This is a genomic window from Arthrobacter sp. USHLN218, assembly GCF_037144715.1.
Taxonomy (GTDB): domain Bacteria; phylum Actinomycetota; class Actinomycetes; order Actinomycetales; family Micrococcaceae; genus Crystallibacter.
The window spans coordinates 739,702-796,107 of sequence record NZ_JBBCYT010000001.1 but is presented as its reverse complement, the minus strand read 5'-3'; the positions used below and the strand labels follow the sequence as shown (position 1 = coordinate 796,107).

General features: G+C 68.3%; 54 protein-coding genes (2 of these 54 cut by a window edge). 13 read left to right on the top strand and 41 right to left on the bottom strand.

Features of this window, described 5'->3' with window-relative positions; genetic code table 11:
• Nucleotides 1–631: the 5' portion of an N-acetyl-gamma-glutamyl-phosphate reductase gene (argC, locus tag WFH44_RS03505; RefSeq protein WP_336711742.1), read on the bottom strand. Its footprint begins 401 nt before the window's first position; 631 of the gene's 1,032 nt are visible here — the first part of the coding sequence; its start codon is at nt 629–631; the stop codon falls past the left edge of the window.
• Between the two features lie 165 nt (nt 632–796).
• Between argC and WFH44_RS03500 the strand changes: the two genes are divergently transcribed.
• The 3 genes from WFH44_RS03500 (at nt 797) to WFH44_RS03490 (ending at nt 7,095) form a co-directional block, all read left to right on the top strand.
• Nucleotides 797–1,762: a quinone oxidoreductase family protein gene (locus tag WFH44_RS03500; protein ID WP_336711741.1), complete on the top strand. Its 966-nt coding sequence runs from the start codon at nt 797–799 to the stop codon at nt 1,760–1,762.
• 63 nt (nt 1,763–1,825) lie between these two features.
• Entirely contained in the window at nt 1,826–5,698 is a 3,873-nt protein-coding gene (locus tag WFH44_RS03495; RefSeq protein WP_336711740.1) for a Pls/PosA family non-ribosomal peptide synthetase, read from the top strand.
• Nucleotides 5,695–7,095, top strand: coding sequence for a M1 family metallopeptidase (locus WFH44_RS03490; RefSeq protein WP_336711738.1), 1,401 nt, complete (start codon nt 5,695–5,697; stop codon nt 7,093–7,095). The genes WFH44_RS03495 and WFH44_RS03490 overlap by 4 nt, the downstream gene beginning before the upstream one ends.
• On the opposite strand, the gene WFH44_RS03485 is transcribed toward WFH44_RS03490, so the two are convergent.
• The 3 genes from WFH44_RS03485 to pheS form a co-directional block, all read right to left on the bottom strand.
• On the bottom strand, nt 7,061–7,777 hold the full coding sequence (locus WFH44_RS03485) for a 4'-phosphopantetheinyl transferase family protein (protein WP_336711735.1): 717 nt from the start codon (nt 7,775–7,777) through the stop codon (nt 7,061–7,063). The genes WFH44_RS03490 and WFH44_RS03485 overlap by 35 nt on opposite strands.
• 112 nt (nt 7,778–7,889) lie before the next feature.
• On the bottom strand, nt 7,890–10,430 hold the full coding sequence (gene pheT / locus WFH44_RS03480) for a phenylalanine--tRNA ligase subunit beta (RefSeq protein ID WP_336711733.1): 2,541 nt from the start codon (nt 10,428–10,430) through the stop codon (nt 7,890–7,892).
• A gap of 3 nt (nt 10,431–10,433) precedes the next feature.
• The gene (gene pheS / locus WFH44_RS03475; RefSeq protein WP_336711731.1) at nt 10,434–11,513 is read right to left on the bottom strand and encodes a phenylalanine--tRNA ligase subunit alpha; all 1,080 of its coding nucleotides are present in this window, start codon (nt 11,511–11,513) and stop codon (nt 10,434–10,436) included.
• 147 nt (nt 11,514–11,660) lie between these two features.
• Between pheS and WFH44_RS03470 the strand changes: the two genes are divergently transcribed.
• Both WFH44_RS03470 and WFH44_RS03465 read left to right on the top strand, forming a co-directional pair.
• Nucleotides 11,661–12,122 (top strand): hypothetical protein, encoded by a 462-nt coding sequence (locus tag WFH44_RS03470; RefSeq protein WP_336711729.1) that lies wholly within the window; start codon nt 11,661–11,663, stop codon nt 12,120–12,122.
• A gap of 181 nt (nt 12,123–12,303) precedes the next feature.
• Nucleotides 12,304–13,365 carry an Rv2578c family radical SAM protein gene (locus WFH44_RS03465; protein WP_336711728.1) on the top strand — a complete coding sequence of 354 codons (1,062 nt, stop codon included), beginning with the start codon at nt 12,304–12,306 and terminating at the stop codon, nt 13,363–13,365.
• Between the two features lie 20 nt (nt 13,366–13,385).
• Here WFH44_RS03465 and WFH44_RS03460 read toward each other — a convergent pair whose 3' ends face one another.
• Nucleotides 13,386–13,832 (bottom strand): (deoxy)nucleoside triphosphate pyrophosphohydrolase, encoded by a 447-nt coding sequence (locus tag WFH44_RS03460; RefSeq protein WP_336711726.1) that lies wholly within the window; start codon nt 13,830–13,832, stop codon nt 13,386–13,388.
• A 155-nt stretch (nt 13,833–13,987) separates the two neighbouring features.
• On the opposite strand from WFH44_RS03460, the gene WFH44_RS03455 reads away from it, so the two are divergent.
• Nucleotides 13,988–15,247, top strand: coding sequence for an MFS transporter (locus WFH44_RS03455; protein ID WP_336711724.1), 1,260 nt, complete (start codon nt 13,988–13,990; stop codon nt 15,245–15,247).
• Between the two features lie 185 nt (nt 15,248–15,432).
• On the opposite strand, the gene WFH44_RS03450 is transcribed toward WFH44_RS03455, so the two are convergent.
• From WFH44_RS03450 to infC, 4 genes are all read right to left on the bottom strand, one after another.
• A complete protein-coding gene (locus tag WFH44_RS03450) occupies nt 15,433–16,338 on the bottom strand; it encodes a TrmH family RNA methyltransferase (protein WP_336711723.1) in 906 nt (301 codons plus the stop codon).
• A gap of 45 nt (nt 16,339–16,383) precedes the next feature.
• Nucleotides 16,384–17,073 (bottom strand): 50S ribosomal protein L20, sunset domain variant, encoded by a 690-nt coding sequence (rplT, locus tag WFH44_RS03445; protein ID WP_336711722.1) that lies wholly within the window; start codon nt 17,071–17,073, stop codon nt 16,384–16,386.
• A gap of 110 nt (nt 17,074–17,183) precedes the next feature.
• Nucleotides 17,184–17,378, bottom strand: coding sequence for a 50S ribosomal protein L35 (gene rpmI, locus WFH44_RS03440; RefSeq protein ID WP_262104161.1), 195 nt, complete (start codon nt 17,376–17,378; stop codon nt 17,184–17,186).
• Between the two features lie 136 nt (nt 17,379–17,514).
• On the bottom strand, nt 17,515–18,534 hold the full coding sequence (infC, locus tag WFH44_RS03435) for a translation initiation factor IF-3 (protein ID WP_442892856.1): 1,020 nt from the start codon (nt 18,532–18,534) through the stop codon (nt 17,515–17,517).
• 341 nt (nt 18,535–18,875) lie between these two features.
• Here infC and WFH44_RS03430 point away from each other — a divergent pair, with 341 nt between their 5' ends.
• A complete protein-coding gene (locus WFH44_RS03430) occupies nt 18,876–19,292 on the top strand; it encodes a DUF1844 domain-containing protein (RefSeq protein WP_336711719.1) in 417 nt (138 codons plus the stop codon).
• 193 nt (nt 19,293–19,485) lie between these two features.
• Here the strand turns inward: WFH44_RS03430 and WFH44_RS03425 are convergent, their stop codons facing one another.
• The 7 genes from WFH44_RS03425 to WFH44_RS03395 all read right to left on the bottom strand — a co-directional run bounded on the left by WFH44_RS03425 (nt 19,486) and on the right by WFH44_RS03395 (nt 24,178).
• Nucleotides 19,486–20,364: an SseB family protein gene (locus WFH44_RS03425; RefSeq protein WP_336711717.1), complete on the bottom strand. Its 879-nt coding sequence runs from the start codon at nt 20,362–20,364 to the stop codon at nt 19,486–19,488.
• Nucleotides 20,365–20,367: 3 nt separating this feature from the next.
• A complete protein-coding gene (priA, locus tag WFH44_RS03420) occupies nt 20,368–21,111 on the bottom strand; it encodes a bifunctional 1-(5-phosphoribosyl)-5-((5-phosphoribosylamino)methylideneamino)imidazole-4-carboxamide isomerase/phosphoribosylanthranilate isomerase PriA (protein ID WP_336711716.1) in 744 nt (247 codons plus the stop codon).
• A 33-nt stretch (nt 21,112–21,144) separates the two neighbouring features.
• Entirely contained in the window at nt 21,145–21,306 is a 162-nt protein-coding gene (locus WFH44_RS03415; RefSeq protein ID WP_336711715.1) for a hypothetical protein, read from the bottom strand.
• Nucleotides 21,307–21,313: 7 nt separating this feature from the next.
• Nucleotides 21,314–21,949: an imidazole glycerol phosphate synthase subunit HisH gene (gene hisH / locus WFH44_RS03410; RefSeq protein WP_336711713.1), complete on the bottom strand. Its 636-nt coding sequence runs from the start codon at nt 21,947–21,949 to the stop codon at nt 21,314–21,316.
• A 2-nt stretch (nt 21,950–21,951) separates the two neighbouring features.
• Nucleotides 21,952–22,572 (bottom strand): imidazoleglycerol-phosphate dehydratase HisB, encoded by a 621-nt coding sequence (gene hisB, locus WFH44_RS03405; RefSeq protein ID WP_336711711.1) that lies wholly within the window; start codon nt 22,570–22,572, stop codon nt 21,952–21,954.
• A gap of 75 nt (nt 22,573–22,647) precedes the next feature.
• Entirely contained in the window at nt 22,648–23,742 is a 1,095-nt protein-coding gene (locus WFH44_RS03400; RefSeq protein ID WP_336711710.1) for a histidinol-phosphate transaminase, read from the bottom strand.
• Between the two features lie 70 nt (nt 23,743–23,812).
• Entirely contained in the window at nt 23,813–24,178 is a 366-nt protein-coding gene (locus WFH44_RS03395; RefSeq protein WP_336711708.1) for a LysM peptidoglycan-binding domain-containing protein, read from the bottom strand.
• 254 nt (nt 24,179–24,432) lie between these two features.
• Between WFH44_RS03395 and lexA the strand changes: the two genes are divergently transcribed.
• Nucleotides 24,433–25,194, top strand: coding sequence for a transcriptional repressor LexA (lexA, locus tag WFH44_RS03390; protein WP_336711707.1), 762 nt, complete (start codon nt 24,433–24,435; stop codon nt 25,192–25,194).
• A gap of 18 nt (nt 25,195–25,212) precedes the next feature.
• On the opposite strand, the gene WFH44_RS03385 is transcribed toward lexA, so the two are convergent.
• Nucleotides 25,213–27,168: an ATP-dependent DNA helicase gene (locus WFH44_RS03385; protein ID WP_336711826.1), complete on the bottom strand. Its 1,956-nt coding sequence runs from the start codon at nt 27,166–27,168 to the stop codon at nt 25,213–25,215.
• A 46-nt stretch (nt 27,169–27,214) separates the two neighbouring features.
• Nucleotides 27,215–28,765 carry a GTPase HflX gene (gene hflX / locus WFH44_RS03380; protein WP_336711705.1) on the bottom strand — a complete coding sequence of 517 codons (1,551 nt, stop codon included), beginning with the start codon at nt 28,763–28,765 and terminating at the stop codon, nt 27,215–27,217.
• A 403-nt stretch (nt 28,766–29,168) separates the two neighbouring features.
• Between hflX and WFH44_RS03375 the strand changes: the two genes are divergently transcribed.
• A complete protein-coding gene (locus WFH44_RS03375; RefSeq protein ID WP_336711704.1) occupies nt 29,169–29,789 on the top strand; it encodes a class I SAM-dependent methyltransferase in 621 nt (206 codons plus the stop codon).
• Here the strand turns inward: WFH44_RS03375 and dapF are convergent.
• The 6 genes from dapF to WFH44_RS03345 form a co-directional block, all read right to left on the bottom strand.
• On the bottom strand, nt 29,779–30,711 hold the full coding sequence (gene dapF / locus WFH44_RS03370; RefSeq protein ID WP_336711703.1) for a diaminopimelate epimerase: 933 nt from the start codon (nt 30,709–30,711) through the stop codon (nt 29,779–29,781). The genes WFH44_RS03375 and dapF overlap by 11 nt on opposite strands.
• Nucleotides 30,711–31,631, bottom strand: a complete 921-nt coding sequence (gene miaA / locus WFH44_RS03365; protein WP_336711701.1) for a tRNA (adenosine(37)-N6)-dimethylallyltransferase MiaA — start codon at nt 31,629–31,631, stop codon at nt 30,711–30,713. Before miaA ends, dapF begins: the two co-directional genes overlap by 1 nt.
• Nucleotides 31,632–31,639: 8 nt before the next feature.
• Nucleotides 31,640–33,160 carry a tRNA (N6-isopentenyl adenosine(37)-C2)-methylthiotransferase MiaB gene (gene miaB, locus WFH44_RS03360; RefSeq protein WP_336711700.1) on the bottom strand — a complete coding sequence of 507 codons (1,521 nt, stop codon included), beginning with the start codon at nt 33,158–33,160 and terminating at the stop codon, nt 31,640–31,642.
• Nucleotides 33,161–33,285: 125 nt separating this feature from the next.
• Nucleotides 33,286–33,741, bottom strand: coding sequence for a regulatory protein RecX (locus tag WFH44_RS03355; RefSeq protein WP_442892862.1), 456 nt, complete (start codon nt 33,739–33,741; stop codon nt 33,286–33,288).
• Nucleotides 33,742–33,845: 104 nt separating this feature from the next.
• Nucleotides 33,846–34,904 carry a recombinase RecA gene (recA, locus tag WFH44_RS03350; RefSeq protein WP_336711698.1) on the bottom strand — a complete coding sequence of 353 codons (1,059 nt, stop codon included), beginning with the start codon at nt 34,902–34,904 and terminating at the stop codon, nt 33,846–33,848.
• Between the two features lie 206 nt (nt 34,905–35,110).
• Nucleotides 35,111–35,332: a DUF3046 domain-containing protein gene (locus tag WFH44_RS03345; RefSeq protein ID WP_336711697.1), complete on the bottom strand. Its 222-nt coding sequence runs from the start codon at nt 35,330–35,332 to the stop codon at nt 35,111–35,113.
• A gap of 62 nt (nt 35,333–35,394) precedes the next feature.
• Here WFH44_RS03345 and WFH44_RS03340 point away from each other — a divergent pair, with 62 nt between their 5' ends.
• A complete protein-coding gene (locus WFH44_RS03340) occupies nt 35,395–35,853 on the top strand; it encodes a MarR family winged helix-turn-helix transcriptional regulator (RefSeq protein ID WP_336711695.1) in 459 nt (152 codons plus the stop codon).
• A gap of 175 nt (nt 35,854–36,028) precedes the next feature.
• Here WFH44_RS03340 and WFH44_RS03335 read toward each other — a convergent pair whose 3' ends face one another.
• The 6 genes from WFH44_RS03335 to dapA all read right to left on the bottom strand — a co-directional run bounded on the left by WFH44_RS03335 (nt 36,029) and on the right by dapA (nt 43,294).
• Complete coding sequence (locus WFH44_RS03335; protein ID WP_275116362.1) at nt 36,029–36,469, bottom strand: helix-turn-helix domain-containing protein; 441 nt, start codon at nt 36,467–36,469, stop codon at nt 36,029–36,031.
• A 160-nt stretch (nt 36,470–36,629) separates the two neighbouring features.
• Entirely contained in the window at nt 36,630–37,124 is a 495-nt protein-coding gene (locus WFH44_RS03330) for a CinA family protein (protein ID WP_336711693.1), read from the bottom strand.
• A 3-nt stretch (nt 37,125–37,127) separates the two neighbouring features.
• A complete protein-coding gene (gene pgsA / locus WFH44_RS03325) occupies nt 37,128–37,718 on the bottom strand; it encodes a CDP-diacylglycerol--glycerol-3-phosphate 3-phosphatidyltransferase (protein ID WP_336711691.1) in 591 nt (196 codons plus the stop codon).
• A gap of 21 nt (nt 37,719–37,739) precedes the next feature.
• Nucleotides 37,740–40,589, bottom strand: coding sequence for an FtsK/SpoIIIE family DNA translocase (locus tag WFH44_RS03320; RefSeq protein WP_336711689.1), 2,850 nt, complete (start codon nt 40,587–40,589; stop codon nt 37,740–37,742).
• Between the two features lie 93 nt (nt 40,590–40,682).
• Nucleotides 40,683–42,374: a ribonuclease J gene (locus tag WFH44_RS03315; protein ID WP_336711688.1), complete on the bottom strand. Its 1,692-nt coding sequence runs from the start codon at nt 42,372–42,374 to the stop codon at nt 40,683–40,685.
• Between the two features lie 8 nt (nt 42,375–42,382).
• The gene (dapA, locus tag WFH44_RS03310; RefSeq protein WP_336711687.1) at nt 42,383–43,294 is read right to left on the bottom strand and encodes a 4-hydroxy-tetrahydrodipicolinate synthase; all 912 of its coding nucleotides are present in this window, start codon (nt 43,292–43,294) and stop codon (nt 42,383–42,385) included.
• Nucleotides 43,295–43,444: 150 nt separating this feature from the next.
• On the opposite strand from dapA, the gene WFH44_RS03305 reads away from it, so the two are divergent.
• Nucleotides 43,445–44,635 (top strand): heparan-alpha-glucosaminide N-acetyltransferase domain-containing protein, encoded by a 1,191-nt coding sequence (locus WFH44_RS03305; protein WP_336711685.1) that lies wholly within the window; start codon nt 43,445–43,447, stop codon nt 44,633–44,635.
• A 42-nt stretch (nt 44,636–44,677) separates the two neighbouring features.
• On the opposite strand, the gene WFH44_RS03300 is transcribed toward WFH44_RS03305, so the two are convergent.
• From WFH44_RS03300 to WFH44_RS03275, 6 genes are read right to left on the bottom strand one after another with little or no spacing between them, the layout of a single operon-like run.
• Complete coding sequence (locus WFH44_RS03300; protein ID WP_336711684.1) at nt 44,678–45,169, bottom strand: hypothetical protein; 492 nt, start codon at nt 45,167–45,169, stop codon at nt 44,678–44,680.
• Complete coding sequence (gene dapB, locus WFH44_RS03295; RefSeq protein WP_336711683.1) at nt 45,162–45,920, bottom strand: 4-hydroxy-tetrahydrodipicolinate reductase; 759 nt, start codon at nt 45,918–45,920, stop codon at nt 45,162–45,164. Before dapB ends, WFH44_RS03300 begins: the two co-directional genes overlap by 8 nt.
• A 16-nt stretch (nt 45,921–45,936) precedes the next feature.
• A complete protein-coding gene (locus WFH44_RS03290; protein ID WP_336711681.1) occupies nt 45,937–46,368 on the bottom strand; it encodes a molybdenum cofactor biosynthesis protein MoaE in 432 nt (143 codons plus the stop codon).
• Nucleotides 46,358–46,945 carry a MogA/MoaB family molybdenum cofactor biosynthesis protein gene (locus WFH44_RS03285; protein ID WP_442892855.1) on the bottom strand — a complete coding sequence of 196 codons (588 nt, stop codon included), beginning with the start codon at nt 46,943–46,945 and terminating at the stop codon, nt 46,358–46,360. Before WFH44_RS03285 ends, WFH44_RS03290 begins: the two co-directional genes overlap by 11 nt.
• The gene (gene moaC / locus WFH44_RS03280) at nt 46,942–47,427 is read right to left on the bottom strand and encodes a cyclic pyranopterin monophosphate synthase MoaC (RefSeq protein ID WP_429595811.1); all 486 of its coding nucleotides are present in this window, start codon (nt 47,425–47,427) and stop codon (nt 46,942–46,944) included. The genes WFH44_RS03285 and moaC overlap by 4 nt, the downstream gene beginning before the upstream one ends.
• On the bottom strand, nt 47,424–48,638 hold the full coding sequence (locus tag WFH44_RS03275) for a molybdopterin molybdotransferase MoeA (protein WP_336711679.1): 1,215 nt from the start codon (nt 48,636–48,638) through the stop codon (nt 47,424–47,426). The genes moaC and WFH44_RS03275 overlap by 4 nt, the downstream gene beginning before the upstream one ends.
• Nucleotides 48,639–49,039: 401 nt before the next feature.
• Between WFH44_RS03275 and moaA the strand changes: the two genes are divergently transcribed.
• The gene (gene moaA / locus WFH44_RS03270) at nt 49,040–50,134 is read left to right on the top strand and encodes a GTP 3',8-cyclase MoaA (protein ID WP_336711678.1); all 1,095 of its coding nucleotides are present in this window, start codon (nt 49,040–49,042) and stop codon (nt 50,132–50,134) included.
• Nucleotides 50,135–50,401, top strand: a complete 267-nt coding sequence (locus WFH44_RS03265; protein WP_336711677.1) for a MoaD/ThiS family protein — start codon at nt 50,135–50,137, stop codon at nt 50,399–50,401. It begins immediately after the preceding gene.
• A gap of 168 nt (nt 50,402–50,569) precedes the next feature.
• On the opposite strand, the gene WFH44_RS03260 is transcribed toward WFH44_RS03265, so the two are convergent.
• The 5 genes from WFH44_RS03260 to WFH44_RS03240 all read right to left on the bottom strand — a co-directional run.
• Nucleotides 50,570–51,877, bottom strand: coding sequence for a M16 family metallopeptidase (locus WFH44_RS03260; protein ID WP_336711675.1), 1,308 nt, complete (start codon nt 51,875–51,877; stop codon nt 50,570–50,572).
• A gap of 66 nt (nt 51,878–51,943) precedes the next feature.
• Nucleotides 51,944–54,214: a polyribonucleotide nucleotidyltransferase gene (locus tag WFH44_RS03255; protein WP_336711822.1), complete on the bottom strand. Its 2,271-nt coding sequence runs from the start codon at nt 54,212–54,214 to the stop codon at nt 51,944–51,946.
• Between the two features lie 295 nt (nt 54,215–54,509).
• On the bottom strand, nt 54,510–54,779 hold the full coding sequence (gene rpsO, locus WFH44_RS03250) for a 30S ribosomal protein S15 (RefSeq protein WP_262104124.1): 270 nt from the start codon (nt 54,777–54,779) through the stop codon (nt 54,510–54,512).
• A gap of 151 nt (nt 54,780–54,930) precedes the next feature.
• Nucleotides 54,931–55,911, bottom strand: a complete 981-nt coding sequence (locus WFH44_RS03245) for a bifunctional riboflavin kinase/FAD synthetase (RefSeq protein ID WP_336711673.1) — start codon at nt 55,909–55,911, stop codon at nt 54,931–54,933.
• Between the two features lie 94 nt (nt 55,912–56,005).
• On the bottom strand, nt 56,006–56,406 hold the 3' portion of the coding sequence (locus WFH44_RS03240; protein ID WP_336711672.1) for a hypothetical protein. Its footprint extends 67 nt past the window's final position; only the last 401 of its 468 coding nucleotides appear in the window; the start codon falls outside the window, past its right edge; its stop codon occupies nt 56,006–56,008.

The following is a 56,406-nucleotide window of genomic DNA, read 5'->3' as shown; positions in this document are numbered from 1 at the left end:
CCGGCGTGTGGCGGTGGCTGCCCCCGACGCCGTAGGGGCTCATCCCCCCCATGACCTCCGAACCCAGCAGGTGCGGCTTGGCCGACTTGCCCGCGCCCGAGGTGCCCGACGCCGCCACGATGACGACGTCGTCGGCCTCCAGTAGTCCGGCGGCAAAACCGGGCGCGAGGGCCAGCAGCGAGCTGGTCGGGTAGCAGCCGGGCACGGCGATGCGCTTGGCCTTGCGGAGCCGCTCGCGGTGGCCCGGAAGTTCGGGCAGGCCGTAGGGCCAGGTGCCGGCATGCGCGGAGCCGTAGAACTTCTCCCACGCCAGGGGGTCCTCGAGCCGGTGGTCCGCGCCAGCGTCGATGACCAGGGTGTCCATCGGCAGCTGGGCCGCGATCTCCGCGCTGGCGCCGTGCGGCAGCGCGAGGAACACCACGTCGTGGCCGACGAGGTTCTCCACGGTGGTCTCAACCAGGACCCGGTCGGCCAGCGTGTGCAGGTGCGGCTGCAGCCCGCCGAGTTTGCCGCCGGCATTGCTGTGCGCCGTGATGGCTCCGATCGACACCTCGGGATGGGACGACAGGAGCCGCAGGACCTCGCCTCCGGCATAGCCGCTGGCCCCGGATACTGCAACGGAATAAGTCATGGCGCCACTCTACAGCAAATTTATTCATGGCGAGGGATATTTATGCACGTTACGATGGTGCCAAGGTGCGCCGACCGGCTCACCACGGCCGATTCTAGCCGTCGTCTCGGCCGGTCCCGCACACTGCATGAAGAACCGGTCTTTTATGAAGGAGTGGCAGAGCGCATGGCAAAGGCAATCGTGGCAGAAGCACCCGGGGGACCCGAGGTCCTGCAACTGCAGGAAGTCGACAAGCCCGAACCCGGCCCCGGGCAGCTGCTCGTCAAAATGGCGGCCGCCGGCGTCAACTTCATCGAAACCTACGAACGCAGCGGCATCTACAACGTCAAGTTCCCCTACACGCCCGGCAGCGAAGGGGCCGGCACGGTCGAGGCAGTCGGGGACGGCACCGGGAACTGGGCCGCCGGGGATCGCGTCGCCTTCTGCGAAGGGGCGCGCACTTACGCCGAATATTCGCTCGTCGATGCGGACAAGGCCCTGGCGGTGCCTGACGGGATCAGCAACGAGACCGCCGCTGCCATCCCCCTGCAGGGCCTGACGGCACACTACCTGGTCAATTCCAGCTTCAAGGCCGCCTCGGGGCAGACGGTCCTGACCCACGCAGGCGCAGGCGGTGTGGGCCTGATCCTCACGCAGCTGCTCAAAGCCAAGGGCGTCCGCGTCATCACCACAGTCTCCTCCGACGAGAAGGAAGAGCTCGCGCGCGCGGCCGGGGCCGATGAAGTCCTGCGCTACGACGGCTTCCCCGACAAGGTGCGGCAGCTGACCGGCGGCACGGGCGTCGATGCGGTATACGACGGCGTGGGCAAGGACACCTTCGACGGTTCCCTCGCCAGCCTGCGCACCAGGGGCACCCTGGTGCTGTTCGGCGGTGCCTCCGGACAGGTTCCGCCGTTCGACCTGCAGCGCCTCAACTCCGGCGGATCGCTGTTCGTGACCAGGCCGAAGCTCAAGGACCACCTGCTCGACGCCGACGAGCGCGGGTGGCGCGCCCGCGAGATCTTCGGCGCGGTCGCGGCCGGCGACCTGGACATCCGGATCGGTGCTTCCTATCCGCTGGCGGACGCTGCCCGCGCGCACGAGGACCTGCAGGGCCGGCGAACCACCGGAAAGCTGCTGCTCGTCCCGTAAGGTTGCGCACGTTACACCGCAAAAGGGGCCATTCGTTCACATTGATAGGGGAAACTTGGCCGGATGACCTCCTTTGCCCCCCAGCTGCCCGGCTCAACGGAGACGCCGGAGCCCCGAACCCTCATTGACATCCTCGTCGCCAGCGCCGAGGCGCATCCCGACGCCACGGCGCTCGACGACGGCCACCGGCCGCTCAGCTACAGCGAGCTGATGGATGAGGTGCGGGCAAAGGGCCGCCGGCTCCACCTGGCCGGCCTGGGCGCCGGGGACAAGATCGGCATCCGGATCTCATCCGGCACGCGCGAGCTGTACATCGCCATCCTGGCGACCCTGTACATCGGCGCGGCCTACGTCCCGGTCGACGCCGATGACCCGGACGAGCGCGCGCGGCTCGTCTTCGGCGAGGCCAAGGTCGCCGGCATCCTGACCGACGGGGACACCATCCGGGTCACCCCGGGCCGACCCGCGCCCTTCCCCGCGGCTCGTCCTGCCGAGCTGGCCGACGACGCCTGGGTCATCTTCACGTCCGGTTCGACCGGCACGCCGAAGGGCGTCGCCGTCACCCAGCGGTCCGCGGCGGCCTTCGTGGACGCGGAGGCGCGGATCTTCCTGCCCGCCGAGCCCCTGGGGCCGCAGGACCGGGTACTCGCCGGCCTGTCGGTGGCCTTCGACGCCTCCTGCGAGGAGATGTGGCTGGCCTGGCGCCACGGCGCCTGCCTGGTCCCCGCGCCGCGGTCGCTGGTGCGCAGCGGCATGGACCTTGGCCCGTGGCTGCTCAGCCGGAACATCACCGCCGTGTCCACCGTGCCCACCCTCGCGGCCCTGTGGCCGGCCGAGGCGCTCGAAAATGTCCGGCTGCTGATCTTCGGCGGCGAAGCCTGCCCTCCCGAACTGGCGCGGCGACTCGCCGTGGAAGATCGCGAGGTCTGGAACACCTACGGGCCGACCGAGGCAACGGTCGTCGCCTGCGCCGCCCCGCTGGGCGGCGACGGGCCCGTGCGCATCGGGCTCCCCCTGGACGGCTGGGACCTGGCTGTGGTCGACGAGGCCGGAGTTCCGGTCCCCGCCGGCGGCACCGGCGAGCTGATCATCGGCGGCGTCGGCCTCGCCCGTTACCTCGACCCGGCGAAGGACGCCGAGAAGTACGCACCCATGCCGACGCTCGGCTGGGAGCGCGCCTACCGCAGCGGGGACCTGGTCACCTACGACCCGACCGGACTGCTCTTCGTGGGCCGCGCGGACGAACAGGTCAAGCTCGGCGGACGGCGGATCGAGCTGGGCGAGGTCGACGCCGCGCTGCAGGCCCTGCCCGGCGTCTCCGGCGCTGCCGCTGCCGTCAAGACGACGGCAGCCGGCAACCAACTGCTCGTGGGCTACCTCGCGACCCAGGACGGCTACGACCTGGACAGGGCGCGCGAGGTCCTGGCCGGCCAGCTGCCGGCCGCTTTGGTTCCGCTCCTCGCCGTCGTGGATACGCTGCCCGTGAAAACCAGCGGCAAGGTGGACCGCAACGCGCTGCCCTGGCCCCTGCCCGGCGCGCAGATCGCCGACCAGGCCGGCGTCCCGGACCTGGATCCGGAAGCCGCCTGGATCGCCGAACAGTGGGAAGCGGTGCTGGGCACGCCGATCGCCTCCCTCGATGCCGACTTCTTCACCCACGGCGGCGGGTCGCTGGCCGCGGCCCAGCTGGTCTCAGCACTGCGGAGCAAGTATCCGACGATCGCGGTGTCGGAGATTTATGCCCACCCGCGCTTCGGGGCGCTCGTCGACGCGGTGCGGCAGTCCGTCCCGGACGACCAGCCCGCGCATCCGCGCGAACGCGACGTCCGCCGGACCACGCGCAGGGCCCAGGTCTTCCAGACGCTAATGGGCATCCCGCTGGTCATGCTGATCGGCCTGCGCTGGCTGACCTACTTGATGGTCATCAACAATGTGCTTGCCTACACCGGGGTCCTGGCCTCCGCGCCGACCGTGTCCTGGTGGTGGGTGCTCGCGCTCTGGGCCGTCTTCGTCAGCCCGGTCGGCAGGATGGGCATTGCCGTGGCGGCCGCGCGGCTGCTGCTGCGCAAGGTCACCCCCGGCAACTATCCACGCTCGGGCAAGGTCCATCTGAGGCTCTGGCTGGCGGAGCAGATCGCGGACATGGCCGGCGCCGTGTCGCTGGCCAGCGCGCCCTTCGTGCCCTACTACGCCCGCGCGCTGGGGGCGCAGATCGGCCGCGACGTCGACCTGCACTCCATACCGCCCGTCACCGGCATGCTGTCCGTGGGCACCGGCGCGGCGGTCGAGCCCGAGGTCGACCTGTCCGGCTGGTGGATCGACGGGGACCGCGTCCACATCGGTCCCGTCCAGATCGGCGCGGGCGCCTCCATCGGCGCCCGCAGCACCATGATGCCCGGAGCCAAGATCGGTGCCCACGCCACGATCGCCCCCGGTTCCGCGGTCAGCGGCAAGGTCAAGGCCGGCCTGCACTTCTCCGGGTCGCCGGCCGTCCGGAAGGGAAAGGCACGGCAGGAGTGGCCGGACGCGCCGCCGAAGTCGTCGCCCCTGTGGTCGCTGTTCTACCCGCTGGCTTCAGCGTTCCTGGCACTCATGCCGTACGCGGCCGCCGCGGCGGCTGTCGCCGTCGTCGTACTTATGGTCCCCTCCGAAACCAGCCTGTCGGACGCCTTCCTGCCGCTGCTCGCGAGCGTGCCGCTGGCGGCCGCCGTCTGGTTCGCCGGCCTCATGCTGCTCGTGGCGCTGACCGTCCGGTTGCTGGGCGTCGGCATGGAACCCGGCTTCCACCGCGTGCGCAGTCGGGTCGGCTGGCAGGTCTGGGCCACCGAACGCGTCCTCGACATGGCGCGGGATCTGCTCTTCCCCATCTACGCCAGCCTTTTCACCCCCGCGTGGCTGCGCATGCTCGGCGCCAAGGTCGGCAGGAACGTCGAGGCGTCGACGGTCCTGCTCATTCCCAAGATGACCACCATCGGCGAGGGCGCCTTCCTGGCCGATGACACGATGGTGGCCTCCTACGAACTCGGCGGCGGCTGGATGAAGGTTGGTCCGGCCAAGATCGGCAAGCGCTCGTTCCTGGGCAATTCCGGCATGACGGGCGCCGGGCGGCGGGTTCCGAAGAACTCGCTCGTCGCGGTCCTCTCCGCCACACCGGCCAAGGCCAAGTCCGGGTCATCCTGGCTGGGCAGCCCGCCGGTGCGGCTGCACCGAACGGAGGTCGCCGCTGACGTGAGCCTCACCTACGACCCGCCCGCCAGGCTGAAGCTCGCCCGGTCGCTGTGGGAGCTGTGCCGGTTCGTTCCGGTCATGGTCACCGTCGCCCTGGCCCTGGCCGTCCTGGCCGCACTCGACTGGGTAGCCGGAGCCTACGGCTACCTCGTGGCCGGGTTGGGCGGAGGTGTGGTCCTTGCCGCGGCCGGGGCGGTTGCGGCTGGCAGCTCGGTGCTCGCCAAATGGCTGCTCGTCGGCCGGATCCGTGCCGGGGAACACGCGCTCTGGAGCTCCTTCATCTGGCGCAACGAAGTCGTCGACACCTTCGTCGAGCTGGTGAGCGCCCCCTGGTTCGGCCGGATCACCTCCGGTTCCCCGCCGCTGGTCTGGTGGCTGCGCGGGCTAGGCGCGAAGATCGGCCACGGTGTCTGGTGCGAAAGCTACTGGCTGCCCGAGGCGGACCTCGTTGTGCTCGGGGACGGCTCGACCGTCAGCCGGGGCTGCGTGGTCCAGACGCACCTCTTCCACGACCGCGTGATGAGCATTGATACCGTGGAGCTGGCGGCCGGCGCCACCCTGGGCCCGCACGGAGTCATTCTCCCCGCCGCTTCCATTGCCGCCGGAGCAACGGTCGGCCCCGCCTCGCTGGTAATGCGCGGCGAGACCGTCCCGGCGGCCAGCTACTGGATGGGAAACCCCGTACGACCGTGGATCACCGGAGCATGAGTTCTAACGCCGACACCCGGCCGGAGGAGGCCGGCGCCGCCGCGGCGCCGCCCGAGTCGCCGTGCCCGGCCCGCCTTGACCCCTACCTTCCGGGATCGGGCAGCACCGCATTTGCCGTCCTGCATTACGACCTTGACCTCGAAGTGAAGCTCGCCGCCAACAGGCTCTCGGGCCGAGCCCGGCTGACGGCGCGTATCCTTGAGCCGGTCCAGCGGCTGGAACTGGATCTGGCACGCCTGGCGGCGTCCAAAGTCCTGGTCAATGGCCGGCGGCCGAAGAAGGTCTCACATCGCGGCGGCAAACTCATCCTGGCGCTGGCCTCCGAGCTGGACGCCGGGGCGGACGTGGAACTGGACATCCGCTACGAGGGGTCGCCCGCTCCGGTCCGCGGCCTGTGGGGCGAGGTCGGCTGGGAAGAACTCGCCGACGGCGTCCTGGTCGCAGGCCAGCCCAATGGCGCCCCCTCGTGGTTCCCCTGCAACGACCGTCCCTCCGATAAGGCGACCTACCGGATCGCGGTGACCACCGACGCCGGCTATCGGGCGGTCGCCAACGGGGACCTCGTCCAGCACAGCAAGAAGTCGAGCAGGGAAACCTGGGAATACCGGATGGACCGGCCGATGGCCAGTTACCTCGCCACGGTCCAGATTGGGCGGTACGGCCTCGAGGACCTGGCGGACGGCCAGCCGGAATCCGTTATCAGCAGCCGCGGCATCGTCCGGCAGCACATCGCCGTCCCCGGACCGCTCGCGGTCGACGCTCGCAGCAGCCTGGTCCGCCAGGAACACATGATGGAAACCTTCATTGCACGGTTCGGGGCATACCCGTTCAGCCAGTACACCGTCGTCGTCACCGAGGATGAACTGGAAATACCGCTGGAGGCGCAGTCGCTATCCGTGCTCGGGAGCAACCACTTGAGCTCTTCCTGGGAGGCCCAGCGGCTGATCGCCCACGAACTCTCGCACCAGTGGTTCGGCAACTCCCTCACGGTGGCACGCTGGCAGGATATCTGGCTGCACGAAGGCTTCGCCTGCTATGCGGAGTGGATCTGGTCCGAAGAGTCCGGCTCGATGCCTGCCGCGGCCCGAGCCAACGCCGCGTGGAAGAGGCTGGCGGCGCTTCCGCAGGACATCGTGGTCGGCGATCCCGGCCCGGAACTGATGTTCGATGACCGCGTTTACAAGCGCGGCGCCCTTGCACTGGAGGCCCTCCGCCGGTCGGTGGGCGACGCCGCCTTCTACCGCTTGCTGCGCCGCTGGGCCACCGAGCACCGGTACGGCTCGGTGGACACCGGCATGTTCATCGCAGTGGCGGAGGCGGAGACAGGCTTCGACGTCCGGAGCCTATTGGACGCCTGGCTGTTCAGCCGCGGGCTGCCAGCTCTTCCCGGAAGATAATTCCCGGTTGGGACGATCCGCCGACGGCCAGTGAGGCGGTCAGCGAGACCGGGACCGGGTTTCCGGCCTCGCTGGCGGGCAGGTCGAGGTCGAGAAGCCGGATTCCCGGCCGCTCCCCCGCGTGCCCGGGCCACAGCATCAGCTTGGGGCTTCCGTCCGCGTCCGCTACCCCGATGGAATCCGGGGCCAGCCGCAGGCCGTGACCCGTCGACTTCAGCAGAGCTTCCTTGCGGGTCCACAGCCGCGCGCGCATCAGCCGGGGAGAGTCCGAGGACCCGACGAGCCGTCGTTCCTCCTCGGTGAACGCCACGGGGTCAATATTGTCCGTGTCCCCGAAGGCGTCCGAGCCGGCGTCTTCCAGGTCGACTCCCAGCAGGACGGGGCGGAAAATAAGCGCGACGAGCAGCCACTGTCCCGTCCGGCTGTAGCTGAGCCGGACCGGTGAGGGAGCCCCGTCGAGCTGCAGCTGCGGCTGCCCGTGGCTGCCGTCATTTCCTCGCTCGCAGTCCCGGCAGTCGAACAGCAGCTCGAGCCGCTCGCGGGCCACGTCCAGTTCCTCGGCCGCGAGGAGCAGAACCCGTTCACGCGCCCGCCGGCGGATTCCGTCGCGGCGCATCGGCTGTCCGCTGTCCTCGGCCTCCGCCTCGAGATGGACCAGCCGGATAATCACCTCGGCCTTCATACCTGCATCATTTCCTACCCCCGGTGGCGGCGGGACCTGGGCGCATCGCCCGGTCCCGCCGTCGTTGTTCTTCACTTCTTACCCGTTGCAGCGCCCGCTGCGGAGCGCGGACTCAGCGTTGGACTGCGCCGAACCGCTCGGCGGCCAGCGCGACGGCGGCCGCGCGGGCCTCCGAGGCCTCGTCCGCGGTCAGCGTGCGGTCATTTGCCCGGAAGCGCAGGCCGAACGCCAACGACTTCTTGCCGGATTCGATTCCCGTGCCGGAGTAGACGTCGAACAGCGCGATGTCCTCCAGCAGCTCGCCCGCACCCTCGCGGAGGGTTTCCAGCACCATGCTGGCCGGGGTCTCCTGGTCCACCACAAGCGCCACGTCCTGGGTGGCCAGCGGGAACGTGGAGATGTGCTTGGCCACGATGACGTCCGGGGCCGCGGCGAAGAGCAGCTCGGCGTTCAGCTCGAGCGCGACCGTGCGGGCCGGGAGGTCCCGTGCCGCCAGCAGCTTCGGATGCAGTTCGCCCGAATAGCCGACGGTCTCGCCACTGCGCAGCGAGATCCTGGCGGTGCGGCCGGGGTGGAAGGCCTGGTGCAGTCCCTGCTCGATGACCAGTTCGACGCCGAGGACGTCGCCGACCAGGCGGGCCATGTCCAGTGCGTCGGCCCAGTCCCACGGGTGCGGCGTGTGGCCGGCGCCGGCCGGCGAGTCATGCCCCATGAAGACGGCCGCAATGTGCAGCGGCTGGTCCGGAATGCCGTCGTAGAGGCCATCCAGCACCTCCTCGTCCGGCAGCGCGCCCAGCGGCGGGACAGACGCCGAGCCGAGCCGCTCGCCCGGCAGGAACACCAGGCCGGCCTCGTAGAGGGCCAGGTCGCGGAAGCCGCGCGAGTGGTTGCGCCGCGCCGTCTCCAGCAGCCCCGGCAGGACGCTGGTACGGAGGTAGCCGTGCTCGTCGCTCAGCGGGTTGGCCAGCTTCAGTGCGCTGCGGCCGGTGCCGTCCGGCGAACCGAAGGTGTCATTGTCCGCCTTGGTGGCGAACGGGTAGGAAAGCACCTCGGTCAGGCCCGCGTCCGCAAGCGACTGCAGGACGCGCCGCCGCTGCTGCTGGGTCCGTGTCAGGCCCCGTCCGGGCGGAGCGACGGGCAGCGTCGCGGGAATCTTGTCGTAGCCGACCAGCCGCGCAATCTCCTCGGTCAGGTCCTCCTTGATGACCAGGTCCTGGCGCCAGCTGGGCACCGTCACCCGGTAGCCGCCGTCGTAGTTCTCGACGCCGGCGCCCAGATCCTGCAGCGAGGAGAGGATCTGGTCCTCGGTGAATTCCATGCCGATGCGCTCCGCCGCATACTGCGCCGGCAGGTCGATAACGACGGCGGCAGGTTCCTGTCCGGTGTCCGTGGCGGTGGCGTCGGCGGTACCGCCGGCGAGCTCGGTCAGCAGGTCCACGGCCCGCTGGGCCGCCTCGTCCGCGACCTGCCAGTCGACGCCGCGCTCGAAGCGCTTCGAGGCCTCGGACGGCAGCTTGTGCCGACGGCGGGAGCGCGCGATGCCGACTTCCTCGAAGTGGGCCGCCTCGATCAGGATGTTGACGGTGCTGTCCGAAACTTCGGTGGCGGCACCGCCCATGACGCCGGCAATGCCGATGGCGCCGGAGTCATCGGTGATGAGCAGGTCTTCGGGATCCAGTTTGCGGACCTTGCCGTCCAGTGTCTCGAGCGTTTCGCCCTGGTTCGCGCGCCGCACGACGATGTCGCCCGCGAGCCGATCCAGGTCGTAGAAGTGCAGCGGCTGGCCGAGTTCGAGCATCACGTAGTTGGAGATATCGACCACCAGCGAGATGGACCGGATGCCGGCCAGGCGCAGCCGTGAGGCCATCCACGGCGGCGTGGGCCGGGAGGGGTCCACGCCGCGTACCGTGCGCGCCACGAAGCGGTCGCATCCGGGCTTCCCGTAGATCGGGGCCTGGTCCTCGAGCCGGACCGGGTAGCCCGGACCGTCCGCCGCCGCCACCTTCACACCCGCGGCGGGATCCGTGAATTCGGTGCCGGTGGCGTGCGCATATTCGCGTGCCACGCCGCGGATGGAGAAGCAGTAGCTCCGGTCCGGGGTGACGTTGATCTCGGCTGCCTCGTCGTGCAGGCTGAGGACCTCGAGGGCGTCGGTGCCGATCTCGGGGTCCAGTCCAAGGGTGGAAAGCACGAGGATTCCGTCGTGGTCCTCCCCGATGCCGAGTTCGCGTACCGACGCGATCATGCCGGCGGACAGGTGGCCGTAGGTCTTGCGCGGGGTGATCCGGAAGTCCCCGGGCAGCACCGCTCCGGGCAGGGTCACGACGACCTTGTCGCCCGGTTCGAAATTGTGGGCGCCGCAGACGATGCCCTGCACGCCCGAGGGGTCGATACCATCGCCGGTGAGGGTCTGCTCGCTGCCTTCCGGGACAACCCGGACCCGGCACCAGTTGATCGTCTTGCCGTTGGACTGCGGTTCCTTCTCGGCGGAGAGCACCTGGCCGACCACGATGGGGCCCTTCAGCTCGTCCAGCGGACGATGGACCGCCTCTTCCTCGAGGCCGACCTTGACCAACTGGGCCATAACGTCTTCGGCCGTCGCTCCGGCCGGAACCTGGGCATACTCCCGCAGCCAGGAAAGTGGGATACGCATTACTTAGATCTCCATCCCGAAGTGTTCGCTGAATCGGACGTCGCCTTCGATCATGTCGTGCATGTCGCCGACCTCGTTGCGGAACATGAGCGTGCGCTCGATGCCCATTCCGAAGGCGAAGCCGGAGTAGACCTCGGGATCGATGCCTGCTGCCCGCAGCACGTTGGGGTGCACCATGCCGCAGCCTCCCCACTCGATCCACTGCGGGCCGCCCTTGGCACCGGGGTGCCAGATGTCGAGCTCGGCGGAAGGCTCCGTGAACGGGAAGAAGTTCGGGCGCAGCCGGATGGACGCCTCGGCGCCGAACATCTGCCGGGCGAAGTGCTCCAGGGTGCCGCGCAGGTCCGCCATGGACAGGCCCTTGTCGATGGCCAGGCCCTCGAACTGGTGGAACACGGGCGTGTGCGTGGCGTCGAGCTCATCGGTCCGGAAAACCTTGCCGGGGCACAGCACGTAGACCGGCAGGTCCCGCTCCAGCATGGAACGCACCTGGACCGGCGACGTGTGCGTGCGCATCAGCAGGTGGGCCTCGGGCGGCTCGACGAAGAAGGTGTCCTGCATTTCGCGGGCGGGATGGTCCGGCTTGAAGTTCAGCGCGTCGAAGTTGAACCACTCGGACTCCACCTCGGGGCCTTCGGCGATTTCCCAGCCCATCCCCACGAAGATGTCGCTGACGCGGTCCTGCAGAACGGACAGCGGGTGGCGGGCACCGGCACGACGACGGCGGGGGGCCGCCGTAACGTCGACGGCTTCCTCCACGAGGATCTGGGCGTCGCGCGCGGCTTCGAGTTCCTCGGTCCGGGCGGCGAGCGCCTTGTTCAGGCGCCCGCGTGCAGGGCCTACCAGCTTGCCGGCAGCGGCCTTCTCAGCCTTATCCAGCTTCCCGATCTCCCGGTTGGCCAGGCTCAGCGGGGACTTCTCCCCGGTGTGGGCAATCCGCACGGCCTTGAGCTCCTCAAGGTCGGCCGCCGCCGCCATGGCCTCCAGCGCGCGCTCTACGGCGGCGGCGATGGCTGCTTCATCAAGCGGGTGCGGCACGGCGGCAACCTGGGGGGACTCCGTCCCCACGGTGGTTTCAGACATGTGTGAGTACTTACCTTCGGTTCGCGTACAAGCGCCGCGACAGCGCCGATGCGGCGCGGCTGGCCCGGCAATCGGGCCTGTCGTGGCACCCCTAAGTCTAGTGGACGCCACCGACGCCCACTGAACAGGGCCACCTATGATGAACCTATGACCGCCGGGGAACGCCTGCGCCGCCTGCTCAACTGGATCAACCTGTCGACCCTGCTCGGGCTCGGAACGGCCGGACTGGCCCGCTGTTCGCTTCATGACGGTCCCCGCGGCCTGATCCTCGCCCACGGCTACACCTGGCCGCTGCCAAAGGCCGCCGCCTTCACACTCGGCAACGTTGTCCTGTTCCGGCCGGAGTCCGCCCGCCTCGCCAACAATCCGGTGCTACTGGGGCACGAAGCCCGGCACAGCACCCAGTACGCCCTCTGCCTCGGGCTGCCCTTCCTGCCCCTTTATCTGGCGGCGGCACTGTGGTCCCTGCTCCGGACCGGCGACCCGGCCTCCCGGAACCCCTTCGAGCGTGCGGCCGGATTGCGCGAAGGCGGCTACCGCGAGCGCCCGCTGCGGCCCCTCCTGCGCGCCGGCGACCGCGAGCGCCGGCCGTGGCCCTCCCGGCGCTGACAGCCACGCACTTCCGGCGTCGACAGCTTCCCCTTCCCGCGTCAGCAGCATCCCCTTCCCGCGTCGACAGCTTCCCCTTCCCGCGTCAGCAGGATCCCCTTCCCGCGTCGACAGCTTCCCTCCCCCCGGTGCCGGCACAACCGCCCTTGAGCAATATTCGAATCTGTGTTCGAATAGATGCATGCGATGGGACGGACAGTCATTGGCGGCCGAAGATACCTCCGCCCTGCCAGGCCTGACCCGGCTGGCGGGGCTGGTCCGGTCGGTGCAGACACCCGAATTCGCCGGAGTGACGTTCCACGAAATCGCCTGCAAATCGGCGCTCAGCCGGGTTCCGGCCCAATCGGGCATGCCCTTCGAGTGGACTATCAATCCCACGCGCGGCTGCCTGCATCAGTGCACGTACTGCTTCGCGCGGAAGACCCACGAGTACCTGGACCTGGACTCCGGCCGCGACTTCGACACGCAGATCATCGTCAAAACGAATGTCGTCGAGGTGCTCCGCAGGGAGCTCTCCCGCCCGTCCTGGAAGGGCGAGCCCGTCGCCCTGGGCACCAATTCGGATCCCTACATGCGCGCGGAAGGCCGGTACGGGCTCATGCCCGGCATCATCAATGCCCTAGCTGACTCCGGCACATCCTTCTCCATCCTGACCAAGGGCCCCCTGCTCAAGCGCGACCTGCCTCTCCTGAAGCAAGCCGCGGCCAGCGTGGACGTCGGGATCGGCGTCTCGCTGGCTTTCGCGGACGCCCGGATGCAGCAGCAGGTGGAACCCGGTACGCCCACGCCGAAAGCGCGGCTGGACCTCATCCGGGCGGTCGCGGAGGCTGGCTTTGAATGCGGCGTGATGGCGATGCCGATCCTGCCGTGGCTGACCGACAGCGACGAGCATCTCGACCGCCTTTTTTCCCAGCTGGCGGCGGCCGGCGCCTCCGGAGTGACAGCCGGCGCCCTCCATCTGCGGCCGGGGGCGCGCGAGTGGTTCCTGCAATGGCTGGCCCGCGAGTATCCATCGTTAGTCGGCCGCTACCGCGGCCTGTACAACGGCGGCTCCTATGCATCCAAGGACTACCGGCAGTGGCTGGCCGGGAGAGTCAGGAAATTCAGGCTCCGCCACGGACTCGACGGCGGAGCCGCCCAGCTGCGGGTATCGGCGACGGCGGCGGCCCGGCACGGAGCGGTCCCTCCGTCGGCAGAGGTGGCATTGACCACACTTCCGGTGCATGAACCGACCCTCTTCTAGGCAGGCCCGGGCGGCCGTCCTCAGGGCAGGCTGCTGTGCGCTGTTCGCGCGGCCTCCAATACGGCGGAGACGATGGGGAAATCCGCCGGGATCCAAGGCAGCGCCGTCAGTTCCGGCTGCCGAAGGTCCACCCAGCGCAGTTCATCGTGGTCTTCCAGGGGGCGAGGCTCCCCGTCGACGATCCGCACGTTCCATACGCGCATAGCGGCCGCATCGTTCAGTGGCCACCCCTGGTCCAGCGGGCCGACGACTTCCGTCCCGAGCTCCACGTCGACGCCAAGCTCCTCGCGGATCTCGCGGCGTAGGCCGTCTTCGCAGCCCTCCCCCGGTTCCACTTTGCCGCCGGGAAACTCCCAGAGGCCGGCCAACGGCTCGGGTGCGTTGCGCCGGGCGGCGAGCAGCCTCGTCGGGCTCTCCAGCGAATCGAGGATGGCGGCGCCGACAATCTGCTTCAGTCGTGGTTCCACCCCACGAGTCTACGGCGGAAGGCCGCACCCGGCTGACCGGAAGGTGTCCTCCGCTACACCGTGCCCCGGACGACGACGTCGAAGTGTTACCTTTACGGCACCGTCCGACTCATGGCCGATCCGGCCTCGCCTCCCCCTTACCCGGAGTCCCATACATGCTTTCCAACGATGACCACGACGCCGCGCAGAACCACCCGCGTGTCCCCATCGCCGCAGCCATCATCGCCCTCGCGGCCGGCGGCTTCGGCATCGGGACCACGGAGTTCGCCATCATGGGGCTGCTGCAGAACGTGGCGGAAGGCCTGCAGATCAGCATTCCGCAGAGCGGCCAGCTGATTTCCGCCTACGCCCTGGGGGTCGTCATCGGGGCCCCGGTCCTGGCCGCCCTGGGTGCGCGGCTACCCCACAAGCACATGGCGCTGGGGCTGATGGCACTGTTTACGGTGGGAAACCTGTCGTCGGTCCTTGCCCCGGACTTCGGCTCCATGCTGGTGACCAGGTTCATTTCGGGCCTGCCGCACGGCGCCTACTTCGGGATCGCCGCCGTCATCGCGGCCTCCCTGGTCGCCCCGGCCAAACGCCCCCGCGCGGTCGCCGCGGTCATGCTGGGCCTGGCCGTGGCCAACGTCGTGGGCGTTCCCCTGGTGACCTGGCTTGGCCAGAACTACGGCTGGCGCCTGATGTTCGTGGCCGTCGGCATCATCGGCGCCATCACGCTGCTCCTGGTCCAGCGCTTCGTCCCGTTCAGGCCCGCGCACGCCGAGGCGAGCATGCGCCGCGAGCTGCGGGCGTTGAAGCGCATCCAGGTGTGGCTCGCCCTGCTAATCGGTGTGGTCGGCTTCGGCGGGTTCTTCGCCGTCTACTCGTACATCAGCCCGACCATGACGGACGTCGCCGGACTGCCTGAATCCGCGCTGCCGCTCATCGTCGGTCTGTATGGACTCGGCATGGTCGCCGGCAACATCCTGGGCGGACGGCTGGCCGAGCGCTCGGTGATGGGCAGCATCTACCAGGTAATGATAGCCATCGTGTGCGTGCTCGCCCTCTTCTGGGTGGTCGCGGATATCGCCGTCCTAGCCGTGGTCATGGTGTTCCTGATCGGCGTCGCCGGTTCCAGCCTCATCCCCGGCCTGCAGACCAGGCTCATGGACGCTTCACCGGACGCCCAGACGCTGGCAGCCTCGCTGAACCACTCTGCGCTGAACATGGCCAACGCCCTCGGAGCCTTCCTCGGCGGTGCCGTGATTTCCGCGGGCTGGGGCTACAAGGCGCCCGCCTTGGTCGGGGCAGGCCTGGCCGTCCTCGGCCTGGCCGTGGCGGTTATCTCGGGCCTCATCGAGCGGAAACCTCGGGCGTCGGCCGGCCCCGGTAGGGGTGCCGCATTCTCGGACCGGAAGATATCGGGCGCCAGGTAGCTCACCCGGGCGATCGGAACGGCGTCCCGGATCCGCCGCTGTACGCCGTCGATCCTGCGGCCGATTTCCGACCCGAATCGGGCCGATGGTGATCTTGGCCGCCACGAGCAGTTCCTCCGGCCCGAGGTGCGCCGTCTTCAGGAGGATGATCCGTGTGTCGCCGCCGGCACCGAGGGCCCGCTCGGTCAGGCGCTGCGCTGGGCCCGGGCGGAAGCGTACAAACAGACGGTCGCGGCGGTGCCGACGTTCAGGCTCTCGGCCTGGCCGTAGAGGGGAACCGCAACGCGATAGTCGGCGGCGGCCAGCTCGCCATCAGAGAGGCCCTGGGCCTCGTTGCCGAAGAGCCAGGCCGTTTCGCCCTCCAAGGCCGGGCCCGAGGATCTCCCGCTTCCGGTTGGCGCCCCTCCGCCCCGGCGCAGGGCGCTCTCATCCTGGAGCCGGTCCAGGTCTATGTCTCCGTAGCCGTCGGCCGCCAGCACGGCCACATGCTGTTCCCTCAGCCGGTCCACGAAGGAATCGAAGTCCACTCCGGTGACGACGGGCAGGTGGAAGAGGGAGCCGACGGTCGACCGGACCGCCTTCGGGTTGTAGATATCCACGCTCCCGCCAATCAGGACGACAGCGTCCGCGCCAGCCGAATCGGCCGCCCGCAGCACCGTTCCCGCGTTGCCGGGGTCCTGGACCCGCACCATGACGGCAAGCAGCTTGGGACGGGCCGCCAGGACCTCCTCCAGGGGCCGGTCCACGTAGTGGCAGACCGCCAGGATGCCCTGCGGACTGACCGTATCGGACATGGCGGCGATGACGTCGTCGTTCGCCAGCCGCAGGTCCGCGTCCGCTGCCAGGTCGTCCAGTTCGGGGTAGCGCGCCAGGCATGCCTCTGTAGCGAAGACCTCGGAGACGACGGGAGGCCGCCGCTCGCCCACAGCATTGCGGTGGGCCAGGAGCGCCTCCCGCACCGCCTGGGGCCCCTCGGCCAGGAACTGACGGCGTTTTAAACGCGCGGGGCGCCCAGCCAGCTTCGCCACGTCCTTGACCCGATCTGCTCGGGGATTGGACATAACTGCTGGTGGGCGCCCGGTAGTGCTCATAGAGCGACTATAGCGTTAGTGCAGGCTGCCGCCTGATTCGCAGAATTACTCGGCGATCTTCTGGCGGGCTTCGCCGCCGGCGGGCTCGTAGCCGGCGGCCTTGGCGGCCTCGACGGTGTTGAACCAGTAGACCGGAGTGGTCTGCTCGTACCAGGTCGAACCCGGGACGTGGTACTTCTTCGACTGGTTGCCCTTGATGGCAAAGCCCTCGGGAGCGTCCTGGCCGTCGACGGCCTTGACGGCGCCGGCCAGCTCGCCCTCGGCGGCAACCGGGGCGGTGGCGGCGGCGGGAGCAGCTTTCGCAGCCGGAGCTGCCTTGGCAGCCGGAGCTGCCTTGGCAGCCGGAGCGGCCTTGCGTTCGGCCGGGGCCGAGGTGTCGGCGGGCAGGGAGTCCTTGGCGATCTGGACCAGCGCGGCGAAGGTGGCAGCGTCGGAGACGGCCAGCTCGGCCAGCATGCGGCGGTCAACCTGGACCTCGGCAGCCTTCAGGCCCTGGATCAGGCGGTTGTAGGTCAGGCCGTTGGCGCGGGAGGCAGCGTTGATGCGCTGGATCCAGAGGCGGCGGAAGTCGCCCTTCCGCTTGCGGCGGTCGCCGTAGCTGTACACGAACGAGTGCAGCAGCTGTTCCTTGGCCTTGCGGTAGAGACGGGACCGCTGACCGCGGTAGCCGGATGCGCGCTCAAGAACTACCCGGCGCTTTTTATGGGCGTTGACTGCCCGCTTCACACGTGCCACGTGCGTACTCCTTTAGGTGTTGGACGGCCGGAACAGGTGTCCCCGGCGTCGGAAATTGCTGAAACGACTGGCACCGGCAGCTGCGGCCGTGCCTGGTCGGAAAGGGTGTGTTAGATGCCGAGCATCTTCTTGATGTTCTTCACATCAGCCGGTGCAACGATCTTGTCGCTCGCCAGACGGCGGGTGAGCGTGGAGGGCTTGTGCTCCAGGTAGTGGCGGCGGTTGGCCTGCTGCCGCTTGAGCTTGCCGCTGCCGGTGAGCTTAAAGCGCTTCTTGGCGCCACTGTGGGTCTTCTGCTTCGGCATAGCTGCCGTTCTCCTTACGTATCCTCAGGCCAGGGCCGTCGGTTCGTGCGGCTCCCTGCGGGAACGCGCGGTTGACATGTCTACCGGAGCCCGGGAGCTCGATGCTCCCGGACTGCCAGATGAACCCGGTCTGTCGTCAGCTCTTGGAGCTGCCGCGACCGGAAGGTTTGGGTGCGGACGGCTTCGCCGGGCCCGGCATGGGCTTCGGCCGTGCCTGCGGCTTCGGCATCGCCGCGGGCTTCGGTGCAGCCTGGGGCTTCGGAGCCGGCGCCGCCTTGGGGGCGGCTGCGGTCTGCGGCTTCGGTGCCTGCTGGACGGGCGGCTTGGGAGCCGATACCTGCGGCTTCGGCTCCTCTTGGGCCAGGGGCTCCGCCTGGGGCTCAGGTGCCTTCTCGACCTTCGGCTCGGGCGACTGCTCCACCTGCGGCTCAGGTGCCTTCTCGACCTTCGGCTCGGGCGCCTGCTCCACCTGCGGCTCAGGTGCCGCCGCGGGTGCAGCCTCGGCAACCGACGGCGCTTCCGCCGGTTCAGCCGCGCTCGTGGCCAGGCCCTCCGGCAACAAGTCACCCAGGCTCTGCGTCATCGGCGCCTGGTTGGAGGAAACGTCGACGCGCTCCTTCTTGGCGGCGTTGGCGGCCTTGGCCTCTGCCTTCTGCGTTGCGCGGCGGGCTTCGGCCTTCGCTTCCGCCTTGTTCTTGATCGGGCCGATCACCATGACCATGTTGCGGCCGTCGATGCGGGGGCTGGACTCGACGATGCCGACCTCGGCGACGTCGTCCGCAAACTTCTGCAGCAGCCGGATACCCATCTCCGGGCGCTGCTGTTCGCGCCCGCGGAACTGGATCATGGCCTTGACCTTGTCGCCCGCGCCGAGGAAGCGGAGGGCGTGCCCGCGCTTGGTCTCGTAGTCGTGCTTATCGATCTTCAGCCGGAACCGGATTTCCTTCAGAACAGTGTTGGTCTGGTTCTTGCGGGCTTCACGGGCCTTGACTGCTGCTTCGTACTTGTACTTGCCAAAATCCATGAGTTTGCACACCGGAGGCTTGGCCTGCGGTGCTACCTCAACAAGATCCAGGTCCGATTCGGCGGCCAGACGCAGTGCGTCCTCGATGCGGACGATCCCCACCTGTTCGCCGGCAGGACCTACCAACCGCACCTCGGGGACGCGGATCCGATCATTGATTCGTGGCTCGCTAATGTGTGGCTCCTGATTGTTGTGGTCACGGTGACCGCCCCACAATAGGAGAAGGCCCCCTATTGCGTGCGCAATCGGAGGCCTCGGAGCCGGCGTTCGGCGCGGCCCCAAAGGGACTGCGCGCATCAGTTTCCCCAACGGGGACTGTATGCCGACCGGAACCCGGCAGCTGTGGATAATCCATGCCGACAGGTGGGAGACGAATCCGCTTGCAGATTGATCCGTTATTCCTTCCGGAATCCGGGTGTGCCCTCGGGCACGAAAATAACAGGAATCAATTGGTCTGTGACAAGCTTACCAGTATGAGCACCCCAGATAACAATCCTGCCCCCGATGCCGGCCACCGTCATTCGTTCGACGGCCCGGAGAATGCCGGCCAGGACCAGGAAGTCCTCGCGCAGATGCGGGACATTGCGGAAGTACCCGCAGTGGAAGTCATTACGACGGCGGCTGTCCACCTGATGAGCGCCGCGGCAGTCAAGTGCGGGCTGGCAGCCGGCGAGGATGCCGAGCAGCTGAAGGATCTTGACGAAGCCCGCAAGCTGATCACCGCCCTGGCCGGGTTCGTCACCGCCGCGGCGCCGGAAATCGGCAGCCAGCATGCCGGCCCCTTGCGCGACGGGTTGCGCTCATTGCAGTTGGCGTTCCGTGAGGCATCGGTGCTTCCCGACGCTCCGGGCCATGGTCCGGGCGAGAAGTTCACCGGACCGGTCAACTAGAGGGCAACAGCTTTTCGCGAAAAGGCGCCGGGCACAGCTCCGGCGCCTTTTCGCTGCCCGCGGGCCGGCCCGGCGAGCCCAGCCGTTCCGGACCGTGCTGCCCGGCTTGGCGGGCCCCGAAACGCCGCCCGGCTTGGCGGGCCCCGAAACGCTGCCCGGCTTGGCGGGCCCTGACGCTTCCGCCGCCTGCAGCCTAGCTCCCGGCGCGCCCGCCCGCAGCGTCCCGGACGAAGCTGATCTCCAGCGAATCCACCCGTTCGGCAAAGTCCTTGGACGCGCCCAGCCGCCCTTGCAGCCGCCCGGCTAGTCCCTGCAGTTCCGCCTGGCTCAGACCGTCCCTGGCGGTCAGGACCAACCGCAGCTCCGGACCCGGCCCGCCGCCGGCAAGTATGCGCCCCGAGGCCGTCCTGGAGGCGATGCCGCTGCCGGGCGCCAACGCAGTGCGCAGAACGTCCGGTTCTCCCCCGACCGCATCGGCGACGAGGTCCGCCAGCGCAGGGTCGACATAGGAGGGCACCCATTCGTGCTGCTGCGCCAGCGCCCAGACACCCGGGCGGCGCACAACGAAGGTCACCTCGGAGCCCGGGTCCACGACCAGCAGCTGGGCTTTTTCCGCTACGGCCGACAGCGCCGCCCGGGCGGCATAGACGGCCACGGGCCTGGCCTCGGCATGCCAGGCCTCCAGGGCGGACGCCGAGGTGAACACCGGCAGTGCCCGACGTCCGTCGGGCGCCTGCAGCGTCACCAGGGCCATGTCCGCCTGCTTGTCGGCGGTGAGATCGTTGGCTCCGGCCGCTTCCTCACCGAGCTGCGCCACAATCGGAACAAAGACGCGGGCCGAGGCCAGAGCCTGCAGCACCTGTGGTTCTCCCCCGGTGCCGTCGGCCAGCGCCGCGATGGCCTTCAGGTAGCCCTGGTCGGCGCCGCCGTCGTCGTCGTTGAAATTGTGCAGCGGATTGCCCGGCCCGCTCAGGTCGCGGCCGCTCCACGGCCTGCCTGCCGAGTCCGTCGCGCCGCCGGCGCCGGCCAGTGCGGCGGCGATGTGGCCCGGCAGCTCCCTCTTGTCCGCCAAGGCTCAGCGGCGGCCGGCGGTATCGAGTGCCTGGGGCAGCGTGAACTTGCCGGCGTACAGCGCCTTGCCGACAATCGCTCCCTCAACGCCGTGCGGCACCAGGGTGCGCAGGGCGGCCAGATCATCGAGGCTGGAGATGCCGCCGGAGGCAACGACCGGCTTGGCCGTGCGGGAGGCGACCTCCTTGAGCAGGTCCAGGTTGGGACCCTGGAGCGTGCCGTCCTTGGTCACGTCAGTGACCACGTACCGCGCGCAGCCCGCGTCTTCCAGACGGGCCAAAACGTCCCAGAGGTCGCCGCCCTCCTTCGTCCAGCCGCGGGCCGCAAGGGTGGTGCCCCGGACATCGAGTCCGACGGCGATAGCGTCGCCGTAGCGTTCGATAGCCTTGGCCGTCCACTCCGGGTTCTCCAGCGCAGCGGTCCCGAGGTTGACCCGGGCAGCTCCCAGCTCCAGTGCGCGGTCCAGCGATGCGTCGTCGCGGATGCCGCCGGACAGCTCAACCTTGATGCTCAGTTCCCGCACCACGCGCTGCAGCAGTTCGATATTGGAGCCCCGCCCGAAGGCCGCGTCGAGGTCCACCAGATGGACCCACTCGGCGCCGTCGTTCTGCCAGGCCAGGGCCGCGTCCAGCGGATCACCGTAGCTTGTCTCGCTGCCGGCCTCGCCCTGCACGAGCCGCACGGCCTGGCCGTCGGCGACGTCCACGGCGGGCAGCAGTTCGAGGATCGGGGCATCTTGCGTCGTCATAGGGGAATCCGCTTTCTGAACTAATCGAAGGAATTACTCGGCCGGGCCGAGGGTAAGCAGGTATGCGGCCACCAGGGCCATAGCTGCCAGGAACCAGAAGCTGATGATCAGCCATTTCGGCGCCTGCTGGCCGCGGAAGGCAATGGCGCCGCCGGCCAGGAGGCCGGCCAGGCCCATCAGGACAACACTCCACATGCGCGGATCAGCCCAAGGTCCGAAGCCAGTTTTGCAGCAAGGCGGCGCCCGCGTCCCCGGACTTCTCGGGGTGGAACTGTGTCGCGCTCAGCGGACCGTTCTCGACGGCGGCGATAAAGGGCCCGCCGTGATCGGACCACGTGACCATGGGAGGAGTCATGGCCGGCTGGTTAACGTCGAAGTCCCAGTGCTGGACGCCGTAGGAATGCACGAAGTAGAACCGCTCGTCTTCGATCCCGGCAAACAACCGGCTGCCTTCCGGAGGCTGGACGGTGTTCCACCCCATGTGCGGGACGACCTCGGCAGCCAGTCGCTCGACGGTGCCCGGCCATTCACCGATGCCTTCGGTCCTCACGCCGTGCTCGACGCCGGCCTCGAACATCACCTGCAGTCCGACGCAGATCCCCAGGACCGGCCGGCTGCCGGCGACGCGCCTGCCGATCCAGCGGATGGCGTCGACGGACTTGAGGCCCTCCATCACGGTGGCAAACGCCCCGACACCGGGCACGACCAGCCCATCGGCTTCGAGGATGGCCCGCGAATCGTGACTGAGGGTCACCTCGGCGCCGACATGCTCGAGCGCCCGGACCGCCGACCGGATGTTGCCCGACCCGTAGTCCAGTACGGTCACCTTGGGCGCCATGGTCAGAGCGCTCCCTTGGTCGACGGAATGCCTTCGACGCGCGGATCCGGCTCCACGGCGGCGCGCAGGGCGCGGGCGAATGCCTTGAACTGAGCCTCCACGATGTGGTGCGGGTCCCGGCCGCCGAGCACCCGCATGTGCAGGCAGATCTGCGCGTGCAGCGTGATCGCCTCGAAGACGTGGCGGGTCAGGGAACCGGTGAAGTGGCCGCCGATCAGGTGGTATTCCTGGCCGGCCGGTTCACCGTCGTGCACGAGATAAGGCCTGCCCGAGATGTCGACCACGGCGTTGGCGATGGCCTCGTCCAGCGGGACGGTAGCTTCGCCGAAACGCCGGATACCGGCCTTATTGCCCAGCGCGCTCTTCAGGACTTCGCCGAGCGTGATGGCGACGTCCTCGACGGTGTGGTGGGCGTCGATGTGCGTGTCCCCCGAGGCCTTCACGGTCAGGTCGATCAGCGAGTGCTTCGAGAGGGCCGTGAGCATATGGTCGTAGAACGGGACAGTGGTGCTGATGTCGGACTGACCGGTGCCGTCCAGGTTCAGCTCAACCAGCACCGACGACTCGCTGGTGGTGCGTTCGAGGCGTGCTGTGCGTGCAGTGGTGGCGATATCCGTGGTCATGGAATTCCTTTGTGGCAAAAGTGGTCATTGCGGGTTGACTGGGAACCCGCACCTATCAGTCTAGAAGACCGAAGCTCAGAGCAGTTCCCGCAGCCGGTCCAGGAAGGCGGTGGTCTCGGCCTCGGTGCCGGCAGTGACGCGCAGGTGCCCGGCGATGCCGACATCGCGGATCAGCACGCCGGCGTCCAGCAGTCCCTGCCAGACCTTATGCGGGTCCTTCAGGCCGCCGAAGAAAACGAAATTTGAGTCCGACGGCGCGGGCTGCAGCCCGAGCGACGCCAGCTCACTGACGATGCGATCCCGCTGGCCCTTGATCTCCTCGACATTGGCGAGCAGTGCGTCGGCGTGGTCGAGAGCCGCCAATGCGGTCGCCTGGGTGACGGCCGAGAGGTGGTAAGGGAGCCGCACCAGCCGGAGGGCATCCGCAATCTGGGGAGCTGCCGCAAGATAGCCGACGCGGGCGCCGGCAAGGGCAAAGGCCTTGCTCATCGTCCGCGAGACGATCAGCCGCTCCCTGCCCGGCAGCAGCGTCAGGGCACTGTCAGTACCGACATGGGCAAATTCCGCATACGCTTCATCGACGATGACAATCGCCTGGCTCGCTTCGCCTGCTTCGTAGACAGCTTCGACGACATCGAGCCCGAGCGCGGTTCCGGTCGGATTGTTCGGCGAGCATAGGACGACAATGTTGGCCGCGGTATCGCGGACAGCCTTGGCTGCCTGGCCGGCCGTCAGCCCGAAGTCGGCGCCGCGGCGGGCAGTCACGTATTCCGTGTCAGTGCCGCTGGCAAGGAGCGGATACATCGAGTAGGTGGGAGGAAAACTCAGCAAACGCCGGCCCGGGCCGCCGAAGGCCTGCAGGATCTGCTGCAGCACCTCGTTGGATCCGTTCGCGGCCCACATGTTCCCCGCGGAAAGCCCGTGGCCGAGGTACTTGGCCAGCGCCTCCCGCAACTCCGTGAATTCGCGGTCCGGGTAGCGGTTCAGACCCGCCACCGCCGATTGGACGCGCGCCGCTATCGCGTCCGCAACCTCATGAGGCAGTCCATGCGTATTCTCGTTGACGTTGAGGAGCACGGGAACGTCGAGTTGCGGAGCTCCGTACGGAGTCAGTCCGCGCAGGTTGTTACGCAGGGGCAGTCGGTTGAGTAGATCCAGCTGGTCGTTCACCTGACCAGCTTAAGCTCCGGCAGGCCCGGGGCAGGAATCGGGCCTGCCGGAGCGGCTCTTATTACAGTCCCTAGTCCCCCAGCGGGACGAACAGCCGCTGCCCGGCACGGACGACCGAATCCGGCAGGTTGTTCAGCTGCTGGATCTCCGCAATGACATCGTGCGGGTGTCGGTCCGGCGCTGCCAGCACGGCCACATCCCAGAGCGTCTGGCCGGGAGCGACGGCGACCGACACGGTGCGGCCGGGGCCGAGGCCAGGTCCCGAGCTCGCCAAGGCCGGTGCCGTGAAGAAGCCGACCAGGGTCAGCAGGACGGCGGCGCCAAGCATCAGGGGCAACCCGATGAGCACCAGGCGGCCGCGGCGGGTAAGCCGCAGCGCGGGCGTCGAGCCCAACAGAGCGTGCGGGGCGACGTGCGGGGCGAGCTGAGCAGACATGAGGGGTACCTTCCCGTTCCGCGTGCGTATGCATCAGTTGTTTCGAACGCATATTCGAACTGTCGGATTCCATTTGTAGCACTTGTGATCGAATATTGTCGAGACTCGATCGAATAAATGTTTGAGATCGTGCTGTGGCTGCCCTAGGCTTGAAGAAATGGCGGCCATGCCTGAGTGCATCACCTGCCACTGACAACATTGGACCGGCCACCCTGGCTAGCCCGGGTGGCCGGATAGAGAACCGGGGCCAGTTCATGTCGAGGAAGAGTGCAGCTACTTCAGGTACCGCCGGCACGGGAAGCGCACGCAGGCGCGCGGGTGCGTCCCCCAAGAGCCTGACGCCCCGCCAGAAGAAGATCCTCGAGAGCATCCAGCGTTCCATCAGCGCCAAGGGCTACCCGCCGTCGATGCGCGAGATCGGCGACACCGTCGGGCTCGCCAGCCTCTCCAGCGTCACGCATCAGCTCGCGCAACTGGAGAAGCTCGGATATATCCGCCGCGATCCCAAGCGCCCCAGGGCCATGGAGGTCCTGACGCCGCTGACGCTCGAGACGGGCGCGATTGAGATCGAAGGCGTGGCCGAACCGGACAAACTCCGCAGCACTGGCGGCCTGTCGGTGTCGGAACTGGCCACGGCTTCCGACACGGCGATCGTTCCGCTGGTCGGCAGGATCGCCGCGGGCGGCCCCATCCTGGCGGACCAGGTCGTCGAGGACGTCATGCCCCTGCCCCGGCAGCTCGTAGGACACGGCGAGCTGTTCATGCTCAAGGTCTCCGGCGATTCCATGATCGATGCGGCTATCTGCGACGGCGACTGGGTCGTCGTCCGCCGGCAGCCGAGCGCCGTCAACGGCGAGATCGTGGCCGCGCTGCTGGACGACGAAGCTACCGTCAAGACCTTCCGGCAGCGGGATGGCCACACCTGGCTGCTGCCGCAGAACACCCAGTACGAACCGATCCTCGGCGACAGCGCGACGATCATGGGCAAGGTCGTTTCGGTGATGCGCGCCCTCTAGCCGCTGCCCGGCGGGCCCTTAGCCCGCCAGGCGCTGCAGGATCTGGAGCGCCGTCGCCCGGTCCTTCGTCGACCAGAACGGCGGCAGCGCCGCCCTGAGGAAGCCACCGTACCGGGCATTGGCCAGTCTCGAATCGAGCACAGCCACCATGCCCCGGTCCCCCGCAGCGCGGATGAGCCGTCCGGCGCCTTGGGCGAGCCGGACGGCGGCGTGCGTGGCCGAAATGGTCATGAAACCATTCCCGCCTGCCTGCGACACGGCCCGCGTACGGGCAGTCATCAGCGGATCATCCGGCCGCGGGAAGGGAATCCTGTCGATAACCACCAGGCGGCAGGCCTCTCCCGGCACGTCGACCCCCTGCCACAGCGTCATCGTCCCGAACAGGCAGGTATTCGGTTCGCTCGAGAATTGCCGGACCAGCGCAGCCATGGACGACTCGCCCTGGCAAAGGATCGTGAAGGGCAGCCGCTCGCGCATCTCCGCGGCGGCTTCCTCGGCAGCGCGCCGCGACGAGAAGAGCCCGAGAGCACCCCCGTTGGAGGCGCGCAGCAGCGCTTCGAGCTCATCCAACTGTTCGGGGCTTGTCCCTCGGCCCGGCTTGGGCAAGTGGGAAGCCACATACAGCACGCCCTGCTTCGGGTAGTTGAACGGGCTCCCGACGTCCGCGCTGCTGTACTTCGGCGCTCCTTCGCCCAGCAGGCCCAGGGAGCCGGCGACGGCGTCGAATGCGCTGCCGATGGCGAGGGTCGCGGATGTGAGGACGACCGTGTGGCCCTCGAACAGCCCCTCGCGAAGCCTGGAAGCCACCGACAGCGGCGCAACGTTCAGCATCGGCGGAAGCGTTTCGTCCGGGGGTCCGTAACCGCTGCCCGGCGTGAAGCTGCTCGGACGGGTGATCCACAGGACCTCCCGGCTCTGGGCGGTGGAAACTACCCGGTCGCATAGCTCCAGAATTGCTGCCAGCCGCGACCTTGCCATCTGCCTGCCGCCGTCCACCGCGCCCGAGCCATCGGGCTTGGAGTCCGACAGTGCCGTTCGAGCCGCCTCACGCAGCTGGGTCAGCGCCAGTTCCTGCTCGGGCCGCAGGCCGGCCGCCATGAGTCCGGACGGAACCTGGTCGAACGCCGCTTCGAAGCTCTTGGCCGCGGTGTTCAGCGCATCGACGCTGATCGCCGTGTGCTTGCGGGCACTGGAGGCGGCGGCCGTGATCATGGCCGCCGAGAGTTGTCCCGAGACCGCCCCCGTCACGCGGTCCTGCAGCTCATGGGCCTCGTCAATAACAACGAAGTCGTAGTCCGGCAGGACGGCCAGCCCCTCGAACGCGTTGATGGCCAACATCGCATGATTGGTGATCACTACGTCGGCCTCGGCCGCATGCATCCGGGCACGCTCACTGAAGCATTCCGCCGCGACCGGACACCGCTGGGCGCCGAGGCACTCCATGGCGCTCACGGAGACCTGCCGCCAGGCCCGGTCGCTGACTCCGGGCACGATTTCGTCCCGGTCCCCCGTGCCGGTCTCCTCTGCCCAGGCCCGCAGCCGCTTGATTTCCTGTCCCAGGGCGGTGGTCGGCCCGGGGGCCGGCGCCGGATGCGGAACGGTCTCTTCGGCGAGATCGAAGAGCGCCTCCGGAGCATCGTCCGCCGGGAACCCGCCGTCGATCTTGTGCAGGCACAGGTAGTTGTTGCGGCCCTTGAGCAAGGCGGCATCGATCGGCCGCGGCAGCTCATCGGCGATGGCTTCCAGCAGCCGAGGCAGGTCCCGCTTGACGATCTGGGACTGCAGGGCGAGCGTGGCAGTCGCGACGATCGCCGGTTTCTCGCTCTCCAGCGCGTGCACGATCAGCGGAATTAGGTAGGCCAAGGACTTGCCCGTTCCCGTGCCCGCCTGGACCAGCAGATGTTCGCGCCGCCGAAACGCCGTATCGACCCGGCCAGCCATATCATGCTGGCCCTGGCGGTCCTGCCCGCCCATCGCCTGCACGGCAACGTCGAGCAGGCGCAGGGCCTCCGCCTGTTCCTCAGCCACGCCGGATGAAGGCCTCGAGTTCGGCCGCCAGGCCCTCCCTGACCATGACTTCGAGCTCGGTGCCCTCCTCGCCATGGTTCATCGACAGGATCTCCGCGTCCGGGCTGTGCAGCCGGCTGACGACGTCGCCACGGTCATAAGGAATCAGGAGTTCGAGCTTGACAGTGGGCCGCGGAATGCCGTCGCTGATGGCCTGCAGCAGTTCGGGAATGCCCTGCCCGGTGCGGGCCGAGACCACGACATGCCGCGGTTCCCGCTGCCGAAGCCGTTCGATGACGAACGGATCAGCGGCGTCGGCCTTGTTGAGCACGACGATCTCGGGAATCTTGCGCGCGTCCACTTCCGTCAGCACCTCGCGGACCGCCGCGATCTGGCCTTCAGGATCGGGGTGGGAAGCGTCCACCACGTGCAGGATCAGGTCCGCATCGGCTGCTTCCTCAAGAGTCGACCGGAAGGCTTCCACAAGCTGCGTGGGCAGCGAGCGGACGAAGCCGACGGTGTCCGCCAGCGTGTAGCCAAGCCCGTCCGAAGTTTCGGCCTTGCGGACCGTCGGGTCGAGGGTCGCGAACAGCGCGTTCTCCACGAGGACGCCCGCGTTGGTCAGCCGGTTAAGCAGCGAGGACTTGCCCGCGTTCGTGTAGCCGACAATTGCGACCGACGGCACGGCGTTTCGCTTGCGGTTGGCCCGTTTGGTCTCCCGCGCCGGCTTCATACCGGCGATCTCCCGCCGAAGTTTGGCCATACGCGTGCGGATGCGCCGCCGGTCCAGCTCGATCTTGGTTTCGCCGGGGCCACGGGAACCGATACCTCCGCCGGCCGCGCCTACGCGGCCGCCGGCCTGGCGGGACATACTCTCGCCCCAGCCACGCAGGCGCGGCAGCAGGTATTCCAGCTGTGCGAGCTCGACCTGGGCCTTGCCCTCGCGGCTCTTGGCATGCTGCGCGAAAATATCGAGGATCAGGGCGGTGCGGTCAATGACCTTGACCTTGACGATGTCTTCAAGACCGCGCCGCTGCGATGGCGACAGCTCACTATCGACAATCACCGTGTCAGCCCCCGTGGACATGACGATGTCCCGCAGCTCCTGCGCCTTGCCCGATCCCAGGAATGTTCCGGGGTCCGGCTTCAGGCGCCGCTGGACGACGCCGTCGAGAACCTCCGACCCGGCGGTCTCGGCCAGTGCAGCCAGTTCGCGCAGGGAATTGTCCGCGTCCGCGGCCGTTCCCTCGGTCCACAAGCCGGCCAGGACGACCCGCTCCAGCCGGAGCTGGCGGTATTCGACCTCGGTGACGTCTGCCAGCTCCGTCGACAGCCCGGCCACGCGCCGCAAGGCGCGCCGCTCCTGGAGGTCCTGCTGCTCGCCGTCGAATTCCGAATGCTCTTCGTCAAGCGTGGAGATGGCCTGTGCCTTGCCCCGGAAACCGCTGCCGGTCTTGGTGCGGGCTGCGGAGTCCTTGGCCAGAATCCGGTCGATGACCGCCTGGATTTCCTCCGGGGTCAGTTCCGGTTCCTCTGCCGGCTGGCCGGCGCTGCTGTTGGTCATGCTCTCCTTCGGAAGGTCTGTAGATCTATGGTAGTCCTCCGCTGCTGTGCGGGGGTGGTTTGCGTGCGGTGGTTGTTGTCGGGTCATGTGTATCCTCCTGACGGGGAAGGCGGTCCCTGATGCGGTGATCCGGAGCCATGCAGCGGCGATGCGCCCAGGACGCAAAGAGGTGCAGGCGCGGTTGCAGCCAAGGGAACGCACGGGAATGACAGGTTGGTTCGCGGTAGTGGTGCCTACCGGTCCCGGAGCCGGGCTCAACGGGAGCGGCGTCTGGTGCGGGCCGAAGCCGGCCTAGACTGCCGCAGTCACTTGATTGCCATGCCGTCCAGCATAACAGGCTCCACACGTGGCTTAGGCAGGCCTAGATACAAATTCCGCCGAGGGCGCACTAGTCTGGCGGATTATGGCCACCGATCATTACTTCAGCGCCGAGCCGGGCAAACCGGAAATACGTAAACCGCTGACCGTCGAACTCGACGGTCAGGTCCGGCATTTGACGACGTCGAACGGCATCTTCAGTCCCGACGGAATCGATAAAGGCACGGCCGTGCTGCTGGCCGAGGTCCCCGCCCCGCCGTCGACCGGCAATCTGCTGGATATCGGCTGCGGCTGGGGCCCGATCGCGCTGACGCTGGGCCTTAAGTCACCTGCTGCATCGGTGACGGCGGTCGATGTCAACACCCGCTGCACCGCATTGACCAACGACAATGCGCAGACCCTGGAGCTGAACAACGTCCGGGCCTGCCTGCCCGAGGAGGTGGACCCCGAGCTGCGCTTCGACGCCATCTGGTCGAATCCGCCAATCCGAATCGGCAAGAGCGAACTGCATGACCTGCTGATGCTCTGGCTCCCCCGCCTGGCGCCAGGGGGCAGCGCCTGGCTGGTCGTGCAGAAGAACCTCGGTTCGGACTCCCTGCAGCGCTGGCTCGCGGCCGAACTGCCGACCGAGTTCCGGGTCAGCCGCGAAAGCACCGCCAAGGCCTTCCGGATCCTCCGGATCCGCCGCGCGGCTGCTACGCAATAACTCCCCGTGCCACGAGGGTGGCGGGCCCGCTCAGTTCGACATGTTCCCGCCCGTCATCGGCGACGAAGAAGCGTACGTTCACGGTGCCGCCGGGGACGTTGACCCGCCAGTCGTCCGGCGCACCGGAGCCCGCCCAGTAGCGGATGGCGACGGCGGAGGCGCAGGCGCCGGTTCCGCACGATTGTGTCTCTCCGACGCCGCGTTCGTGCACGCGCATGGTGATATGTCCGGCGCCATTGTGGACCAGCGGTTCGGCCGGCACCACGAATTCGACGTTGGTTCCGTTGACCGGCTTCGGCTCGACCTCCGGCGCTTCGTACAGCCCGGTGGCGGCCAGTTCGGCGAGCTCGGCCAGCGCGACCACAGTGTGCGGGTTGCCCATGCTGATGCTCAAGGCGGGCCGGGGCACCTCAAGGCCCGCCGCATTCACGACGGAGTCCGTGGCTTTTGCGGCGGCCTGGTCCGGATAGATGAACTCCCACGGGCCCATATCCACGGCGTAGCCATCTTCCGAACGGCTGATGACCTTGACGCCCGCACGCGTGCCGATAGCCAGGGACTTGCCCTCCGCGAGGTCGGCCAGACCCTGGTCAAGCAGGAAATGCACGAAGACGCGCACACCATTGCCGCACATTTCCGAGACCGACCCGTCCCCGTTGCGGTAATCCATGAACCACTCGGCCTCGGGAACCGCGTCAAGCAGTTCCCGCCCTTCCGGAAGGTGCTCGGAACGGACTGCGCGGATGAGGCCGTCGCCGCCGATGCCCTGGTGGCGGTCGCACAGCACGGAAACTGCAGCAGAGTTGATCTGGTGTTCCCCATTGGGGTCGGCAACCAGCACGAAGTCGTTGCCGGTGCCATGGCCCTTGGAAAAGGCCAGGCCGGTCAGGGAACGCAGTACAGCGGAGGAAGATTCGGTCACTATCCAAGCTTATCGACGAGTGCAAATGCGGTGTCCGCCAGTGCCGGGTCCTTCCAGTCAAGCCACTCAATCCGAGGATCGGCGCGGAACCAGGTCTGCTGCCTGCGGGCGAACTTCCGTGTGGCCACAACGGTGTCCAGAACAGCCTCGTCGACGCTCAGCTCCCCATCGAGGACCCGGAGGAACTGCGAGTAGCCGAGCGCCTTGGATGCTGTTTTGCCCTCCCGCAAGCCCTCCCGGTCGAGCCGGCGGACCTCGTCCAGGAGGCCACTGTCCACCATCCGGTGAACCCGGAGGGCCAGTCGTTCCTTGAGCTCATCCCGATCGACCGTGAGCCCCAGCTGGAGGGCCGGCTGCCAGTAGCGCCGCTCCGGCATGAAGGAGCTGAAGGGCCGCTGCGTCAGCTCGTACACTTCGAGGGCGCGCACCACCCTGCGGGCGTCGCCTAGGCGGCCCGCAGACACCGGGTCGACTTTTTCCAGCCGGTTCCGCAGGGCGGCCAGGCCGTCGGTGGCCAGTTCCGATTCCAGCTTGGACCGGAGCGCCGGATCGGTGCCGGGGAACTCGATGACGTCGAGGGCCGCCCGAACATAGAGGCCGGATCCGCCGGCCAGGATGGCCCGCCGGCCACGGCGGTGGATGTCGGCGATCACCGCGCGGGCCTGCTCCTGGAAGGCCGAAACGCTGGCTTCATCGCGGACATCGAGGATGTCCAGCAGATGATGCGGCACGCCCTGCCGCTCGGCCGGCGTGATCTTGGCCGTGCCGATGTCCATCCCGCGGTAAAACTGCATGGCATCCGCGTTCACGACTTCGCCGTCGATCCGCAGCGCAAGTGCGACTGCCAGGTCCGACTTGCCCGATCCGGTGGGACCGACCACGGCGATGACGGGCGGTACGCTCTCCGGTTCGCTCACCATCCGGCGGGTCAGCTGCGCACGGGCAGCGCCGGCATGCCCAGCGAAACCGCCTTGCCGCCCGCCGTCGTTGCCGCCGCCGGCGCAGCGCAGGAGTCTGCCTGCGACCGGTCCCACGCGTCCCCCGCCCGCGAACGGCGCACCGAGTAGTCTGCCGGCACCGGATCGGCGATGAGGTGGAAGGGCGCGGCCTCGGTTACCGTCACGTTGACCAGGTCCCCGGGGCGCGGCACTGCCGCTCCCTCGGGCACCGAGAAATGGACCAGCCGCTGGTCCCGTGAACGGCCCGAAAGCCGGTTCGTCTCGCTGGCCTTGCGCCCCTGCTGGGCTGTAACCAGCACCTCGACCTGCGTGCCGACCTGCTTGGCGTTCTCCTCGGCGGAGATTCGGTCCTGCAGGGCGATCAGCCGCTCGTACCGCTCCTGCACCACGGACTTGGGCAGCTGCTCCGGCAGGTCCGCGGCAGGAGTGCCCGGCCGCTTGGAGTACTGGAAAGTGAACGCCGTGGCGAATCGGGACTGTTCGACGACGTCGAGCGTTGCCTGGAAATCTTCCTCGGTTTCGCCCGGAAAACCCACGATGATGTCGGTGGAGATGGCGGCGTGCGGAATGCGATCGCGGACCTTGTCCAGGATGCCCAGGAACTTCCTGGACCGGTAGGAGCGGCGCATGTCCTTGAGGACTTTGTCGGAGCCGGACTGCAGCGGCATGTGGAGTTGGGGCATGACGTTGGGTGTTTCGGCCATCGCCTCGATGACATCGTCGGTAAAGGCGGCCGGGTGCGGGCTGGTGAAGCGGACGCGCTCAAGGCCGGCGATGTCCCCGCACGCGCGAAGCAGCTTTGCGAAGGCTCCCCGGTCGCCGAACTCCACACCGTACGAGTTCACGTTCTGGCCGAGAAGGGTCACTTCGATGGCGCCGTCGTCCACCAGGGCCTGGACCTCGGCCAGGATGTCGCCCGGTCGCCGGTCCCGTTCCTTGCCCCGGAGCGACGGGACGATGCAGAAGGTGCAGGTGTTGTTGCAGCCGACGGAGATCGATACCCAGCCCGAATACACGGCATCCCGCTTGGTGGGCAGGGTGGAGGGAAAGACATCGAGCGACTCGAGGATTTCCAGTTGCGCCTCGTTGTTGTGGCGCGCACGCTCAAGGAGAGCGGGCAACGAGCCCACGTTGTGGGTGCCGAAGACCACGTCGACCCAGGGCGCCTTCCGCAGGATGGTCTCGCGGTCCTTCTGTGCCAGGCAGCCGCCCACTGCAATCTGCATGCCGGGACGGCGTTCCTTCACCGGCGCCAACTGCCCCAGGTTGCCGTACAGCTTGTTGTCGGCGTTTTCCCGCACCGCACACGTGTTGAAGACAACGACATCGGCCTGCCCGTCCGTCGCTTCGACCAGGCCGGCGTTTTCCAGGAGCCCGGCTAGGCGCTCGGAATCATGCACGTTCATCTGGCAGCCGAAGGTGCGCACCTGATAGGTGCGCCGTTCGGCACTCGAAACAATCGGATCGGGGGCAGGGAAGGTCACGCTCACGTCTTAAGGGTAAGACCTTCCCCGCCAGCCGCCACAATCCACTGCGGCGGCAATGTCCCCGCCGGCCCGCGGCCGGGAGGGAGGTCGCGCTGCCAGCAGCCGAGAGCCAACGCAGTCCGCGGACCTCAGTCTTCCTGCGCGGCGTCCAGTTCCTCGGACACAACCCTGAAAGCGACCGCGGGAGGGTAGCCCTTCCTGGCCAGCATGGATGCCAGCCGTCGGGTGTGCTTGTCCTTGATCTGCCGCTCGCCCAGGTCCCAGTCAGGCCGGATCTTCCGGCGCACCAGGTCCCTGGCGCCGGCCAGTTCGTCGTCCGGACTGAGCTGCTCGAGTGCCTCCTCTGCCAGCTCCGGCGCGATGCCCTTGTCCGCCAGTTCGCGCTTCAATGCACCGCGCGCCAGGGACTTGGTCTGGAACCGGCTCCGGACCCACATCCGGGCGAACTCGGCATCGTCGATCAACTGAAGCTCTTCGAAACGATCCAGGACGGCCGCGGCAACCTCTGCCGGGACGTTGCGGTCGGCGAGCTTACCAGCCAATTGCCGACGGCTCCGCGGCCCCATGGTCAACTGCCTGAGGATGATGGACCGCGCGACGTCGCCGGGGTCGGCCTCAGGGGTCAGGTCTGCCGGGGAGTCGGGAGTCGGCTCCTGTCCTCCCCGGCGGCTTCGGCCCTGCACGCGGCTCAGAGGCCGTCCACGGCCTTGAGCTTCGGTTCTTTAGCGGCCCCTGCCGAGCCCTCTTCCGGCTTGTCGATGCCGAGCTTCAGCCGGATGCGCCGCTCGATCTCGTCAGCCAGGTCCGGGTTGTCCCTCAGGAACTTCCGGGAATTCTCCTTGCCCTGGCCGAGCTGGTCGCCGTCATAGGTAAACCAGGCGCCGGACTTCTTGCAGATGCCGTGTTCGACGCCCATGTCGATCAGGCCGGACTCGCGGGAGATGCCCTGGCCGTACATGATGTCGAACTCCGCCTGCTTGAAGGGCGGAGCCATCTTGTTCTTGACGATCTTGGCGCGGGTGCGGTTGCCGATCGGGTTGGACCCCTCTTTGAGGGTCTCGATCCGGCGCACGTCGATGCGGACCGAGGCATAGAACTTCAGGGCCTTGCCGCCGGTGGTCGTTTCCGGGCTGCCGAAGAAGACACCGATCTTCTCGCGGAGCTGGTTGATGAAGATGGCCGTCGTCTTGCTTTGGCTCAGGCGGCCGGTGATCTTCCGGAGGGCCTGGCTCATCAGGCGGGCCTGGAGGCCGACGTGGCTGTCGCCCATTTCGCCTTCGATCTCGGCGCGCGGCACCAGGGCAGCCACAGAGTCGATCACGATGATGTCCAGCGAGCCGGAGCCGATCAGCATGTCCATGATTTCGAGGGCCTGCTCGCCGGTGTCCGGCTGGGATACCAGCAAGGCATCCGTGTCCACACCCAGCTTCTTGGCATACTCGGGATCCAGCGCGTGCTCGGCGTCGATGAAGGCAGCGATCCCGCCGTTGCGCTGGGCGTTGGCCACAGCATGCAGCGCCACGGTGGTCTTACCCGACGACTCCGGACCGTAGATCTCGACAACGCGGCCCCGCGGCAGGCCTCCAATGCCGAGCGCGACGTCAAGGGCGATGGAACTGGTGGAAATCGTTTCGATCGGGGCACGCGTCTCGTCGCCAAGACGCATCACGGAGCCCTTGCCGAACTGCTTGTCGATCTGCGCGAGTGCTGCTTCCAAAGCCTTCTCGCGGTCCGGTGCTGCGGCCATTATTCACCTCGGTTTCTTCAGGCCCTGCGGGCCGTGTTCTTCGCTCGCTTCGACCGTATCGCCCCGCTCCGACAGAATGCGCAGCCGCCGTGCGGCTGTGGACAATTCATCGATGCGGCGCCGGTTCCCGGCTCTGTGTAGGAGCATAACCGCCCCGGGGGACAGATTCGAACATATCTGCGAATATTCGTGGGGCGTGTCTTCTTTCAGCGCGACGGCTTGACGTCGCGGCCCAAGCGCCGCGCGGCTGGCACTTCCTGCATCTCGCAGACGGCCAGCCAGACGGTCTTCGGCGGGACCCCGGCCGAGAGGGCCTCGGCTGCGGTACGACCGCCGAGCATCGTGAGGACCAGGTCCGAGGCCAGGACCCTCGAATAGCCGGAACCGAACTCCTCGTCCATCAGCCGCCAAAAATCACTAAGTCGCACGCTGATATCTTCTCACGGCTGCAGTCCGGCCGCAGTCGCCGGCGGCTCACTAGAATAGCGTCATGACCGGACAGGATTCTGCGCGGCAGGATGAGGACTTCCAGAGCGCCATCGACTCGCTGGAGCAGCAACTGAGCATGCTCTGGCGCCGCGCCCGCGCCAACTCCCACCGCGTGGCGCGCGAAGTCCATCCCGACATGGAACCGGCCGCCTACGGGCTGCTGACAGTGCTGCAGCGGGAGAAGTCCATGCGGTTGACCGACCTGGCCGCCAGCATTGGCGTCGGCAAGCCGTCGGTCAGCCGCCAGGTGGCCATGCTGGAGCAGCTCGGCCTGGTCAGCAAGGAAACCGACCCCTCGGACGGCCGGGCCCAGTCCATATCGCTCACGGAACTGGGCCTGCAGAAACTGAAGTCGGCACAGTCGGCCAGGAGGTCCGCCTTCGTCTCCCGCCTCGAAGACTGGTCCGTCAAGGATCTCAATTCTCTGGCCGGGCTGCTGGACCGGCTGAACCGCTCCTGATCCGGGCGGGCCGAAACCGCCGCCGGCGTGGCGCCACGCCACGGTGGCGCCGGTGGCTTTTCCGGCGGTCCCAAACCGCGCCCGCCCGGCCAGGAACACCCAGGAACCCGGTGTCCGAACGCGGAAGAGCCGGGCACAAGGTGCCCGGCTCTTCCCGGCATACGGCCGGCTGGCGTCAGGAACGTGCCGAGGCCAACCCCCTGCTGAGGTCTTCAGGCAGTTCGTCCGGAATCTCGGCGACGAATTCACGCGAAAGCTCCTGCGGGACGGTGTCCGGAATGACAACGCCTTCAGCCTCCGCAACCCGGTCACTGACCTCGCGCAGCATCAGGGACAGCGGTACGTCCAGAGCCGAACAGATGGAGGACAGCAGCTCGGAGGAGGCCTCCTTCTGGCCGCGCTCCACTTCACTCAGGTATCCAAGGGAAACACGAGCGCTGTGTGAAACTTCACGCAGGGTGCGGCCCTGACGCTGGCGTACGTCGCGCAGGACGTCGCCGATTTCGTGGCGTAGCACTACCATCTTGCGCTCCTTCTTTTCCCGTTGTGTCTCGTCGGACAGACCCACATCACGCCAACGGACAACCCCGTTCACGGATACGGGTTGCTTGACCATTTGTATCGCCTTACTCCCTCTGTGTACGCGGGTTCTACCGCGTTTTCTAAAGCTTATGGCAACAACCTTGGAAGTTGCTGCCACCTTGGATAACTATCTGGAACATTAATTTGTTCCCCGGCCACCTCACCGGCGGCTGGTGCGAAGCAACGAACCGGTGTCAACCCGCCGAGGCGGTGGCGGATTCGACGGCCTCCAGCAGCGCGGACAGGGCGGCATCCCTTGCCTGCTCCCGGATCCTTGCTCGGTCACCGGCGAAGGAGAAAGCGGCGGCATGGGAACCGGCCGCGGTGGCGACGCCGACGTAGACGGTGCCCACGGGTTTGCCGCCGTGCGGTTCGGGCCCGGCGGCCCCGGTCGTGGCCACCGCGATATCTGCCTCCAGGCTGCGGCGCGCTCCCTCAGCCATCTCGCACACCACCTGCGGATCGACGGCCCCGTTGCGCTCCAGCAGCGACGCATCCACGCCGAGGAGGCCGGACTTGACGTGGTTCTGGTAGGAAACCACTGCGCCCTGGAGGGCGCCGGAGGCACCGGGGACGGTTGCCAGCGCTGCCGACACCATCCCCGCCGTGAGCGATTCCGCCGTCGCGATGGTCAGTCCCTTCGCCACCGCCGCCAGGATGACCTGTTCGGAAAGGTTCTGCCGGTCCACGGCTCAGTTCCCCCGCCCGGCCGCCCGCAGGCGCAGGGCCTTGATCACATAATCCGCGCCGGTCACGACCGTGACGGCCACAGCGACGAGCATCACGATATTGGCGACGACGACGGCCCAGTCCCCCAGCCAAGTCCCCAGGGGCAGCAGGTAAAGGAAAATTGCCAGCGTCTGGAGCACCGTCTTGAGCTTCCCGCCGCGCGAGGCCGGCATGACGCCGTACCTGATGACCACGAAGCGCAGCAGGGTGATGCCGATTTCGCGGACCAGGATCACGACCGTGATCCACCACGGAAGCTCGCCCAGGACGGAGAGCAGGATCAGCGCCGAGCCGATCAGCAGCTTGTCCGCGATCGGATCGGCAATCTTGCCGAAGTTCGTGATCAGCCCGCGGCTCCTGGCCAGGTCCCCGTCGAGTTTGTCAGTGTAGATGGCGACCGCGAAAACGAGGACGGCGAGCCAGCGCAGGAGACCGTCGTTGCCGTTGTCAGCCAGCATGAACCAGATGAAGAACGGCACCAGCACGATGCGGATGGTGGTGAGGACGTTGGCGATGTTGAGGGTCGGTACCGGGCTGGCAGGCGAATCAGTCACGTCCCCACACTACCGAACCCGCTAACGTCCGGTGAGGCTCCAGGCGTCTTCGCCACCCGACTCGCCGTCGTCGTCGTAATAGTCCACCGCCTGCGGGCGGGCGTCCAGATCCTCGGCCACGAGGTCCCGGGGGCCGTCGAAACCGTGGTTGGCGTTGGCGTTGTCCGCCAGGGCGGCGGTGCGTGGATCGGCTGCCGCCGGTGCGGACGGGTCCGCCGGGGGCGGTCCGTCTCCCCGGATGGCGGCCAGTGTGGCGGCCAGGTCATCCGGCTGGACCAGCACGTCGCGCGCCTTCGAGCCCTCGGAGGGGCCCACCACTCCCCTGGACTCCAGCAGGTCCATCAGCCGGCCCGCCTTGGCGAAGCCGACGCGCAGCTTGCGCTGGAGCATGGAGGTCGAGCCGAACTGCGTGGTGACCACGAGCTCCGTGGCCTGCAGCAGCACATCGAGATCGTCTCCGATATCGTCGTCGATCTGCTTTTTCGGCGCCTCGACGGCGACGTCCTCGCGGTACTCGGCCGTCAGCTGGCTCTTGACGTGCTCCACGACTTCGTGGATCTCGGATTCCGAGACCCACGCGCCCTGCACACGCATCGGCTTGGAGGCGCCCATCGGCAGGAAGAGCGCGTCACCCTGCCCGATCAGCTTCTCGGCGCCGGGCTGGTCCAGCACGACGCGCGAGTCCGTGACGGACGAGGTGGCGAACGCCATGCGGGACGGAACGTTGGCCTTGATCAGGCCCGTGACCACGTCCACCGACGGGCGCTGGGTCGCCAGCACCAGGTGGATGCCGGCGGCGCGCGCCAGCTGCGTGATGCGCACGATCGAGTCTTCGACGTCCCGCGGAGCCACCATCATCAGGTCCGCGAGCTCGTCCACGATCACCAGCAGGTACGGGTAGGGCTTGATAACCCGCTGCGAGCCCTCCGGCGGAACCACCTTGCCGTTCCGCACGGCCTTGTTGAAGTCGTCGATGTGCTTGTAGCCGAAGTTCGCCAGGTCGTCATAGCGGGTGTCCATCTCGCGGACCACCCACTGCAAGGCCTCGGCCGCCTTCTTCGGGCTCGTGATGATCGGCGTGATCAGGTGCGGGACGCCTTCGTACGCGGTGAGCTCCACGCGCTTGGGGTCCACCATCACCATGCGCACCTCATCCGGCGTCGCACGCATCAGGATCGAGGTGATCATCGAGTTCACGAACGAGGACTTACCGGCACCCGTGGCACCGGCGACCAGCATGTGCGGCATCTTGGCCAGGTTGGCCACCACGAAGCCGCCCTCGACGTCCTTGCCGACACCCATGACCATCGGGTGCTCCGTCTTGCGCGCGTTGTTCGAGCGCAGCACGTCGCCGAGCGAGACGGTCTCCCGGTCCGTGTTCGGGATCTCGATGCCGATCGCCGACTTGCCCGGGATCGGGCTGAGGATGCGCACGTCCGAGCTGGCGACGGCGTAGGAAATATTCTTCGAGAGCGCGGTGACGCGCTCGACCTTCGTCCCCGGGGAAAGCTCGATCTCGTAGCGGGTTACCGTCGGGCCTCGGGAGAAGCCGGTCACCTTCGCGTCCACCTTGAACTGGTCCAGGGTTTCGGTCAGGGCATTGACGACGGCGTCATTCGCCTCGGACCGTTCCTTCGACGGCGGCCCGGGGGGCAGGAAGTCCGACGGCGGCAGCGTGTACGTCACGTCGCCCGAGAGCTGCAGCTGCTCCGTGCGCTGCGGAATCGGGGTCGTGGGAGGCTGCGGCTGTACGGGGTTGGCAGGCACCGGCGGCACGGCGGGCGCGGCCTGCGGCAGTACCGGAAGGGCTTCGGTGGCGCCCTCCGGCAGCAGGCCCTGCTCCCGTTTGAGCTGTTCCGCCGCCAGTTCGGACTGCGTGGGGCGCCGTACTCCCGGCGGCACCTTCGGCGTCACCGGGACCGTCGGTACCGGACCGGTCACCGGCCCGTCATCGATCACCGGCGTTTCGAACGCCTCGTCCCCGTAGAAGCCCCCGTCGTCGTAATCCCCCTTCTCTTCAGCCGGCTTCTCCCGGCCGAAGACGCGTTTGCGCTGCTTCTTCTGCTTGGGCCGCTCGGGCTCGTCGCCATACAAGTAACTCTGGTCGTGCTCGTCCCCGCGCTGGGGACGCTCCGCCGGTTCCTGCCCCATGAGCTTCTCGTAGACGGCGCGCAGCCGGGCCGGGATATGCCGGAACGGGGTCGCAGTGACGATCAGGAGGCTGACGAAAGCCAGCAGCGAGTAGATGGCGACGGGCAGGACCCAGGTGATGGTCGCCAGCGGCGAGGAGATGAGGAAACCCACCATGCCCCCGGCGGCCCAGAGCGCGTCCAGGCCGTCCGCGAGGGCGGGCTGGCCGCCGATGACGTGGGCCAGCCCGGTGCCCGAAAGCGTCATCAGGGTCAGCCCGATGGCGATGCGGTTGTTGCCGGCGACGTCCTCCGGGCTGCGCATCAGCCGGACCGAGAAGACCAGGAGGAACATCGGCAGCAGCAGGGCCATCCAGCCGAAGGTGCCGCCGAAGACCGCATGGACGACGTCGGCGAAACCGCCCTTGAGCGCCCACCATTCGACGGCGGCGATCATGACCGCCAGCAGCAGCATGAAGAAGCCCGTGCCGTCGCGGCGCAGTTCCTTGTCGGGAAGCACGTTGGGGCCGAGTTTGCGGACACCGGCAGCCACCAGGTGGGCTACGCCCATCCAGGCACCGCGGACCATCCGCAGCGGCAGCGGCAGCGGGTCCTCGGCCGGCAGGTCAATGGCCTTGGTCTTGGCGGTGGAACGCCCAGACGATGAGCGCGCAGTACTGCCCGAGGTCTTACCGCGCGACTGCTGGGTGCCTTTTTTGGCAGGGGAAGTTCGAGTCGCCATACCGGAAAGACTACCTGCCGAGGCCGTTCGGCGGCGGGATTGACCTACCGGTCAGCGCACGGGTGTCAGCCGGATCACGCCCCGCCGCGGGGCTCAGGCCTCCAGCACCACCGGGACGATCATCGGCCGGCGCCGGTGCCGCTTGTTGACCCAGCTGCCGATGACCCGGCGTACCACTTGCTGGAGCTGGTACGTGGTGTGATCCTTGCTGCTGACCACGGCTTCCTCGAGCGAGGCGATGATCTGCGGCTTGATGTTGTCGAACACCGAGTCGTCCTCGGCGAACCCGCGGGCGTGGATTTCCGGGCCGGAGACGATCTTTCCGGTGCTCCGGTTGACCACGCAGATCACCGAGATGAATCCCTCTTCGCCCAGGATGCGCCGGTCCTTGAGGTCCGCGTCGGTGATCTCGCCGACGCTGGATCCGTCCACGTAGACGAACCCGCACTCGATCTGGCCGACAATCCTTGCTTTACCGTCCGCCAGGTCCACGACCGTGCCGTCGTCCCCGAGCAGCACGTTCTCCGCGGGGATCCCGGTGGCCCGGGCCAGTTTGCCGTTGGCGATCAAGTGCCGGGTCTCGCCGTGGACCGGCATGGCGTTGCGCGGCTTCAGGATGTTGTAGCAGTACAGCAGCTCGCCGGCGGCCGCGTGCCCGGAGACGTGGACCTGGGCATTGCCCTTGTGGATGACGTCCGCGCCGAGCTTGAGCAGGCCGTTGATCACCCGGAACACGGCGTTCTCGTTGCCGGGGATCAGCGACGAGGCCAGGATGACCGTGTCCCCCGCCCCGACCTGGATGCGGTGGTCCCCGTTGGCCATCCGGGACAGCGCCGCCATGGGTTCCCCCTGCGAACCCGTGGACATCAGGACCACCCGGTCGTCCGGCAGTTCCTCGACGTTCTTCAGGTCCACGATCGTGCCGGCGGGAACGTTCAGGTAGCCCAGCTTCTCGGCGATCGCCATGTTCCGGACCATCGACCGGCCCACGAAGGCGACATGCCGGCCGTGGGCGGCCGCGGCGTCGAGCACTTGCTGCACGCGGTGGATGTGCGAGGAGAAGGAGGCAACGATGATGCGTTTTTCGACCTGGCCGAAGAGCCGCTCCAGGACCGGCCCGATCTCCTTCTCCGCGGTGGTGAAGCCCGGGACGTCTGCGTTGGTGGAGTCCGCCATGAAAAGATCGACGCCCTCTTCGCCCAGCCGGGCGAACGCGCGCAGGTCCGTGATGCGGCCGTCGAGCGGCAGCTGGTCCATCTTGAAGTCGCCGGTGTGCAGTACATTGCCGGCCGCGGTACGGATGAACACGGCCAGCGCGTCCGGAATCGAGTGGTTGACCGCGACGAATTCGCACCCGAACGGGCCGAACCGCTCGACCTGGCCTTCGGTAACGGTGATGGTGAACGGCCTGATCCGGTGCTCGGCGAGCTTCGCCTCGACCAGCGCCAGCGTCAGCTGCGAGCCGATCAGCGGCAGGTCTTCGCGCAGCCGAAGCAGGTAGGGCACGGCCCCGATGTGGTCCTCGTGGCCGTGCGTGAGCACCACGCCGACGATGTCGTCGAGCCGGTCCTCGATGTAGGAGAAGTCCGGCAGGATGAGGTCGACACCGGGCTGGTACTCCTCGGGGAACAAAACCCCGCAGTCCACAATCAGCAGCTTCGAATCGATTTCGAACACGGCCATGTTCCGGCCGATCTCCCCGAGGCCGCCCAGCGGGACGATCCGCAAGGTGCCGTCGGCGAGCTCCGGCGGGGTGCGCAGCTGTGAAATTGTGGATTCGCTCATGCTGTTGGTCAGGCCTCCAGGTTCCAGCCGGCCTCTTCGAGGTCTGCGCGGATCGGTGCGATCTCGGCGTCGGTCGGCTCCACCAGGGGCAGGCGGACCACCGAGTTGGACAGTACGGACTGCCACTTGAGGATCAGTTTGGCCGCGACGGCGCCCTGGATGTGGGACATCACCGCGCGCTGCACGGGGTCCAGCTCGAAGTGCAGGCGGCGGGCGGTGGCGAGGTCGCCGGCCAGCATGGCGTCGACGAGCGCCCGGTACTTGGCGGTCGCCACGTGCGCGGTCACGGACACGACACCGACGGCACCGGCCGCCATCAGCGGCAGGGTGAGTCCGTCGTCGCCGGAATAGACGTCCAGGTCCGTGTTGGCCAGCACGCGGGTGGTCTCCTGGTAGTCCGCCTTGGCGTCCTTCAGGGCCACGATCCGCGGGTGTTCCGCGAGCCGGTAGAGGGTCTCGGTTGCGATCGCGATCCCGGCCCGGCCCGGAATGTCGTAAACCATGACGGGCAGGTCCGTGGCGTCCGCCACGGCTTCGATGTGGGCGCGCACGCCGGCCTGGCTCGGCTTGTTGTAGTAGGGCGCGGTGACGAGCAGCCCGTCCACACCGAGGTCCGCCGCCTGCTTGGAGAGCCGGACGGAATGCCGCGTGTCGTTCGTGGTGGAGCCGGCGATGACCTTCGCACGGCCGCCGACGGCCTCTTGGACCGTCTTGAACATGCCCAGGTTCTCTTCGTCGGTCAGGGTGGAGGTCTCCCCCGTGGTGCCGGTGACGACCAGGCCGTCGCAGCCGTCCTCGACAAGCTTCTCCGCGAGTTCCCCGGCCTTGCGGTAGTCCACCTCACCGTCCTCGGTGAAGGGGGTGACCATGGCGGTCACGAGGGTTCCGAAAGTGTATTCGCGGGCAGTGGACTCAGACATACAGGAAACGTTACCGTGCCGGCCTGCGTTTCCAGCAACGGCGGCCCCGAGTTTCGCATCACGACGGCGCGCGCAGGGACCCGCCCGCGGCCTCCGGCGACGTACGGCCGCCAGCGCGGCATGGCAGGGCCGCTGTGAGATTATCGGTCCATGGCATCCACACAGACCGGCCGCCGCCTCGCCGGCATCGATGCGGCGCGCGGCTTGGCGCTGCTGGGCATGATGGCCACCCACATCTACCCCCTGTGGACGCAGGGGGCGGATCCGCAACCGAACTTCACCGGCCTGGTGCTCTCCGGCCGTTCCTCCGCACTGTTCGCCGTGCTGGCCGGAGTGGGGCTGGCCCTGCTTTCCGGCGGCAGCAAACCACACTACGGGCGCGCCCTGCTCGCCGACCGCGGGGGCATCGCGGTGCGGGCGGCGCTGATCGCGGCCGTCGGCCTGATGCTCGGCACGCTGGAGGTCAATATCGCGGTCATCCTGGTGCACTACGCCGTGCTCTTCTGGTGCGCGCTGCCGTTCCTGCAGCTGAGGCTCCCGGTGCTGGCCGCGTGGGCTGCGGCCTGGCTGGTGCTCTCCCCCGTCGCCGCCTACCTGATCCGGGGCGGACTTGGGGCGACGCTGGATCCGTCGAGCCTGGGACACAATCCGAATGTGCTGGACGTCTTCACACCAGCGACGTTCCTGGCCGACATCTTCGTAACGGGCTTCTACCCTGTACTGCAGTGGCTCAGCTACATCCTGGTCGGGCTCGTCATCGGCCGGCTCGAGATCCGCAGGACGGTGGTGCAACTGTGGCTGCTGGCCGGCGGGCTGGCGGCCGCCGCCTTGGGCAAGGCCGGTTCCGCCCTCGTGATGGGGCAGCTAGGCGGCTTCTTGGCACTCGCATCCACGGAAGCAGCGGAGCGGCCCGACCTCGGGCTGATCTACCAGGTCAACCTCGGCTGGGTCGACATGGACGACTCCTGGTGGTGGCTCGGGGTGGCGGGTCCGCACTCGGGCACCACCTTCGACCTGCTGCATACCTCCGGCACGGCGGCGGTGGTCCTCGCCGTCTGCCTGCTGCTGCCCAGCCGCCGGCCGAGGCTGCTGCTGCCGCTCTCGGGCGCGGGAGCCATGACGCTCTCGCTGTACGCGGGGCACGTGTGGCTTATGAGCATCATGCCGGACGGAGCCGCAGCCCCGTCCGACCACGTGCTCTACTGGGGCCAGGTCATCGTCGCGCTGTCGGTCGGCACTGCGTTCAGTGTCCTGTCCCTCCGGGGACCGCTGGAGCTGGTGACGTCCTCCGCCTCGCGCCTGACCCGGAACTCCCTGCGCGGCAACCGCCAGCTCCGCTAGGGCCTTCGGCCGGGTCCTTCCCCTGCAGCGGAAGGACCCGGCTCAGCCCTGCCGGCTGAGCGAGATCGCGTGCCGCATTGACTCCCGGGCGCGCTTGCGGTCCCGGGCGGCGTCATAGGCGCAGGAAAGCCGGAACCAGCTGCGCCAGTCTTCCGGCGCGGCCTCCGCCTCCGCCTTGTATTTCTCGAACTCGGCGTCCGCCGCTTCCTGCACGATCCGCCCGCCGGGGGTGCGCGGCAGGTTGTCCGGCGGCAGCCCTCCCTCGGCCTCCAGCACCTTGGCCAGCCGGGACATCCGGGCCCCGAAGAGCACTTCCCGGATCAGCGCCCAGGCACCGACGAGCGGGAGGATCAGCAGAGCGGCGCCGATCGCCTTCGCGATGAGCTGCGGGTCCTGCAGGAGCAGCCACGCCCGGTGCACGGTCAGCGACATGTAGGCCAGCAGCAGCAGGATGATGACGGAGACCCAGATCTTCTCGCCGTGCCGCGCATACCAGGAGACGGTGCGCTCCGTTCCGCCCGCCGGCTCAGTCATTGAGGTCAAGGTAGCCGTCCAGCCCGTAGGTCAGGCCCGGATGCGCCGCCACCTGGCGGACACCGAGCAGGACCCCCGGCATGAAGGAGGCGCGGTCGAAGGAATCGTGCCGGATGGTCAGCTGCTCGCCCGGCCCGCCCAGCAGCACTTCCTGGTGCGCGACCAGGCCGCGGAGCCGGACGCTGTGCACCTTGACGCCGTCGACATCCGCGCCGCGGGCCCCGTCCAGCGACTTGGTGGTGGCGTCCGGGCTGGCCGGTACGCCGGCCTGGGCACGGGCGGCCGCAACCAGCTGCGCGGTGCGCACGGCGGTGCCCGACGGCGCGTCCACCTTGTCCGGGTGGTGCAGTTCGATGATCTCGACCGACTCGAAGTAGCGCGAGGCCTTCGCCGCGAACGCCGAGGCCAGCACGGAACCGAGGGCGAAATTCGGCGCAATCAGCACGCCGGTCTGCGGGGTCTCCTCCAGCAGCGCGGCCAGGGACCGGCGCTTGGCCTCGTCCCATCCGGTGGTGCCGACGACGGCGTGCATGCCGTGCTCGACGGCGAAGCGTACGTTCTCCTCGGTGCTGTCCGGCGTGGTGAGGTCGACGACGATGTCCGCGCGCGCCTCCGCCAGGGTCTGCAGGCTGTCCGAACGGCCCAGGGCCGCCACGAGCTTCATATCTTCCGCGGCGTCAACGGCCTTGACCGCCTCCGCGCCCATCCGTCCGCCGGCGCCCAGCACGGCCACCGCCCATTGTTCAGTCATGGTTTCCAGCCTATCGTTACTGGCCGATGCCCACCCATTCGGTACTGCCGTCGGCGAAGCGCTGTTCCTTCCAGACCGGCACCCGTTCCTTCACCGTGTCCACCAGTTCGGCCGCGGCCGCGAAAGCGGCCGCACGGTGGGCCGATGCGACGGCGGCCACCAGCGCCGCATCCCCGATCTCCAGCGCCCCGGTGCGGTGCGCCACCCAGATGCGCACGCCGTCGTACTTCTGCGCGATCTCCGCGGCGACGTCGGCAATGACCCGCCCGGCCGACGGGTGGGACGAGTACCCCAGCGCCGCCACAGCCTGGCCGCCGTCGTGGTTGCGGACCACGCCGCTGAAAGTGACCACGGCTCCGCACTCGGCGGACTCCGCCGCCGCCATCGCGACGGCGACGTCGAGCGGCTCCGCCGTGACCTCGGCGTGCAGGACCTCGCTACTGACCATCAGGACCTCCGGTGTGTTGTGCGGGGGCGGCCGGATGCCCGGCGTCGCGCTGCCCCGCAAGTTGTGTGCAAATATGTTCCAGAATCGGCGCCAGGACGTCCAGCCCGTCCCGCACGCCGCCGGCCGATCCCGGCAGGTTGACGATGAAGGTCCGGCCCGAGACCCCGGCCAGCCCTCGGCTGAGCACCGCCAGCGGCGTTTTGGCCGCGCCGGCAGCACGCATCGCCTCGGCGACGCCGGGAAGCTGCTTCTGGAGGAATCCCGCGGTCATTTCCGGGGTCAGGTCGTCCGCCGTGATCCCGGTGCCGCCGCTGGTAATGATCACCCCAGGTGCCTCCTCCAGCAGGGCGGCCAGCGCCTCCCGGACCGGGGCGCCGTCAGGCACCACGCGTACCGGAAGCGGGGCGAACCCCTGTTCCTGCAGCCATTGGCTGATGATCGGTCCCGTGCGGTCCGGGTAGGAACCGGCCGCCGCGCGGTTGGAAGCGATAACGACGCCGGCGGTGCGGTTCACGGCGAGGGGAGCCTTGGGGTCGGGTATTGCGGGCAGCGGCGCGGAAGCGTCTGCCGCGCTCACAGCGACCAGTCCCCGCTCTTGCCGCCGGACTTGGCCAGCACCTTGATGTCCCCGATCACGGCGTGCTTGTCCACGGCCTTGATCATGTCGTACAGGCTGAGGGCCGCGACCGAGGCGGCCGTGAGGGCCTCCATTTCGACGCCGGTCACGCCGCGGGTGCGAACGGTCGCCTCGATCCGCACGTCGCGTTCGCCCGGATGGAAATCCACGGTGACCTTGCTCAGCGGCAGCGGGTGGCAGAGCGGGATCAGCGAGGGAGTCTGCTTCGCTGCCATAATGCCGGCGATCCTGCTCACGGCCAGGGCGTCCCCCTTGGGCAGCCCGCCGGAGACGAGCAGTTCGACCACGTCCGGCCGCATGCTCAGCACGGCCTGGGCGGTCGCTTCACGCGTGGTTTCCGGCTTGGCGCTGACGTCCACCATGTGGGCGGAGCCGTCCTCGCGGACATGGGTCAGCGCGGCGGTTGTTTCGGAGTCCTTCATAGCAGCCATATTTCCACGTTTTCGCCGGCCGCGGCCGAGCCCGTGTCCACGGGCAGGTGCACCAGCGCGTTCGCATGCGCCAGCGCGTGCAGCAGGTGGGACCCCGCGCCGCCCACGAGGCTGACCGCCGCGCCGTCGTAATAGCCCCGCCGGACCTGGTGCTTGCCCTTCGGGGATTCCACGGCCTCGGCCAGCGGCACGCGCAGCGAGGTCCGGGGTGCCGGGGCGCCCAGCACTTCGCTCAGCGCCGGCCGCAGGAACATCTCGAAAGAGATGAGGGAGCTGACGGGGTTGCCCGGGAAGCCAAGGAAGGCGACCGAGTCCACGGTGCCGATGGCCTGCGGGCCGCCCGGCTGCATCGCGACGGATTCGAACCGCACGTCCTCGGCGGCCAGCGCCTGCTTGACGACTTCGAAGGCGCCCTTGCTGATCCCGCCCGATGTCACCAGCAGCTGCGGGCGGTGCTGCCGCAGGTCCTCGCGCAGCCGTGCCCCGAAGGCTTCCGGCGAGTCGGCGAGGATGCGGCTGCCGGCCACGTCCGCGCCGGCCTGCGCCAGCGATGCGGCCAGCAGGGTGTTGTTCGCATCGAAGATCTGTCCCGGTGCGGGTACCGTGCCGGGCGGAACCACCTCGTCCCCGGTGCTGAGCAGCAGCACGCGGAGCCGCGGCAGCACCGGAACCCGGTCCAGGCCGAGCGCGGCCAGCAGGCCCAGCTGCGGAGCATCGAGCCGGGTGCCGCGGCGCAGCGCCAGGGTTCCGGCGGCGATGTCGCTTCCTGCCGGCCGGACGAACTGCCCGGCCGGGACGCCGGCCGGCAGGGTGACGGTCTGTCCCGCGCGGAACGGCCTGAAGCCGTCCGGCCGGGCCTGTTCAATGGGGACGACTGCGTCCGCCCCGGGCGGCAGCATCGCCCCGGTCATGACGGGGAGCGCCGTCCCGGGCGGCAGCGGCGGGGCCGGGTGGCCCGCGGCTACGGTCTCCCCCACCGGGAATTCGGTGCCGGCATCCGTGGCCGAGCTGGCCACGGCGTATCCGTCCATCTGCGAATTGTCGAACGGCGGCAGGCTCACAGGCGCCGTGATGTCCCGGGCGAGCGGCCGGCCGACGGCCTGCAGCAACTCCACGGTCTCCGCATCGCCCGCGAGGTCCGCCAGCGCTGCGCGGAGCAGCTCCGTGACCGCGTTCCGGTGCTCGGCTACCGATCTTGCCACCCGCGTCTCCCTTCCCTCTGGTGCCATCCTAGGGCACCACCTCCGCCGCCGAAGGGCCCATTCGTCAGCCCGCGCCGCGCACCGGGTAGACGGCCGCCTCGCGGGCCTGCATGGCAAAGAAAATCCGGCGCCCGGACCGGAGGTCCAGCTCCGCGGCCGCGTCGGGGGTGGCCTCGGCGGCCAGCTGGCCGGCCCGGACGGGACCTGCTCCCCCTCGATCCAGCGTCGAACCGTGTCATCGCTGGCGCCCAAAAAGCCTGCGGCGTGGGAACTCTTATTTGCATCACAGAAGCCGCCCTGAAGCCGCAGATGCGCCAGCATCACATGCAGCGCCTCCGCGGCAAACGCGAGCACCGCCGTCGCCCCCTGCAACGGCGCCGCACCTGACGTACCCTCGATACATGAGCGTTGAGTTGGGCATGCCCCGGGTCCCCGGGAGGTCCCCTGAACCGGCGCGCCCGCCCGGCGCCGGACCGGACCTGGTCGACAGGTTCGGGCGCCGCGCCACAGACCTGCGGATCTCGCTGACCGACAAGTGCAACCTGCGCTGCACCTATTGCATGCCCGCGGAGGGTCTCGACTGGCTGGCCAAGGAGCAGGTGCTCGCCGACAGCGAGATCGTCCGCCTGGTGCGCATCGGCGTCGAACACCTCGGCGTCCGCGAACTGCGCCTCACCGGCGGCGAACCCCTGGTCCGCGCGGGCCTGGCAGACATCATCGGGGCAGTCCGTGCCAACCATCCGGACCTGCCGGTCTCGCTGACCACCAACGGCCTCGGCCTGGACAAGAAGGCGCGCGCGCTCAAGGATGCCGGGCTGACCCGCATCAACGTATCGATGGACACACTGCACCCCGAAACCTTCGCCCGGCTGACGCGCCGCCCGTTCCTGGACCGCGTGCTCAACGGCATCGACGCCGCCCGCGACGCCGGACTCGGGCCGATCAAGATCAACGCCGTCCTGATGCGCGGCATCAACGACCAGGAGGCGCCCGGCCTGCTGGACTGGGCCGTGACCCGCGGCTACGAACTGCGCTTCATCGAACAGATGCCCCTGGACGCGGACCATGGTTGGACCCGGCAGGACATGATCACCGCCGCTGAAATCCGCGGGCTCCTCGAGCGTGCCTTCATCCTGAGCCCCGACCCCCGGCAGCGCGATGGCGCGCCGGCGGAGCGCTGGGAAGTACGACGGCGGAACTCGCCGGAGGACCTTATCGGCACGGTGGGCATCATCGCCTCGGTGACGGAACCGTTCTGCGCGGACTGCAGGCGCACCAGGATCACCGCCGAGGGCAAGGTCAGGTCCTGCCTCTTCTCGCACGAGGAAACAGACCTGCGGGACCTGCTCCGCAGCGGCGCGGGCGACGAAGCCGTCGCCGACCGCTGGCGCGCCGCCATGTGGGCCAAACCGCGGGCGCATGGAATGGACCATACGGGCCTGGACAGCGCCGACTACGTCCAACCCGACCGCAGCATGAGCGCGATAGGCGGCTAAATGATCATCAGGTATTTCGGCGCCGCACAGGCGGCAGCCGGCATCGGCGAAGAGACCCTCGACCTGCCGAACGGCAGCACCCTCGGAGAGCTCCTGCGGCTGCTGGCGGAACGCCATGCCGTCCCGGCCTCGTCCGGCGCGCCCGAGCTGGCCACGGTCATCAACCGCAGCAGCTTCCTCGTCAATGAGCTGGCCGCGCGGGACCGGGCGATGAAGCTCATCGACGCGGATACGATCGACATCCTCCCGCCCTTCGCCGGAGGGTAAGGCCTCATCCGGGACGGCCGGGCTGGCCGCTAGGCTGCCGCCCGCCAGGCTGCCCCTTAGGCTGTCCGCCCGCCAAGCTGCCGGAGCGGGGGACGCAACGTGGTTCTTAAAGGTCTGTGGCCTCCCGCTTCCGCAGGAGGCCACAGACCTTTAAGGACCCGAGGATCCTCAGAGCCCGAAGTCGGCCGGGCTGTCGAACGGCCCGACCACGGTGATGGTGCGCGGAGCGGCGGCCAGCTCGGCCGCCAGCGCCTGCACCTCGGCCGCGGTGACGGCCTGGATGCGGTCCAGCGTCTCGTCGGCGTCGAGGAACTCACCGGTCACGAGTTCCGCCCGGCCGAGCCGGGACATCCGGGAGCCGCTGTCCTCGAGGGCCAGGACGATGCCGCCCGAGAGCTGTCCCACGGCCTTGCGCAGTTCCTCGTCGGTGATGCCCGTGGCGGCGAGCTTGTCCAGCTCGGCCCCGAGCAGCCCGATGACCTGCTTGGTCTTGGACGGTGAGCAGCCGGCGTACATCCCGAAGTACCCGGCGTCCGCGTAGGCGCCGGCGAAGGAGTAGGTGGCGTAGACGAGTCCCCGCTTCTCGCGGATCTCCTGGAACAGCCGGGAAGACATGCCGCCGCCGAGCACGGCGTTTAGCACGCTCATGGCGAACCGCCGCGGGTCCGTCGCGACGATGGACTGGCAGCCCATCACGATGTTGACCTGTTCGACCGGACGACGATGGACGTGGATGCCGGAGATGGAGTTGATCGGAGCCGCTTCCGTCGGGCGCCGCTCGACGGGTTCCGCGCCCGGGTCCAGGACCCAGCCCGCACGCTCCAGGGCCTGCAGGACCAGCGCGCATACCTCGTCGTGATCCAGGCCGCCGGCAGCCGTGACCACCAGTTCGTCGGGGCGGTAATACCGCTCGTAGTGCTCCCAGACCGCCTGCCGCGGCACCGCCATGATGGCCTCGGGGCTTCCGCCGATCGGCCGGCCGAGCTCGTGCCCGGCCAGCACCGCCTCCACGAACTTCTCGTGGCAGACGTCGGAGGGATCGTCATTGTCCATGGCGATCTCCTCGAGGATGACGTGCCGCTCCTGCTCAAGCTCGTCCTTGTCGAGGACCGCTGACGTCACCATGTCCGCGATGACGTCGATGGCCATGGGCAGGTCCGTGTCCAGCACCCGCGCGTAGTAGCAGGTGTTTTCCTTCGCCGTGGCCGCGTTGGATTCGCCGCCGACCTCGTCGAAGGCCGAGGCGATGTCCAGCGCGGTGCGGTTCCGGGTGCCCTTGAACAGCAGGTGCTCGAGGAAGTGGGTTGATCCGAAGTGGCCTTCGGCCTCGTCCCTGGACCCGACGCCGACCCAGAACCCCAGGGTTGCCGAACGCATCCCGGGCATGGCTTCGGTCAGGACCCGGACACCGCCGGGCAGCACGGAACGGCGGACGATAGCGTTGTCCTGGCTGCTTTGCCGGATTTCCAGGGGCATAGCGGAACTCCCCGCCGCCGAGCCTTGCTCTGCAGCGGGGAGTTCCCGGTCAAATGCTTCAGGCATTTAGTCGTCGGAGCCTTCCGCAGGTTCCTCGGTCTGCTCGCGCCCGCCCTGTGCCTCGGCGGATTCCTCGGCCACGACCGGGGACAGGGAGAGCTTGCCGCGGTCGTCGATCTTGGTGATCTCGACCTGGACCTTCTGGCCCACGGAGACGACGTCGTCGACGTTGTCCACGCGCTTGCCGCCGGCGAGCTTGCGCAGCTCGGAGATGTGCAGCAGGCCGTCCTTACCCGGAGTCAGGGAGACGAAGGCGCCGAAGGTGGTGGTCTTCACGACCGTGCCCAGGTACCGTTCGCCGACCTCGGGGATCTGCGGGTTGGCGATGGCGTTGACCGCTGCCCGGGCAGCTTCGGCAGAGGAGCCGTCGGTCGCGCCGATCAGCACGGTGCCGTCGTCCTCGATGGAGATGTCCGCACCGGTGTCTTCCTGGATCTGGTTGATCATCTTGCCCTTGGGGCCGATGACCTCGCCGATCTTGTCCACCGGGATCTTCACGGAGATGATCCGCGGGGCGAACTCGGAGAGCTCGTCCGGGGTATCGATCGCCGCGTTGATCACGCCGAGGATATGCAGCCGTGCCTCGCGGGCCTGCTTCAGCGCCGCCGCGAGGACCGAGGCGGGGATGCCGTCCAGCTTGGTGTCGAGCTGGATGGCGGTCACGAATTCGGACGTTCCGGCAACCTTGAAGTCCATGTCGCCGTAGGCGTCTTCGGCACCCAGGATGTCCGTCAGCGCGGCGTAGCGGGTCTCGCCGTCGACCTGGTCCGAGACCAGGCCCATGGCGATGCCGGCAACCGGCGCCTTCAGCGGCACGCCCGCGTTGAGCATCGACAGCGTCGAGGCGCAAACCGAGCCCATCGAGGTGGAGCCGTTGGAGCCCAGCGCCTCGGAGACCTGGCGGATGGCGTACGGGAACTCCTCGCGGGAGGGCAGCACCGGAACCAGGGCGCGCTCGGCGAGGGCGCCGTGGCCGATTTCGCGGCGCTTGGGCGAACCCACGCGGCCGGTCTCGCCCGTGGAGAACGGCGGGAAGTTGTAGTGGTGCAGGTAGCGCTTGTGCGTGACCGGGGACAGCGAGTCGATCTGCTGCTCCATCTTGAGCATGTTCAGCGTGGTCACGCCCATGATCTGGGTTTCGCCGCGCTCGAAGATGGCGGAACCGTGCACCCGCGGGAGCACCTCGACCTCGGCGGTCAGCTTGCGGATGTCCGTCAGGCCACGGCCGTCGATGCGGACCTGGTCCTTCAGGATGCGCTGGCGGACGACCTGCTTGGTGAGGGAGTTGAACGCGGCGCTGATTTCACGCTCGCGGCCGGCGAAAGCGGAGTCCTCGGAGCCGGCAAACTGCGCCAGGACCTCGGCCTTGAATTCGTCGGCGGCGTCGTTGCGGGCCTGCTTGTCGGCGATGGAGAAGATCTCCGCCAGCTTGCCGGCGGCAGCGGACTCGACGGCGGCGTAAGCGTCATCTTCGTAGTCCTTGAAGACCGGGAACTCGACAGTCGGCTTGGCGGCACGGGCCGCGAGGTCCGACTGGGCCTCGCACAGGGCGCGGATGAACGGCTTGGCAGCCTCCAGGCCCTCTGCCACGACCTCTTCGGTCGGCGCAGTGGCGCCCTCGTCCTTGATCAGGCTCCAGGCGTTGTCGGTGGCTTCGGCCTCGACCATCATGATGGCAACATCGTCGCCGTTGGCGTCGGCGACCACGCGTCCGGCAACAACCATGCTGAAGACGGCGCGTTCCAGCTCCGAGTGCTTCGGGAAGGCAACCCACTGGTCCTCGATCAGGGCAACGCGGACGCCGCCGATCGGGCCGGAGAACGGCAGGCCGCTCAGCTGGGTGGACATGGACGAAGCGTTGATGGCAACGACGTCGTAGAGCACGTCCGGGTTGATCGACAGGACCGTCACGACGATCTGCACCTCGTTGCGCAGGCCCTTGATGAAGGCCGGGCGCAGCGGGCGGTCCATCAGGCGGCAGGCCAGGATGGCTTCCGTGGACGGACGCCCCTCGCGGCGGAAGAAGGAACCGGGGATGCGGCCGGCAGCGTACATGCGCTCCTCGACGTCCACGGTCAGCGGGAAGAAGTCGAAGCCTTCGCGCGGCGACTTGCCGGCGGTCGTCGCCGAGAGCAGGGCGGTGTCTTCGTCGATGTAGACCATCGCGGAGCCGGCGGCCTGCTGCGCAAGGCGGCCGGTTTCAAACCGGACGACGCGCTGGCCGTAGCGGCCGTTGTCGATAACGGCTTCGGAGAACTGGATTTCGGGACCCTCCAAGAGAGCCACCTCCGTTTCTTTGGTGGCGGAGGAAACCGGCACCGCCGCCAGGCTTGCCTGCCGGCCTTGGTGGTCGGCGCCTGGTTGCGGCCGTCGGGCCGGATCAACACCCGGTCTTCGATCGAGACGCCCGGGGCGGCGCTGCGCTGCAGCTGCCACCCGGAGGTCACTACCGAGGACCGCGAATGCTGACGATGCCGGTCAACTCCTGTTGATGTAATTGTGGTGGTGCAAACAGAAGGCGGCTCCCCCAGGTGCGCTCAGCAGATCCGAGGGAGCCGCCTTCGTTGTCAGACTAGCGGCGCAGGCCGAGACGCTCAATCAGCGTACGGTAGCGCGCAATGTCGGTGTCATGCAGGTAGCCAAGCATGCGCCGGCGGCGACCGACCAGGGCCATCAGGCCGCGGCGGGTGTGGTGGTCATGCTTGTGCATCTTCAGGTGTTCCGTCAGGTCCGAGATGCGGCGGGACAGAACAGCGATCTGTACCTCGGGAGAACCCGTGTCGCCCTCGTGGGTGGCGTATTCCTTGATGATTTCCTGCTTGATAGCGGCGTCCAATGCCACAGTAACTCCTAGAAGTTGTGCCGTGAGGCCCGAATCAGCACCTCGCTGCCGGGGGCTCCGCGACCCTGCAGCGGACTGGCCGGCAGGCACGGATAAATCCAGCCGCCACGGACCGCAGCCGGATTCGCCCTCAAGTCTACCCGGCGCGTACTTACTCTGTCGAAAGCAGGGCCCGGCACTGGGCCACATCGAGCTGCATCTGCGTCACCAGCGCCTCCGCCCCGGTGTAGGCAACCATTCCCCGGAGGCGCTGCACGAATTCCACCACGACCTGCTGGCCGTAGAGATCGAAGTCCGCGGTGCGCTCGGCGGGCCGGTCGATCACATGGGCCTCGACCCGGCGGCTGGCTCCCACGAACGTCGGATTCGAGCCGACGGAAATCGCCGCGGGCCACCGCGTCCCGGCCTGGTCGATCAGCCAGCCGGCGTACACGCCGTCGGCCGGTACCAGGCCGCTCGCGTCCGTTGAGAGATTCGCTGTGGGGAATCCCAGCTCGCGCCCGCGGGCGTCCCCGTGCACGACTTCGCCGCGTACGCGGTGCAGGCGGCCGAGGATCTGGGCCGCGGTTGCGACGTCGCCCTCGGTGAGCGCCTCCCGCACCCAGGACGAGGAGCAGCGCCGGTCCCCGTTCAGCACGTCCGGCGCGTCCGGCTGGTCCGAGCCGTACTCCTCGATGACGTCCACGGCGAAGCCGAACTGCTCGCCCAGTTCCTGCATGGTGACCAGGTCCCCCGAATTGTCCTTGCCGAAGCGGACATCGTGGCCGATGACGACGGCGGAGGCGCCGAGCGCTTCCACGAACACCTTGCGGACGAACTCCTCCGGGGTGTCGGCGGCCAGCTCCAGTGTGTAGGTCATCATCAGCAGGCCGTCGACGCCGGTTTCTTCCAGCGCAGCGACCCGGTCGGCCAGGCCCATGATCTGCGGCGGGGCGGACTCGGGCCGGTGCACCTGGGCAGGATGCGGGTCGAAGGAGATGGCGACCGCACTGGCGCTGTGCCGCGCGGCGGTCTCCACCAGGGTGGTGAGCACCTGCTGGTGGCCGCGGTGAACGCCGTCGAAGTTGCCCAAAGTTACCACTGAGGGACCAAAGCCGGACGGTACTTCGGCCAGGTCTTTCCAGTAGTGCACAGTTTCTCCTCGCGTTGTTCGGCTTCGGCGGCGCCTGCCGGCCCGCGCTGACGCGGGCGGGAAGACCTCATCCATTATGCAGACGGCGGCGCCTTTACCGCATTTCGGTCCGGCCCGGCCGGTGCCTCCACAGCCACCATAGCCCCAGCAGCGGCAGCAGCAGCGGCACGTAGCCGTAGCCCTTGCCGAAGCCGGACCACACCGTGTCGTCCGGCAGCAGCGCGGCGTCGAACACGCTGATCAGGCCGACCGCGAGCACCCCCAGCAGCTCCACGCTGATGGCGGCCACGGAAATCCAGAACCAGCGCAGGCCCTTCTTGGCCAGGGCGACGGCGGCGAGGATATAGACGGCCGCGGCGAACGCGGACAGCAGATACGCGACGGGCGCCTCGGAGAACTTGGTGGCGATCTGGTAGGCCGCCCGCGCCGTGGCGGACACGGCGAAGATCCCGTAGACGGCGATGATCAGCCGCCCCGGGCCGCTGGCGCGCTGCT

Bases quoted from the DNA above. Each gene is read 5' to 3' on its own strand.
- moaA (WP_336711678.1), top strand. From the start codon at position 49,040: ATGAGCGTTGAGTTGGGCATGCCCCGGGTCCCCGGGAGGTCCCCTGAA.
- WFH44_RS03305 (WP_336711685.1), top strand. From the start codon at position 43,445: ATGGCATCCACACAGACCGGCCGCCGCCTCGCCGGCATCGATGCGGCG.
- lexA (WP_336711707.1), top strand. From the start codon at position 24,433: ATGTCGAGGAAGAGTGCAGCTACTTCAGGTACCGCCGGCACGGGAAGC.
- pheS (WP_336711731.1), bottom strand. From the start codon at position 11,513: ATGTCTGAAACCACCGTGGGGACGGAGTCCCCCCAGGTTGCCGCCGTG.
- moaC (WP_429595811.1), bottom strand. From the start codon at position 47,427: ATGAAGGACTCCGAAACAACCGCCGCGCTGACCCATGTCCGCGAGGAC.
- WFH44_RS03490 (WP_336711738.1), top strand. From the start codon at position 5,695: ATGAGTTCTAACGCCGACACCCGGCCGGAGGAGGCCGGCGCCGCCGCG.
- priA (WP_336711716.1), bottom strand. From the start codon at position 21,111: ATGACGACGCAAGATGCCCCGATCCTCGAACTGCTGCCCGCCGTGGAC.
- WFH44_RS03260 (WP_336711675.1), bottom strand. From the start codon at position 51,877: ATGCCCCTGGAAATCCGGCAAAGCAGCCAGGACAACGCTATCGTCCGC.
- WFH44_RS03485 (WP_336711735.1), bottom strand. From the start codon at position 7,777: ATGAAGGCCGAGGTGATTATCCGGCTGGTCCATCTCGAGGCGGAGGCC.
- pheT (WP_336711733.1), bottom strand. From the start codon at position 10,430: ATGCGTATCCCACTTTCCTGGCTGCGGGAGTATGCCCAGGTTCCGGCC.
- hisB (WP_336711711.1), bottom strand. From the start codon at position 22,572: ATGACCACGGATATCGCCACCACTGCACGCACAGCACGCCTCGAACGC.
- WFH44_RS03315 (WP_336711688.1), bottom strand. From the start codon at position 42,374: ATGAGCGAATCCACAATTTCACAGCTGCGCACCCCGCCGGAGCTCGCC.
- hflX (WP_336711705.1), bottom strand. From the start codon at position 28,765: ATGACCAACAGCAGCGCCGGCCAGCCGGCAGAGGAACCGGAACTGACC.
- WFH44_RS03375 (WP_336711704.1), top strand. From the start codon at position 29,169: ATGGCCACCGATCATTACTTCAGCGCCGAGCCGGGCAAACCGGAAATA.
- dapA (WP_336711687.1), bottom strand. From the start codon at position 43,294: ATGTCTGAGTCCACTGCCCGCGAATACACTTTCGGAACCCTCGTGACC.
- WFH44_RS03395 (WP_336711708.1), bottom strand. From the start codon at position 24,178: ATGTCTGCTCAGCTCGCCCCGCACGTCGCCCCGCACGCTCTGTTGGGC.
- recA (WP_336711698.1), bottom strand. From the start codon at position 34,904: ATGGCCGCAGCACCGGACCGCGAGAAGGCTTTGGAAGCAGCACTCGCG.
- WFH44_RS03430 (WP_336711719.1), top strand. From the start codon at position 18,876: ATGAGCACCCCAGATAACAATCCTGCCCCCGATGCCGGCCACCGTCAT.
- WFH44_RS03495 (WP_336711740.1), top strand. From the start codon at position 1,826: ATGACCTCCTTTGCCCCCCAGCTGCCCGGCTCAACGGAGACGCCGGAG.
- WFH44_RS03300 (WP_336711684.1), bottom strand. From the start codon at position 45,169: ATGACTGAGCCGGCGGGCGGAACGGAGCGCACCGTCTCCTGGTATGCG.
- WFH44_RS03470 (WP_336711729.1), top strand. From the start codon at position 11,661: ATGACCGCCGGGGAACGCCTGCGCCGCCTGCTCAACTGGATCAACCTG.
- WFH44_RS03320 (WP_336711689.1), bottom strand. From the start codon at position 40,589: ATGGCGACTCGAACTTCCCCTGCCAAAAAAGGCACCCAGCAGTCGCGC.
- WFH44_RS03340 (WP_336711695.1), top strand. From the start codon at position 35,395: ATGACCGGACAGGATTCTGCGCGGCAGGATGAGGACTTCCAGAGCGCC.
- WFH44_RS03290 (WP_336711681.1), bottom strand. From the start codon at position 46,368: ATGGTCAGTAGCGAGGTCCTGCACGCCGAGGTCACGGCGGAGCCGCTC.
- WFH44_RS03450 (WP_336711723.1), bottom strand. From the start codon at position 16,338: ATGAGCACTACCGGGCGCCCACCAGCAGTTATGTCCAATCCCCGAGCA.
- WFH44_RS03415 (WP_336711715.1), bottom strand. From the start codon at position 21,306: ATGTGGAGTGTTGTCCTGATGGGCCTGGCCGGCCTCCTGGCCGGCGGC.
- WFH44_RS03335 (WP_275116362.1), bottom strand. From the start codon at position 36,469: ATGGTCAAGCAACCCGTATCCGTGAACGGGGTTGTCCGTTGGCGTGAT.
- WFH44_RS03500 (WP_336711741.1), top strand. From the start codon at position 797: ATGGCAAAGGCAATCGTGGCAGAAGCACCCGGGGGACCCGAGGTCCTG.
- dapB (WP_336711683.1), bottom strand. From the start codon at position 45,920: ATGACTGAACAATGGGCGGTGGCCGTGCTGGGCGCCGGCGGACGGATG.
- hisH (WP_336711713.1), bottom strand. From the start codon at position 21,949: ATGGCGCCCAAGGTGACCGTACTGGACTACGGGTCGGGCAACATCCGG.
- WFH44_RS03465 (WP_336711728.1), top strand. From the start codon at position 12,304: ATGCGATGGGACGGACAGTCATTGGCGGCCGAAGATACCTCCGCCCTG.
- WFH44_RS03385 (WP_336711826.1), bottom strand. From the start codon at position 27,168: ATGGGCGGGCAGGACCGCCAGGGCCAGCATGATATGGCTGGCCGGGTC.
- rpmI (WP_262104161.1), bottom strand. From the start codon at position 17,378: ATGCCGAAGCAGAAGACCCACAGTGGCGCCAAGAAGCGCTTTAAGCTC.
- WFH44_RS03265 (WP_336711677.1), top strand. From the start codon at position 50,135: ATGATCATCAGGTATTTCGGCGCCGCACAGGCGGCAGCCGGCATCGGC.
- miaA (WP_336711701.1), bottom strand. From the start codon at position 31,631: ATGGTGAGCGAACCGGAGAGCGTACCGCCCGTCATCGCCGTGGTCGGT.
- WFH44_RS03455 (WP_336711724.1), top strand. From the start codon at position 13,988: ATGCTTTCCAACGATGACCACGACGCCGCGCAGAACCACCCGCGTGTC.